At 68.8% G+C, this 55,969-nt stretch carries 56 protein-coding genes, 1 tRNA gene and 2 pseudogenes (2 of these 59 cut by a window edge); 44 read left to right on the top strand and 15 right to left on the bottom strand.

Annotated features, from left to right (window positions below; genetic code table 11):
- The 6 genes from BW730_RS09365 to BW730_RS18520 all read left to right on the top strand — a co-directional run.
- Positions 1-207 carry the 3' portion of a mannose-1-phosphate guanylyltransferase gene (locus BW730_RS09365; protein WP_077686006.1) on the top strand. It extends 873 nt beyond the left edge of the window, so the window shows 207 of its 1,080 coding nt (coding positions 874-1,080); its start codon lies off the left edge, out of view; its stop codon occupies positions 205-207.
- Between the two features lie 22 nt (positions 208-229).
- On the top strand, positions 230-868 hold the full coding sequence (locus BW730_RS09360) for a hypothetical protein (protein WP_077686005.1): 639 nt from the start codon (positions 230-232) through the stop codon (positions 866-868).
- Positions 869-950: 82 nt separating this feature from the next.
- Positions 951-1,205: a WhiB family transcriptional regulator gene (locus BW730_RS09355; RefSeq protein ID WP_077686004.1), complete on the top strand. Its 255-nt coding sequence runs from the start codon at positions 951-953 to the stop codon at positions 1,203-1,205.
- A gap of 45 nt (positions 1,206-1,250) precedes the next feature.
- A complete protein-coding gene (locus BW730_RS09350; protein ID WP_077686003.1) occupies positions 1,251-3,386 on the top strand; it encodes a glycosyltransferase family 2 protein in 2,136 nt (711 codons plus the stop codon).
- A gap of 11 nt (positions 3,387-3,397) precedes the next feature.
- Positions 3,398-4,225, top strand: coding sequence for a hypothetical protein (locus BW730_RS09345; protein WP_077686002.1), 828 nt, complete (start codon positions 3,398-3,400; stop codon positions 4,223-4,225).
- Positions 4,225-5,460 carry a DUF5719 family protein gene (locus BW730_RS18520; RefSeq protein WP_077686001.1) on the top strand — a complete coding sequence of 412 codons (1,236 nt, stop codon included), beginning with the start codon at positions 4,225-4,227 and terminating at the stop codon, positions 5,458-5,460. Before BW730_RS09345 ends, BW730_RS18520 begins: the two co-directional genes overlap by 1 nt.
- Here the strand turns inward: BW730_RS18520 and BW730_RS09335 are convergent.
- Positions 5,457-5,825 (bottom strand): metallopeptidase family protein, encoded by a 369-nt coding sequence (locus tag BW730_RS09335; RefSeq protein WP_226996670.1) that lies wholly within the window; start codon positions 5,823-5,825, stop codon positions 5,457-5,459. The genes BW730_RS18520 and BW730_RS09335 overlap by 4 nt on opposite strands.
- A 100-nt stretch (positions 5,826-5,925) precedes the next feature.
- Here BW730_RS09335 and BW730_RS09330 point away from each other — a divergent pair, with 100 nt between their 5' ends.
- From BW730_RS09330 to ahcY, 6 genes are all read left to right on the top strand, one after another.
- On the top strand, positions 5,926-6,288 hold the full coding sequence (locus tag BW730_RS09330; RefSeq protein ID WP_077685999.1) for a DUF3499 domain-containing protein: 363 nt from the start codon (positions 5,926-5,928) through the stop codon (positions 6,286-6,288).
- Positions 6,289-6,418: 130 nt separating this feature from the next.
- The gene (locus BW730_RS09325; RefSeq protein ID WP_077685998.1) at positions 6,419-7,765 is read left to right on the top strand and encodes a phosphohexomutase domain-containing protein; all 1,347 of its coding nucleotides are present in this window, start codon (positions 6,419-6,421) and stop codon (positions 7,763-7,765) included.
- Positions 7,766-7,821: 56 nt separating this feature from the next.
- Positions 7,822-8,013 carry a Trm112 family protein gene (locus tag BW730_RS09320; protein ID WP_077685997.1) on the top strand — a complete coding sequence of 64 codons (192 nt, stop codon included), beginning with the start codon at positions 7,822-7,824 and terminating at the stop codon, positions 8,011-8,013.
- A complete protein-coding gene (locus BW730_RS09315; RefSeq protein WP_226996668.1) occupies positions 8,010-9,059 on the top strand; it encodes a phosphoheptose isomerase family protein in 1,050 nt (349 codons plus the stop codon). Before BW730_RS09320 ends, BW730_RS09315 begins: the two co-directional genes overlap by 4 nt.
- Positions 9,060-9,064: 5 nt before the next feature.
- On the top strand, positions 9,065-9,496 hold the full coding sequence (locus tag BW730_RS18115; protein ID WP_145952790.1) for a type II 3-dehydroquinate dehydratase: 432 nt from the start codon (positions 9,065-9,067) through the stop codon (positions 9,494-9,496).
- Between the two features lie 57 nt (positions 9,497-9,553).
- A complete protein-coding gene (ahcY, locus tag BW730_RS09310) occupies positions 9,554-10,951 on the top strand; it encodes an adenosylhomocysteinase (RefSeq protein ID WP_145952789.1) in 1,398 nt (465 codons plus the stop codon).
- A 16-nt stretch (positions 10,952-10,967) separates the two neighbouring features.
- On the opposite strand, the gene BW730_RS09305 is transcribed toward ahcY, so the two are convergent.
- Positions 10,968-11,210 (bottom strand): DUF3039 domain-containing protein, encoded by a 243-nt coding sequence (locus BW730_RS09305; protein ID WP_077687595.1) that lies wholly within the window; start codon positions 11,208-11,210, stop codon positions 10,968-10,970.
- A gap of 61 nt (positions 11,211-11,271) precedes the next feature.
- On the opposite strand from BW730_RS09305, the gene BW730_RS09300 reads away from it, so the two are divergent.
- Positions 11,272-12,630, top strand: a complete 1,359-nt coding sequence (locus tag BW730_RS09300; RefSeq protein ID WP_077685995.1) for an MFS transporter — start codon at positions 11,272-11,274, stop codon at positions 12,628-12,630.
- Here BW730_RS09300 and BW730_RS09295 read toward each other — a convergent pair.
- The gene (locus BW730_RS09295) at positions 12,612-13,718 is read right to left on the bottom strand and encodes a serine/threonine-protein kinase (RefSeq protein ID WP_158522568.1); all 1,107 of its coding nucleotides are present in this window, start codon (positions 13,716-13,718) and stop codon (positions 12,612-12,614) included. The genes BW730_RS09300 and BW730_RS09295 overlap by 19 nt on opposite strands.
- 74 nt (positions 13,719-13,792) lie before the next feature.
- Here BW730_RS09295 and BW730_RS09290 point away from each other — a divergent pair, with 74 nt between their 5' ends.
- From BW730_RS09290 to BW730_RS09280, 3 genes are read left to right on the top strand one after another with little or no spacing between them, the layout of a single operon-like run.
- Positions 13,793-14,500, top strand: coding sequence for an RDD family protein (locus BW730_RS09290; protein WP_077685993.1), 708 nt, complete (start codon positions 13,793-13,795; stop codon positions 14,498-14,500).
- A gap of 9 nt (positions 14,501-14,509) precedes the next feature.
- Positions 14,510-16,663: a 4-alpha-glucanotransferase gene (gene malQ / locus BW730_RS09285; protein ID WP_077685992.1), complete on the top strand. Its 2,154-nt coding sequence runs from the start codon at positions 14,510-14,512 to the stop codon at positions 16,661-16,663.
- Positions 16,664-17,155: a hypothetical protein gene (locus BW730_RS09280; protein ID WP_077685991.1), complete on the top strand. Its 492-nt coding sequence runs from the start codon at positions 16,664-16,666 to the stop codon at positions 17,153-17,155.
- Here the strand turns inward: BW730_RS09280 and BW730_RS09275 are convergent.
- From BW730_RS09275 to BW730_RS09250, 6 genes are all read right to left on the bottom strand, one after another.
- Entirely contained in the window at positions 17,152-17,979 is an 828-nt protein-coding gene (locus BW730_RS09275) for a tetratricopeptide repeat protein (protein ID WP_145952787.1), read from the bottom strand. The two genes, BW730_RS09280 and BW730_RS09275, sit on opposite strands and share 4 nt — an antisense overlap.
- A 27-nt stretch (positions 17,980-18,006) precedes the next feature.
- Positions 18,007-18,516, bottom strand: a complete 510-nt coding sequence (locus BW730_RS09270; RefSeq protein WP_145952786.1) for a GH-E family nuclease — start codon at positions 18,514-18,516, stop codon at positions 18,007-18,009.
- A complete protein-coding gene (locus tag BW730_RS09265; protein WP_077685989.1) occupies positions 18,516-18,995 on the bottom strand; it encodes a WXG100-like domain-containing protein in 480 nt (159 codons plus the stop codon). Before BW730_RS09265 ends, BW730_RS09270 begins: the two co-directional genes overlap by 1 nt.
- Complete coding sequence (locus tag BW730_RS09260; protein ID WP_077685988.1) at positions 18,995-19,312, bottom strand: hypothetical protein; 318 nt, start codon at positions 19,310-19,312, stop codon at positions 18,995-18,997. Before BW730_RS09260 ends, BW730_RS09265 begins: the two co-directional genes overlap by 1 nt.
- Positions 19,309-19,713, bottom strand: a complete 405-nt coding sequence (locus BW730_RS09255; RefSeq protein ID WP_077685987.1) for a hypothetical protein — start codon at positions 19,711-19,713, stop codon at positions 19,309-19,311. The genes BW730_RS09260 and BW730_RS09255 overlap by 4 nt, the downstream gene beginning before the upstream one ends.
- 71 nt (positions 19,714-19,784) lie before the next feature.
- A complete protein-coding gene (locus tag BW730_RS09250; RefSeq protein WP_077685986.1) occupies positions 19,785-21,137 on the bottom strand; it encodes a nicotinate phosphoribosyltransferase in 1,353 nt (450 codons plus the stop codon).
- A gap of 72 nt (positions 21,138-21,209) precedes the next feature.
- Between BW730_RS09250 and clpS the strand changes: the two genes are divergently transcribed.
- The 8 genes from clpS to BW730_RS09210 all read left to right on the top strand — a co-directional run bounded on the left by clpS (position 21,210) and on the right by BW730_RS09210 (position 28,914).
- Positions 21,210-21,503: an ATP-dependent Clp protease adapter ClpS gene (gene clpS / locus BW730_RS09245; protein ID WP_077685985.1), complete on the top strand. Its 294-nt coding sequence runs from the start codon at positions 21,210-21,212 to the stop codon at positions 21,501-21,503.
- Positions 21,500-22,096 (top strand): DUF2017 family protein, encoded by a 597-nt coding sequence (locus BW730_RS09240; protein WP_077685984.1) that lies wholly within the window; start codon positions 21,500-21,502, stop codon positions 22,094-22,096. The genes clpS and BW730_RS09240 overlap by 4 nt, the downstream gene beginning before the upstream one ends.
- A gap of 22 nt (positions 22,097-22,118) precedes the next feature.
- Positions 22,119-22,961 (top strand): glutamate racemase, encoded by an 843-nt coding sequence (gene murI / locus BW730_RS09235; RefSeq protein ID WP_077685983.1) that lies wholly within the window; start codon positions 22,119-22,121, stop codon positions 22,959-22,961.
- Positions 22,962-23,074: 113 nt separating this feature from the next.
- Complete coding sequence (gene rph, locus BW730_RS09230; RefSeq protein WP_077685982.1) at positions 23,075-23,800, top strand: ribonuclease PH; 726 nt, start codon at positions 23,075-23,077, stop codon at positions 23,798-23,800.
- A gap of 2 nt (positions 23,801-23,802) precedes the next feature.
- Positions 23,803-24,408 carry an RdgB/HAM1 family non-canonical purine NTP pyrophosphatase gene (gene rdgB / locus BW730_RS09225; protein ID WP_077687593.1) on the top strand — a complete coding sequence of 202 codons (606 nt, stop codon included), beginning with the start codon at positions 23,803-23,805 and terminating at the stop codon, positions 24,406-24,408.
- Complete coding sequence (locus tag BW730_RS09220) at positions 24,405-25,217, top strand: thymidylate synthase (RefSeq protein WP_077685981.1); 813 nt, start codon at positions 24,405-24,407, stop codon at positions 25,215-25,217. The genes rdgB and BW730_RS09220 overlap by 4 nt, the downstream gene beginning before the upstream one ends.
- A gap of 86 nt (positions 25,218-25,303) precedes the next feature.
- Positions 25,304-27,091 (top strand): ABC transporter ATP-binding protein, encoded by a 1,788-nt coding sequence (locus BW730_RS09215; protein WP_077685980.1) that lies wholly within the window; start codon positions 25,304-25,306, stop codon positions 27,089-27,091.
- Positions 27,088-28,914, top strand: a complete 1,827-nt coding sequence (locus BW730_RS09210; protein ID WP_077685979.1) for an ABC transporter ATP-binding protein — start codon at positions 27,088-27,090, stop codon at positions 28,912-28,914. The genes BW730_RS09215 and BW730_RS09210 overlap by 4 nt, the downstream gene beginning before the upstream one ends.
- Positions 28,915-29,047: 133 nt before the next feature.
- On the opposite strand, the gene BW730_RS09205 is transcribed toward BW730_RS09210, so the two are convergent.
- Positions 29,048-29,620: a protein-L-isoaspartate O-methyltransferase family protein gene (locus BW730_RS09205; RefSeq protein ID WP_077685978.1), complete on the bottom strand. Its 573-nt coding sequence runs from the start codon at positions 29,618-29,620 to the stop codon at positions 29,048-29,050.
- Positions 29,621-29,769: 149 nt separating this feature from the next.
- On the opposite strand from BW730_RS09205, the gene BW730_RS09200 reads away from it, so the two are divergent.
- Positions 29,770-29,842 (top strand) — tRNA-Trp (locus BW730_RS09200).
- Between the two features lie 103 nt (positions 29,843-29,945).
- On the opposite strand, the gene BW730_RS18515 is transcribed toward BW730_RS09200, so the two are convergent.
- Positions 29,946-30,086: a hypothetical protein gene (locus tag BW730_RS18515; protein ID WP_158522566.1), complete on the bottom strand. Its 141-nt coding sequence runs from the start codon at positions 30,084-30,086 to the stop codon at positions 29,946-29,948.
- Positions 30,087-30,328: 242 nt separating this feature from the next.
- Between BW730_RS18515 and secE the strand changes: the two genes are divergently transcribed.
- The 5 genes from secE to BW730_RS09175 all read left to right on the top strand — a co-directional run bounded on the left by secE (position 30,329) and on the right by BW730_RS09175 (position 33,275).
- Positions 30,329-30,496, top strand: a complete 168-nt coding sequence (gene secE, locus BW730_RS18510; protein WP_158522564.1) for a preprotein translocase subunit SecE — start codon at positions 30,329-30,331, stop codon at positions 30,494-30,496.
- The gene (gene nusG, locus BW730_RS09190) at positions 30,496-31,311 is read left to right on the top strand and encodes a transcription termination/antitermination protein NusG (RefSeq protein ID WP_077685976.1); all 816 of its coding nucleotides are present in this window, start codon (positions 30,496-30,498) and stop codon (positions 31,309-31,311) included. The genes secE and nusG overlap by 1 nt, the downstream gene beginning before the upstream one ends.
- 60 nt (positions 31,312-31,371) lie before the next feature.
- On the top strand, positions 31,372-31,800 hold the full coding sequence (rplK, locus tag BW730_RS09185; protein ID WP_077685975.1) for a 50S ribosomal protein L11: 429 nt from the start codon (positions 31,372-31,374) through the stop codon (positions 31,798-31,800).
- 89 nt (positions 31,801-31,889) lie between these two features.
- Positions 31,890-32,588 (top strand): 50S ribosomal protein L1, encoded by a 699-nt coding sequence (rplA, locus tag BW730_RS09180; RefSeq protein ID WP_077685974.1) that lies wholly within the window; start codon positions 31,890-31,892, stop codon positions 32,586-32,588.
- A 78-nt stretch (positions 32,589-32,666) separates the two neighbouring features.
- Positions 32,667-33,275 carry a pyroglutamyl-peptidase I gene (locus tag BW730_RS09175; RefSeq protein ID WP_145952785.1) on the top strand — a complete coding sequence of 203 codons (609 nt, stop codon included), beginning with the start codon at positions 32,667-32,669 and terminating at the stop codon, positions 33,273-33,275.
- Positions 33,276-33,284: 9 nt separating this feature from the next.
- Here BW730_RS09175 and BW730_RS09170 read toward each other — a convergent pair whose 3' ends face one another.
- On the bottom strand, positions 33,285-34,292 hold the full coding sequence (locus BW730_RS09170; protein ID WP_077685973.1) for a LacI family DNA-binding transcriptional regulator: 1,008 nt from the start codon (positions 34,290-34,292) through the stop codon (positions 33,285-33,287).
- Between the two features lie 133 nt (positions 34,293-34,425).
- On the opposite strand from BW730_RS09170, the gene BW730_RS09165 reads away from it, so the two are divergent.
- From BW730_RS09165 to BW730_RS09150, 5 genes are read left to right on the top strand one after another with little or no spacing between them, the layout of a single operon-like run.
- Positions 34,426-35,967, top strand: coding sequence for an ABC transporter substrate-binding protein (locus tag BW730_RS09165; protein WP_077685972.1), 1,542 nt, complete (start codon positions 34,426-34,428; stop codon positions 35,965-35,967).
- A gap of 4 nt (positions 35,968-35,971) precedes the next feature.
- The gene (locus BW730_RS18505; protein ID WP_158522562.1) at positions 35,972-36,250 is read left to right on the top strand and encodes a hypothetical protein; all 279 of its coding nucleotides are present in this window, start codon (positions 35,972-35,974) and stop codon (positions 36,248-36,250) included.
- Positions 36,214-36,921: a carbohydrate ABC transporter permease gene (locus tag BW730_RS09160; protein ID WP_158522560.1), complete on the top strand. Its 708-nt coding sequence runs from the start codon at positions 36,214-36,216 to the stop codon at positions 36,919-36,921. The genes BW730_RS18505 and BW730_RS09160 overlap by 37 nt, the downstream gene beginning before the upstream one ends.
- Before the next feature lies 1 nt (position 36,922).
- On the top strand, positions 36,923-37,810 hold the full coding sequence (locus tag BW730_RS09155; protein WP_077685970.1) for a carbohydrate ABC transporter permease: 888 nt from the start codon (positions 36,923-36,925) through the stop codon (positions 37,808-37,810).
- Positions 37,807-39,276 carry an arylsulfatase gene (locus tag BW730_RS09150; RefSeq protein ID WP_077685969.1) on the top strand — a complete coding sequence of 490 codons (1,470 nt, stop codon included), beginning with the start codon at positions 37,807-37,809 and terminating at the stop codon, positions 39,274-39,276. Before BW730_RS09155 ends, BW730_RS09150 begins: the two co-directional genes overlap by 4 nt.
- Positions 39,277-39,297: 21 nt before the next feature.
- Here BW730_RS09150 and BW730_RS09145 read toward each other — a convergent pair whose 3' ends face one another.
- The 3 genes from BW730_RS09145 to BW730_RS09135 all read right to left on the bottom strand — a co-directional run bounded on the left by BW730_RS09145 (position 39,298) and on the right by BW730_RS09135 (position 41,907).
- Positions 39,298-40,053 carry an amino acid ABC transporter ATP-binding protein gene (locus tag BW730_RS09145; RefSeq protein ID WP_077687591.1) on the bottom strand — a complete coding sequence of 252 codons (756 nt, stop codon included), beginning with the start codon at positions 40,051-40,053 and terminating at the stop codon, positions 39,298-39,300.
- 5 nt (positions 40,054-40,058) lie between these two features.
- The gene (locus BW730_RS09140) at positions 40,059-40,778 is read right to left on the bottom strand and encodes an amino acid ABC transporter permease (RefSeq protein WP_237268037.1); all 720 of its coding nucleotides are present in this window, start codon (positions 40,776-40,778) and stop codon (positions 40,059-40,061) included.
- Between the two features lie 220 nt (positions 40,779-40,998).
- Positions 40,999-41,907 (bottom strand): ABC transporter substrate-binding protein, encoded by a 909-nt coding sequence (locus BW730_RS09135; RefSeq protein ID WP_077685967.1) that lies wholly within the window; start codon positions 41,905-41,907, stop codon positions 40,999-41,001.
- A 146-nt stretch (positions 41,908-42,053) separates the two neighbouring features.
- Here BW730_RS09135 and BW730_RS09130 point away from each other — a divergent pair, with 146 nt between their 5' ends.
- From BW730_RS09130 to fusA, 9 genes and pseudogenes are all read left to right on the top strand, one after another.
- Positions 42,054-42,590: a hypothetical protein gene (locus BW730_RS09130; RefSeq protein WP_077685966.1), complete on the top strand. Its 537-nt coding sequence runs from the start codon at positions 42,054-42,056 to the stop codon at positions 42,588-42,590.
- Between the two features lie 159 nt (positions 42,591-42,749).
- Positions 42,750-43,367, top strand: a complete 618-nt coding sequence (rplJ, locus tag BW730_RS09125; RefSeq protein WP_077685965.1) for a 50S ribosomal protein L10 — start codon at positions 42,750-42,752, stop codon at positions 43,365-43,367.
- A gap of 55 nt (positions 43,368-43,422) precedes the next feature.
- Positions 43,423-43,818 (top strand): 50S ribosomal protein L7/L12, encoded by a 396-nt coding sequence (gene rplL, locus BW730_RS09120; protein WP_077685964.1) that lies wholly within the window; start codon positions 43,423-43,425, stop codon positions 43,816-43,818.
- 360 nt (positions 43,819-44,178) lie between these two features.
- Positions 44,179-47,651: pseudogene (gene rpoB, locus BW730_RS09115) on the top strand (DNA-directed RNA polymerase subunit beta).
- A gap of 79 nt (positions 47,652-47,730) precedes the next feature.
- A complete protein-coding gene (locus tag BW730_RS09110) occupies positions 47,731-51,669 on the top strand; it encodes a DNA-directed RNA polymerase subunit beta' (RefSeq protein WP_077685963.1) in 3,939 nt (1,312 codons plus the stop codon).
- 191 nt (positions 51,670-51,860) lie between these two features.
- Complete coding sequence (locus BW730_RS09105; protein WP_077685962.1) at positions 51,861-54,167, top strand: lamin tail domain-containing protein; 2,307 nt, start codon at positions 51,861-51,863, stop codon at positions 54,165-54,167.
- Positions 54,168-54,489: 322 nt separating this feature from the next.
- On the top strand, positions 54,490-54,861 hold the full coding sequence (rpsL, locus tag BW730_RS09100; RefSeq protein WP_077685961.1) for a 30S ribosomal protein S12: 372 nt from the start codon (positions 54,490-54,492) through the stop codon (positions 54,859-54,861).
- Positions 54,861-55,331, top strand: coding sequence for a 30S ribosomal protein S7 (gene rpsG / locus BW730_RS09095; RefSeq protein WP_077685960.1), 471 nt, complete (start codon positions 54,861-54,863; stop codon positions 55,329-55,331). Before rpsL ends, rpsG begins: the two co-directional genes overlap by 1 nt.
- A gap of 109 nt (positions 55,332-55,440) precedes the next feature.
- Positions 55,441-55,969 (top strand): annotated as a pseudogene (gene fusA / locus BW730_RS09090) (elongation factor G) (it continues 1,516 nt past the right edge of the window).

The following is a 55,969-nucleotide window of genomic DNA, read 5'->3' as shown; positions in this document are numbered from 1 at the left end:
GACGGCCGCCACGTCGCGCTCGACTCGTCCGGTTGCGTCGTCGTCAATTCGATGGGCCCCGACCACCTGGTGGCGACCATGGGGCTCAGCGACTGCCTCGTCGTGGCGACCCCGTCCGCGACGCTGGTGGCGCGACTCGCCGACGCTGAGAGGGTCAAGGAGTTGGTGTCGCTCGTGCGAACCCATGTTGGGGCAGAATTCGCATAAACCGGAACCCGAGAGGAATCACATGGGTGGCCTAACCGACCGCGCCAGGAGCACGGCGAGCGCCGTGCTTGTCGGCGTCCTGCTCGTGGCGGGCACCGTCGAGATCGTCGCCTCAGTGATCCACCTCGGGGACGCGGGCGCCGCGGCCCTGGCCGCGCACGGCGCACCCTCGTCGCTGCTGCCGTTCACGCTCGCCGCAGTGGCGGCCGTCTTCTGCGGACGACGCGCCCGGATCCTGGCATTCTTCGGCTCCGCCGCGGCGCTGATCGCGCGCGTCGTGATGATGTCGCTGCTGGTGGTGCCCGGCTGGAACCTGGGCCCCGGCGATGCGCTCGGCATGACGGCGGGCCTGCTGACGGGGATCGCGGCGCTCGGCTGGACCCTGTTCCTGGTCGTCGGCAACCGCGACCTGGCCGACGCGGACGAGGGCTCCGTGCCGCCCGCGATCACGCAGCCCCGCTGGAGCGGCCCCGCCGTCGACCCCGTCACCCCTGGCTCGGCAGCGGACCGGCCCGCCGAGTCGCCATCGACCCCGGTCGCCCGGCCGCAGCACGCGCAGAACGACTCCCGCGCTGGCAGTTGGGCCACCGCCTCAACGCCGTGGCCGCGTGCAGTCGAGGACGACCCCAATGGAACTTTGATCAGGCCTCCGCGTCGTTAACAGCAGATTCCCCACCGGTTTCCCGTTTCCACTTGACCGATCAAAACCACTCGTGTGTAATTCAGGCCAGGAAGGAGGGCCCATGGACGACGAACTGTTCGCGTTGCTTGATGATTCGCAGTACGCCTGGCAGGCGGATGCTCTGTGCGCCCAGACCGACCCCGAGGCCTTCTTCCCGGAGAAGGGCGGATCGACCCGCGACGCCAAGCGCGTCTGTCTGAGCTGCACCGTGCGGACCGAGTGCCTTGAGTACGCGCTCGCACACGACGAGCGGTTCGGCATCTGGGGCGGCCTGTCCGAGCGCGAGCGACGCAAGCTGAAGCGCGCAGCAGGCTAGCCCGCTGGTAGCCTCGGTGCTCATCCATCGGCAGCGGGAGGACTCGTGACGGACGAACCGCAGCGCGGTCAAGAGGTCGACGACCTCTGGGCCTGGATCGACCAGGAAGACCCCGCCCCCGACGTGCCGGAGGTCGCCCCCGACGCCGTCACAGCCGTGATGGTCGTCCACGACGCCGCCGAATGGCTGGCCCGTCAACTGCTCTCCCTCGCGCGGCTCGAGCCGCGCCCCGGCCTCATCATCGCCGTCGATACCGGCTCCGAGGACGGCTCCGGGGATCTGCTCGCCAGCGCCCGCGACGAGGGCGTCATCCATGAACTGGTCACGCTCGGCCGCGAGGCCGGCTTCGCTGAGGCGGTCGCCACCGCGCTCGAGGGACGCGAGCCGGAGTGGATCTGGCTGCTGCACGACGACTCGGCCCCGCACCGCGACGCGCTCGCCAAGCTGCTCGAGGGCGCCCGGCACTGCGACGTGGTCGTCCCGAAGCTGCTCGAGCCAAAGCGCCGCAACTATCCGGAGACCATCTCCGAGGTCGGCCAGGCGATCACCGCAGGCGGCCTGCGCGTCCCCCTCGTGGAAGAGGGCGACATCGACCAGCACCAGAGCGAGTCGCGCGATGTGCTCGGCGCCTCGACGGCAGGCCTGCTGGTGCGCGGCGAGACCTGGCGTGAGATCGGCGGACTCGCCCCGGAGGTCGGACGGCACCGCGACGGAGTCGACCTTGGCTGGCGCACCAACGCGATCGGCTACCGCGTCCTCACCTGGCCCGACGCGGCCCTCAACCACCTGCGCGCCGGCCGCACCGGCCAACGCCCGGGCGACGAGCACCCACACCTCACCGACCGGCTCGCGGCGCTGCGCATCGCGGGCTCGCGCGGCGCGTCCGGCATCGGACTGGGGGCCGCGTCGCTGCTGCGCTCGCTCGGCTTCCTGCTTGCGAAGTCGCCCGGCCACGCGTCTGCCGAACTGGCCGCATGGGGGCGCTACCGGCGCACCCCCGACCAGACCAAGGCGCTCGCCGCCCGGCTGCCCGATGAGGATCTGACGCCCGAGGACCTGCTGCCCAACCGGTTCTGGCCGATCCGGCACGCCGTCGACCGCTTCGGCTCCGGCCTGAGCGACCGCTACCGCACCCTCACCGACACCACCTCCGACACCTCGATCGACGAGTTGACCAGCGACGACTACGCCGGCCCGGTGCGCCGTCGCCGGCTGCTGTCGCCCGCGACGCTGCTGATTCTGGTGCTGCTCGTCGCGGCCGGCGCAGCGGCCCGCACACTGCTCGGCGGAGGGCCGGTCTCCGGAGGCGGGCTGCTCGCGGCGCCCGCATCGCTCGGCGCCGCCTGGCAGGCCTACCTGAACGGGCAGGCCCCGTGGCTCGGGCTCGCCGCCGTCTCCTCCCTGGCGGGCCTCGGCAGCCCCGGCTGGTTCGCGTTCCTCGCCATCGTGCTCACCCCGCTGCTCGCGGCCATCTCAGCCCTCGCGCTGCTGCGCAGGCTCGGCGTCGAAACGCCGCTCGCCTGCGCCGCGAGCGCCGCCTGGGCCGGTGGCACCGTGCTGCTCGGCCTCGTCACCGCAGGCGACGTCACGGGCATGGTGCTCGCCGTCACCGGCCCGCTGTTGGCGCGCGCCATTCACGCCATGGTCGTCAACGAGGCGACCGGGGCCGAGCGGCTCCGCGCCCCCGCGGGCGTCGCCTTCTGGCTGCTGGTGGTCGCGAGCGTGTGGCCCGCCGCGCTGCCCATCCTGACGATCGCCGGCGTGGTGTGGGCCGTGCGCAACCGCGCAAGGATCACCGAGACCGCCGTCGCGCTGCTCCCCGCCTGGACCTACCTCGTCCCGTGGCTGCCGAGCCTTGTGCGCCACCCTGGAAGGCTCCTGACGGGCGTCGACCCGATGGCCTGGCCCGACTATCCGCCCGCGTCCTACGCGATGGTGGTCGGCCGGATCCTCCCCTCGGGCCTGCCACTCTGGGCCAACCTCGCGTTCTTCGGCGTGCTTGCCCTTGTCGCGGTGCTCTCGATGGCGGGCCTGCGGCGCACCGCATGGCTGTGGTCGGTCGTCGCGCTCGCCACCCCGCTGCTCATCGGCACGCTGCTCTCGCGGCTCACCGTCGGCGTCGAGGGGGCGTCGCCCGGCCGCTGCTGTCGCCGTGGGCGCTGCTCGTCCTCGCGGCGCTGATCGCCCCAGCCGTGCTGGAGAAGGCCCAACCTGCCGCGCTGCTGCGCTCACGGCTCGCCGCACTGGCGGTCGCCGGGGCGCTGGCGATCGGAACGTGGGCCGTCGTCGGCTTCAACGGCCCCGTGCGCTCCATCAGCACGGTGCTGCCGGGCTACGTCCGTGACGTGATCTCCTCGGGGCGCGACTCCCGGGCCCTCGCGGTGCAGATGGACGGCGACGACCGCGTCACCTGGAACGTCATCGACGCCCGCCAACCCCAGTGGGGCGTGGGGGAGCGCAACCCGGTCGGCTCCTTCGACCGGCAGTTCAACTCGCTCGCCTACTCGATCGCGGCGGGCGACCCGCCCGTCGACCTCGCGGAGCGGTTCCGCCTGATGGGGGTCTCGCACCTCTACGTCGGCGGCGTCGAGGGCCAGCAGCGCGCCGCACTGGACAACCTTGAGGGCCTGATCAGCAACCCGGCAGACGACCGCTCCACCGTGTGGACCGTCGGTGGCCTCGTCTCGCGCGCCTCCATCGACGGCGACGAACCGTTCATCGTCGACGGCCAGGTCCCGGCAGGCGCCGCGGATCGCACCATGTACCTCGCCGAGTCGGCAGGGGCCGACTGGCAGGCGAGTGTCGACGGCGTCCGCCTCGAGCGGGGCGCCGCCGAACGTCCGCTGATCGCCGACTCCGTCACGACCTTCTCACCACTGCCGGCAGCGGGAGGCGCCCTGCACCTCGAGCCGACCCAGCACTGGTGGCACTTCTGGCTGCAGGCGGCCGTGATGCTCAGCATCGCGCTGCTCGCGGCCCCGACCCTCGGCGGCGCCGCCGTCGCGCGAAGGGGGCAGTGATGCTGCGCAAGGTTCTCCTGTCATTGGCCGCAATCGTCGTGGCGGTCGGGCTCGCCGTCGGAGCCTCGCTGCTCACCCCGGCGCGCAAGCCACCCGCCCAGACGGTCGACCTGGTGCGGGCCACCAAGCTGACCTGCGTCGGCGCGGGCCGCGTCCTCGTGCTCGGCGACGCCGACATCTCCGCCGCCCCGCTCGGCGAGCCCCTCGCAGCCGGGACCCGCGGGCCGCTCGACGCGACCATCGACGCGCCCACCATCGTCTCGGCGAACTCGCTGATCGTCGGCGGCGTCCTGACGAGCAGCCCGGTCGCCGGCTACACGCCGTGCACGGCGCCGATGCCCTCGGGCGTCTTCCAGGTCGCCGACCCGGCGAGCACCGAACTGGTGCTCTCCAACCCGGACGCCAACGAGGCCGCCGTCGACCTCACGCTGATGGGCCCCGACGGCGAGATCACGGCGGTCGGCTCGCGAGGCATCGCCATCGCCCCCGGCGTGACCCGAACCATCGCGCTGTCGGTGCTCGCGCCGGAGGGGCCGGTCGGCGTGGCCTACACCACAAGCCAGGGTCGCGTCTCGGTGCTGGCACGCTCGGTGCCGGGCCGGACCGTGCCGTCGATCTCGGCGCGCCCCGCCGCCGAACAGAGCATCATCGGGGGCATCCCGCCAAGCGCCCAGGGCGTCCAGTTGCTGCTCAGCAACCCGTCGGAGGACCGCCTGGACGTCTCGGTGGTCGCCTTCGGGGCGACGTCGACGTATGAGCCCGCGCCCGCCGCCGACCTGACGTTGCCTCCGCTGAGCGTGCTGGCGGTCGACCTCGGCACCTCACTGGCGGGCGAGGCGAGCGGGCTCCGGATCGACGCGAGCCAGCCCATCGGAGCAACGGTCCTGGTCGGCCCCGCCGGCGCGCAGAACGCGCTGTCGCCGGGTGAGGCTGCAGAGTCGCTCGGCGTCCTGGCCGTGGACGTGGAGACCGTTCAGGTGACCAACCCCGGCGTCGCGCCGGTCACCGCGACCCTCACCGTCGGGGACCTCACCATGCAGGTGAGCGTCCCCGCAGGCACCACGGTCAGCGTGCCCGCAGCCACGTCGGGGGTCGCGGCTGTCACGGTCGCTTCGGACACCCCGGTGCTCGCCGACGCGGTCTCGGCGGACGGCAAGGTGGTCTTCCCGCTCGCCCCGACAGTCGAGGACGCGTCGGTGGCAGGCGTGGTCGTGGCCGACCCGAGCCTGCGTTAGTCGTCCCAGCCGGGCTCGCCGCCCAGTTCCTCGATGCTGCGCCCCGTGAGGGCGCTGAGTTGCTCGACGATCGTCTGGTGCACCAGGTCACGCAGTTGAGCCCTCGACCCGGCCCGATGCTCCAGGGGGCGCTCGAAGATCACGATCTGCGCCTTCCGACCCCTGCCAGGCTCCAGGGCGGCGGACAGCGGGACGCGGTCGCCGGACCAGGCGACGTTGAGGTGGGGGACCTCCTCGACGCCGACGATCACGTCGCGCAGGGCGTCGGGTGCCACGGCCGCGATGTCGGCCATCGCGGAGGTCACGCAGTCGTTGAAGAACGCGGTCCTGGTTGGCCGCGCGAGGGGTACGGGTCGCTTGGTCATGGCGTTCGGGGAGGCGAGCGGCCCCCTGATTCCGCGCCCATGGCGATCTCGTCTGCGTGGCATGCGGCCACTTTAGTGGCCCGTGAGTTAGGTTGCTGCGGTGCGTACCTGTTCCCGTACCGCCTGCACCGCCCCGGCGGTCGCGACGATGACCTATGTGTACGCCGACTCCACTGCGGTGCTCGGCCCCCTGTCGCTCAGCGCGGAGCCCGGCGCCTACGACCTGTGCATCCGCCACGTCGAGCGCACCAGCGCCCCCAAGGGCTGGGACGTGATCCGGCTCCCGCTCGACGGCGCGGCGCCCCAACCGAGCGCCCCGTCCGACGACCTGATGGCCCTTGCCGACGCGGTGCGCGCCATCGGGATGCGCGACGACGACCCGGCCATGCGCCCCGCCCCGCAACTGCACGACCCCGAGCCGACCTCCCGAGGCGGCCACCTGCGCCTGGTCCCCGTCGACTGAGCGCGCTGGTTGAGCCATGAAGCGGCGCGGAGCGTCGCTTTATCGGTCGAAACCTCTGGCACCCGGTGCTGGGTCCGCCTCGCTTCCTCCATGTCCACGCGACGAGCGGCGGGACCGATAGTGTTGGTCCGTGCTCGACCCCGTGATCTTCAAGGCCAACGACATCCGCGGCGTGGTCAGCGGCGACCGGCCCGAATGGGATCTCGACGGGGCCCGCGCCCTCGGCGCCGCCTACGTTTCCCTGCTCGACGTCGATGAGTTCGTGCTCGGCCGAGACATGCGCGGCCTCGGCCGCGAACTGTCCCTCGCCTTCGCGGACGGGGCTCGCAGGGCCGGCGCCTCCGTGATCGACATCGACCTCGCCTCGACCGACGAACTCTGGTTCGCCTCCGGCTGGCTCGGGCTGCCCGGCGTCCAGTTCACCGCCAGCCACAACCCGGCCGACTACAACGGCATCAAGTTCTGCCTCGCCGACGCGCGTCCGGTGCCGGGCGACTTCACGGCACGGCTCCGCGACCGCGCCGCCGACATCGCCATCGGCGAAGAGGTGACCGGCGGCTACCGCACGCTGGACGCGCTCGGCCCCTACGCCGAGCGCCTCTCCGACCTCGTCCCGCAGCGCGGCGACCGCACCCTCAAGGTCGTCGTCGACGCAGGCAACGGCATGGCGGGCCACACGGCGGTCTCCGTCCTGGGCGGCAGGTCGCTGAACCTGGTCGGCCTGTTCCTCGACCTCGACGGCACCTTCCCGAACCATCCCGCCAACCCGCTCGAGCCGGAGAACCTCATCGACGCTCAACGCGCCGTCCGCGACAGCGGGGCCGACCTCGCGCTGGTCTTCGACGGCGACGCGGACCGCTGCTTCATCATCGACGAGCGCGGCGAGGTCGTCGACCCATCGGTGGTGACCGCCATGATCGCCGTCGCGGAACTCGCGAAGCATCCGGGCGCCACCATCGTCACCAACACCATCACGTCGTGGTGCGTCGACGAGGCCGTCGAGGCCGCGGGAGGCACCGTCGTGGTGTCAAACGTCGGGCACACCTACGTCAAGGCCATGATGGCCGAGACGGGCGCGGTGTTCGGGGGCGAGCACTCCGCGCACTACTACTTCCGCGACTTCTGGTCGGCAGACACCGGCATGCTCGCGGCGCTGCACGTCCTGGAACTGGTCCGCGAGGCGGATCGGCCGCTGTCCCAGTTGGCCGCCGTCTACGACGGGTACGCCCGCTCCGGCGAGATCAACTCCACCGTCGAGGACGCAGCGCACAGCATGGACACGGTGGCCACTGCGTTCGCGGGCCGGGGCGAGGTCATCGTCGGCGACGGGCTGACGGTGCGCAACGAGCCCGAGCGGTGGTGGGTGAATCTGCGGCCGAGCAACACCGAGCCGCTGCTGAGGCTCAACGTCGAGGCGGCGGAAGCGGAGACCATGCGCGCGCTCCGCGACGAGGTGCTCGCGCTGGTGCGAGCCTGAGGACCTCCTTGCGCACAAGCGATAGGCTCGGACACGTCCACACCACAGGAGGAAACATGGCAGAAGATCAGATGGCGCTCTCGCCCGAGTTTCTGGCCATCGCCGCTTGCCCGGCGTGCCACGCCAAGTTCGCGGTGGACTACGACGAGCACGAACTCGTCTGCACGAACCAGGCATGCGGCCTCGCGTACCCGGTGCGCGACCAGATCCCCGTCCTGCTGATCGACCAGGCGCGCAGCACATTGTGAGCACCCCACTGTTCGACGACTCGAGGCTCGAGGCCGCCGAGCTCGAGGCACACGAGGGGCTCCGGTGGCTCGCGTTGGCGGGGGCCCGGATCCGTCGGGCGGCGCTGACCCGGCCGCACGGCCACCTGCCGAGCGCCGAGCGGCCCCGCGGGATCCTGGTGCTCGGGTCCGAGGCGCGGCTCGTGCGCGCGGTGCTCGAACCCGTCTGCCCCGTCCCGTTCATGGCATGGCCGGGCCCAGGGCTGCCCGCCTGGGTCGGCCCGCTCGACCTCGCGGTCATCCTCGGCGGCTACGACTCTCCCGAATGGGTGCTGCAGTGCGCAGCGGAGGCCGCCCGGCGCGGCGCGTCGCTGATCCTCGCCGCCCCGGAGGACTCGGAACTGGCCGCCGCCGGCTCGTCCGCCAACACCAGCCTGATCCCGACCTTCGAGGATGACCCGATGGCCGCGGCCGTCGCGGTGCTCGCCCAGCTTGGCCAACTCGGGCTCGGGCCGTCGGTGCATCCCGAACACGTCGCCGACGCGGCCGACCTGGTCGCGGAGGCCTGCGCGCCCCGCCGAGACCTGTCCGACAACCGCGGCAAGGAGTTGGCCCTCGAACTGGCCGACGGCCTTCCCCTGATCTGGGGAGGAACGGTCCTTGCGGGCCGCGCCTCCCGTAGGATCGCCGAGTCCCTGCGCCGCGCCTGCGGCCGGCCGGCGCTGGCCGCCGACGCATCCGAGTTGGACACGCTGCTGTCCGCCGTCCCGCGCCGCGACCCGTTCGCCGACCCGTTCGACGGCGGGGGAGAGGTGCGGCCCGTCATCGTGCTGCTCGACGACGACAAACTGCACGACCGGATGAGGGGCACCGCGATCTCGCTGCTCGCCCGCGCCGAGGCCGTCGGCATCCGGGTCGCCCGGATCTCCTCCGGCGACGCGGAACTGCGCGCCACCGACGTCGAGCGCTACGTCACGCTGCTGCAGCAGGGCCGCTACGGCGCGACCTACCTCGAGATCGGCCTGGGCGGCAGCGTCGACCGGCCCGCGGCAGGGCTGGCAGACTGACCCCCATGACCAAGGTCCTCGTCCTCAACGGCCCCAACCTCGGACGGCTCGGCTCGCGCCAGCCCGACGTGTACGGCGCCACGACCTACGCCCAACTCGCCGAACATCTCGTCGAGACCGGGCGCGGCCTCGGCCTCGACGTCGAGGTGCGGCAGAGCGACTCCGAGGGCGAGTTCATCGGCTGGCTGCACGAGGCCGCCGACCTGGACGCCGATGTCGTCATCAACGCGGGCGCCTGGACCCACTACTCCCACGCCATCGGCGACGCGGCCGCGCTTGTACCCCGCTACGTCGAGGTGCACATCTCGAACGTGCACGCCCGCGAGGAGTTCCGCCACACGAGCGTGCTGTCGGCCAGGGCGGCAGGCATCATCGTCGGCTGCGGCGTCGGCGGCTACGACCTCGCCCTCGCGCACCTTGCAGCGACCCCCCGCTGAGCCCCACTCGCCGAGCGCGAATGCGGCCGACGGGGCAGTCACCGGTAGCATGGCGGCGTGGATTTCCGTGTAGCTGACCCGACCCTTGCCGACTTCGGACGCAAGGAGATCACCCTTGCCGAGCACGAGATGCCCGGCCTCATGGCGATGCGGGAGCGCTTCGGCGACTCCAAGCCGCTCACGGGCGCCAGGATCGCCGGCTCGCTGCACATGACGGTGCAGACCGCGGTGCTCATCGAGACGCTCGTCGCGCTCGGCGCGGAGGTCCGCTGGGCCTCCTGCAACATCTTCTCCACCCAGGACCACGCGGCGGCCGCCATCGCCGCGGCGGGCATCCCGGTGTTCGCCTGGAAGGGCGAGACGCTGGAGGAGTACTGGTGGTGCACCCGCCAGATCCTGCAGTGGCCCGACGGCGCGCAGCCCAACATGATCCTCGACGACGGCGGCGACGCGACCCTGCTCGTCCACCAGGGCGTCGCGGCCCAGGAGGCGGGCGAGGTGCCGGCCGACGCCGACGACGACTCGCACGAGTTCCGCGTCGTCAAGGCCACCCTGCGCGACGCGCACGGCGTCGTCGACTGGAAGGCCCTCGCAGAGAGCGTGCAGGGCGTCACGGAGGAGACCACGACCGGCGTGCACCGCCTGTACGAGATGGCCCGCGACGGCTCGCTGCTGTTCCCCGCCATCAACGTCAACGACTCGGTCACCAAGTCCAAGTTCGACAACAAGTACGGCTGCCGACACTCGCTCGTCGACGGCATCAACCGCGCCACCGACGTCCTGATCGGCGGAAAGGTGGCCGTGGTGTGCGGCTACGGCGACGTCGGCAAGGGCTGCGCCGAGTCGCTGCGCGGCCAGGGCGCCCGCGTGATCGTCACCGAGATCGACCCGATCTGCGCGCTGCAGGCCGCCATGGACGGCTACCAGGTCGCCGAACTCGACTCGGTCGTCGGGACCGCCGACATCTTCGTCACCGCCACCGGATGCTGCGACGTGATCAGCAACGAGCAGATGGCCCGCATGAAGCACCAGGCGATCGTCGGCAACATCGGCCACTTCGACAACGAGATCGACATGGCGGGCCTCGAGGGCCGCGGCGACGTCACGAAGGTCGAGATCAAGCCGCAGGTCCACGAGTGGCGCTTCGACGACGGCCACTCGATCCTGGTGCTGTCAGAGGGGCGCCTGCTGAACCTCGGCAACGCTACCGGCCACCCGTCGTTCGTGATGAGCAACTCGTTCACGAACCAGGTGCTCGCGCAGATCGAACTGTTCACCAAGCCCGACGAGTACCCGGTCGGCGTCTACGTGCTGCCAAAGCACCTGGACGAGGAGGTCGCCCGGCTGCACCTCGCCTCGCTCGGCGTCGAACTGTCCACGCTGTCGCAGAAGCAGGCCGAGTACCTGGGCATCGACCCGGCGGGCCCGTACAAGGCCGACAGCTACCGCTACTGATCCCGCCGCGGCGGCGTCACTTGCCCGGGTTGAGGGACTCCCAGATGTCCTTGCACTCGGGGCAGACGGGGAACTTGTCCGGGTTCTTGGTGGGAACCCACACCTTCCCGCACAGGGCGACGACGGGCGTGCCGTTGACCATGGCCGCCATCAGCTTGTCCTTGGGCACGTAGTGCGAGAACCGGTCCTGGTCGCCGTCCTCGAAGAGCTCTGTGCGTTCGTCAACGACGGTCTGGGATCCGGGGGCCAATTCAGTCATGGGCCGATTGTACGCGTGGACGAGGTGCGAGAGGATGGGACGCTGAGTGCGTAGGAGGGACATGCAGACAACGGGGAGCCGGGTCGTGCTGATCGTCGGCATCATGTTGTCGGTCTTCACCGTCGCATTCCAGTCGATCGGCCTGGCCACCGCGCTGCCGACCCTGATGTCGTACTTCGACGCCGGCCACCTCTACCCGTGGGCGTTCACGACGATGATCTCCGGCATGCTGCTCGCGACGATCTTCGCGGGCAGGCTCGCCGACAAGCGCGGCCCCGCGCTGCCGATGTACCTCGGGTTCGCGCTGTTCGGCATCGGGCTCGTGCTCGGCTGGCTCGCCCCGACGGTGTGGGTGGTGCTCCTCGCGCGGCTCGTGCAGGGGCTCGGAGCGGGCGCGCTCAACCTGACCCTCTCGGTCGTGGTGGCGCACGGGTTCCCCCCGAAGGAGCGGCCGCGCGCCATGGCGCTGGTCTCCTTCTGCTGGCTGCTTCCCGCCTTCATCGGCCCGCCGTTCGCGGCGTGGCTGACGCAGTACTCGTGGCGGCTCGTCTTCGCCGCGATGATCCCGCTCGTCGCGGTGGCGTTCCTCATCACGCTCCGCGGCCTTCGCCAGGTGCAGGAGGGCTTCACCCCTGGCGAGGACGAGGTGGGGCCGGTCGCGGTGCTGCCGACGGCGGCGGTCACCGTCGCGCCGTCGCTGATCCTGCTCGCCGGGCAGGGGCTCGGGGTGTGGAGCGTCTTCTCGGCCATCGTCGGCGTCGGTGCAATGGTGTGGGGCCTCCCGAAGATCCTCGCGCCAGCCGCCCGCGGCTTCCGGCCGGGCGTGCCGAGCGTCGTGCTCACCCGGGCGATCCAGGCAGGCTCGTTCTTCGCGGCAGAGACCATCCTGCTCGTCACGCTGCAGGACCTGCGCGGCTACAGCCCGTTCCAGGTCGGCTGGGCGCTCACCGTCGGATCCCTCGGCTGGACGCTCGGCTCGTGGGTGCAGGCGCAGGCCTGGGTCCGGCTCGACCGTGACACGTTCATCACGCGGCGCGGCGCTCTCCAGCCTCGGCATCGCGGGCCTGACGGCGTTCGCGTACCTCCCCTCCCTGCCGATCTACGCCGGCCTCGGGGCCTGGATCGTGGCGGGCGTCGGCATGGGGCTGACGATGCCCTCGTCCGCCGTCGCGGTGATGAGCCTCTCATCGCCCTTCGAGCAGGGCCGCAACCAGTCGTCGATGCAGGTGGCCGAGTCCGTCGGCAACTCGGTCGTGACGGCGGTCGCGGGCGGCATCTACACCGCGCTGCTCGCCGCTCAGCCGCAGAAGTTGAGCTACGTGGCCGGGCTGGGAGCGACGCTGCTGGTGTCCGCCTCCGCCATCGTCGTCAGCAGGCGGATCGGACGGATCCGCAACGACCTCAGTTCGTGAGGACGTAGATCGTCAGGAAGATCGTCAGGCACAGCAGCAGGATCGCCGAGGCCGTCACCCACGCGTAGAACCACGGCGAGTGCGACTCCTTCGACTTCTTCGGCTGGTACCTGCCCTTCCCGATGTAGTTCTCAAGCATCGACACCGGCGTCTCGCTGCGCGGCGTGAGGCTGGAGCCCTGCCGCCCGCCGCTGATCAGCGCGCCGATCGGGTTCGGGGCAGAGGGGAGCGAATGCAGCGACGTGGGCGTCGCCGACGACGAGATGGGCCTCGGCTGGTACGAGTCGCCCCCTGGCAGCGCGTCCGCGAGCCGGTCCAGCACCTCCGCGAACTGGGCTGCGGTCTGGGGGCGCCGGTTCGGGTCGGGCGAGAGCGCGGAGGCCATCACCTGGTCGAGCAGTTCCGGGGCGCCGATCTGCGCGGCGATGGGGGCGGGGCCGATCGCGTGGTTGCGGCTGAGCAGCTCAGCCAGCGTCTTCACCGGAAACGGCGGGCGGCCGGTCAGCAGCGCGTAGGTGACGCAGGCGAGCGAGTAGATGTCGGAGCGCTGGTCGAGCTGCGACGAGTTGGCCTGCTCGAGCGCCATGTAGGCGGGGGTGCCCGCGGTCATGGTGTCGCGGTACTCGTCGAGCAGCGACTTCGCCACGCCCAGGTCGGCCAGCATCACGCGGACGCCCTGCGGGGTGTTGGTCAGCAGGATGTTGCCGGGGGTCACGTCGCGGTGCACCAGTTGGTTGCGGTGCAGCACCTCCAGGGCCCGTGCCGCCTCCGCGGCGAGCCGAAGCGCCAGCCCAGGGGCGACCATCCGCTTGCGCAACTGCTCGAGGGAGCCGCCGTTTGCGAGGTCCATCACGAAGTACGGCTGGCCGCGATCCGTGGTGCCGATGTCGTAGACCCGCACGACCCGCTCGTCCGAAAGGCGGCGCAGCAGCCTGGCCTCTGCGAGGAACCTGGCGCGCACGTCGTCGTTGGTCGCCCAGTTGTCGGCAAGCACCTTGACGGCGACCGGAACGTCCAGCGTGTCGTCCTGACCGCGGTAAACGGTCGCGAAGGAACCGGAACCGATGCGTCCCGTGATCCTGTAGCGTCCGATCATCTCCATTTGCGAGACATTGTTGCCGATAACTACCCGATCCGGGAATCGTGACCGTCTCTGGCATCCTTGAAACCATGACGCATGCACCCCAACAGCCACCCGCCGGTTGGTATCCCGACCCCGCCGGATCGGACGGCGAACGCTACTGGGACGGGATCGCCTGGTCGCAGGCCACCCGTGACAAGGTCGTCTTCGCGCCGCCGGTGGAGGCCCCGGCATCGGGCTACGGGCAGTCGGCCGCTGGCTACGGGCGGCCGATGTCCGGCACCGCCGCGTCAAACGTCGCGTCCTTCGGGTGGCGGTTCCTCGGCTTCCTGATCGACTTCATCCTGTTCAACGTCGTCGGCGGCATCGTCCTGAGCGCCACCGGGGTGAGCCAACGCCTGGACGGCGAACTCGACCGCTGGCTGAAGGCCTTCCTGCTGTGGGCCGACACGGGCTCGACCGGCGACATCCCGATGCCGTCGGCCGAGTTCTGGAGCGTGGGGTTGCTGAGCACCGCCATCAGCATCGCGGTGTTCGCGATCTACCGCACCGTGATGCTCGGCCTGTTCAGCGCGACCGTCGGGCAGTTGGCGCTTGGGCTGCGCACCGTTCGGCTGGGGAAGGACCCCGGTTCCAAGCTAGGGTGGGGCGTCGCCGCATTGCGCGGTGTCATCGGCGCAATCCTCTACCAGCATTTCCTGGTTGGCTTCGTCAATGGCATCTTCGCGGCCTTCACGAAGAACAGGCAGACCCTGTCCGACATGATGTCCAAGACCCAAGTTCTCAAGATCCGCTAAGGCCCACCCGTGAGTGATGTGTTCCCCGGCCTCGCCCGCCTCGCCGACAAGTTCGGCATCGCCCAGGAGTTCTGGGACTGGAAGGGCCGCCACGTGGCGATCCCGGCCGAGACGATCATCGAGGTGCTGCGTGCATTCGACGTCGACGCCGCCACCCCGGAACTGGCCGACGCGGCACTCACCCGCCTGGAGGACGACCGCTGGCTGCGCGCGGTACCCGCCTGCACCGTCGTGGAGGAGAGCACCGGCGTGCACGTCGACATCCACGTGCCCGCGGGCACCGAGGTGCTGGTGCATGTGCAACTCGAGTCCGGCGAGACCCGGCCCGCCTGGCAGTCGGAGAACACCACCCCCGACCGCGACGTCGACGGCCGCACCATCGGCGAGGCCACCTTCTGGCTCGGCGCCGATCTGCCCACCGGCTACCACAGGGTCGTCGCACGCACCGTCGAGGGCGTCTCGCATGGCTCGCTGATCGTCACCCCGTCCTTCGTCGGCTTCCCCGCATCGATGCGCGACCGCCGCGTCTGGGGCTACGGCACCCAGTTGTACTCGGTCACCTCAGACGAGTCGTGGGGAATCGGAGACCTGGGCGACCTCGCCGACCTGATCACCTGGTCGGGCACCCGGCAGTTCGCGGGCTACGTGCTGATCAACCCGTTGCACGCCGCCGAGCCGGTCCCCCCGCTGGAGCCCTCGCCGTACCTGCCCGCGTCCCGCCGCTTCGTCAACCCCATCTACATCCGCCCAGAGGCGATCCAGGAGTTCGCGACGCTCGGCAAGTCGCACCGCAACGACGTCCACGCGCTGCAGAAGAAGGCGCGCGCCGCCGCCGAGGCGAGCGGCATCGTCGACCGCAACGCGGTGTGGCCCCTGAAGCTCGAGGCGCTGCGGATCATCTACCGCACCGGGATGCGCCCCGCCCGCCGGATCGCCTTCGACGACTTCCGTCGCCGCGAGGGCGTCGGGCTGCGCAACTTCGCCGTCTGGTCCGCGCTGTGCGTGGCGCACGGTCAGCGATGGAACGAATGGCCGGAGGACCTGCAGCGGCCCAGTTCGCCCGAGGTCGCCCGGTTCGCCGAGGAGCACGCGGAGGACGTCGACTTCTTCGAGTGGCTGCAGTGGGTCGCGCAGGGGCAGGTCGCCGACGCGCAGGCCACAGCCACCCAGGTCGGCATGCCCGTCGGGATCGTCTCCGACCTCGCGGTCGGCGTTCACCGGCTCGGCGCTGAGACCTGGATGATGCCGGACGTGTTCGCCTCCGGGATGAGCGTCGGCGCGCCCCCGGACCAGTACAACCAGGCGGGTCAGGACTGGGGCCAGCCGCCGTGGCGCCCAGACAAGTTGAGCGAACTGTCCTACGCGCCCTTTCGCGCGATGGTCTCCGCCGCGCTGCGCGGCGTCGGCGGCGTTCGGGTCGACCACATCATCGGCCTGTTCCGGCTGTGGTGGGTCCCCGAGGGCGGCGGCCCGACGGTCGGCACCTACGTCCGCAACAATCACGAGGCGATGGTCGGCATCCTCGCGCTCGAGGCGCGGCGCGCCCAGGCGCTCATCGTCGGCGAGGACCTCGGCACCGTCGAGCCGTGGGTGCGCGACTACCTGGCGCGGCGCGGCATCCTCGGCACCTCCGTGCTGTGGTTCGAGGCCGACGAGCACGGCCAACCGCTCGCGGCCGACCGCTGGCGCGAGTACTGCATGGCGTCGGTGACAACGCACGACCTGCCCCCGACGCTCGGCTACCTCGCGGGCGACCATGTCCGGCTGCGCGAGGACCTCGGCCTGCTCACGGAGCCGCTGGAGGCCGAACTCGCCCACGCCAAGCGCGAGCAGGCCGACTGGCTCGGGACGCTGATGCGCTATGGGCTGCTCTCACCCGAGCGGGCCGACGATCCCGTCGAGGTGATGCTTGCGCTGCACCGCTACCTGCTGCTGACTCCGTCGAAGGTGCTGCTCGCCAACCTCACCGACGCAGTGGGGGAGCGCCGCACGCAGAACCAGCCCGGCACCGTCGACGAGTACCCGAACTGGCGGATCCCGCTCAGCGACCTGAACGGGACCCGCATCCAGTTGGAGGACGTCTTCACAGCCGATCTGCCCAAGCGCCTCGCCGCGGTCATGAACGGCCTCGACGAGCAGCCTGAGTCGCGCTGGGAGGCGTGAGTGGATTCCGCGTCGGTCTACGCCGGAGAACTGGCGCCGCTGCTCGCACCGGGGGAGCGGCTCGCCTCGGCGACGATGGTGCAGTACCTCGCGGGTGAGGAGCGCACCGGCCGGCCCGAGCGCGGCATCACGTTCGACGTCGTCAACGGGCTGAGCGTGCCCGCCTGGGAGGCCGCGACCGAGCGGGCGCTCGGTGGCGTCAGCCTGATCGGTGGCCCCGGCTCCCTCGCCGACCAGTTGCGGCGAGCCCTCGGCGACGCCAACCACTTGGTGATCACGGATCAGCGGATCCTCGCCGCCTCCCTCGGGGTGCGCGAGGGCGCCGTCGTGTGGCAGGCCCCGCGGGAGGCGCTCGCCGCCGCGACCCACACGCCGAGGCTGCTGCAGCGCGGCCGGGTGACGCTCGGCCTCGCCGACGGCTCGGTGCTGCGCGTGATGGCTGGGATGCTCTCGGCGAAGGAAGCGCTCCGGCTCGTCGCCTCGACGGGCTAGATCAGGCCCTTGGCGGCCAGCGAGTCGCGGTATTTGGGGTCCTCGTCCTCGAAGATCTCGTCGCCCTCGAGCATGTAGGCGCTCAGCAGCGCGTCGGTCGCCTGCTTGTCCTCACCCAACTCGAAGGCCGCCTGGCCGAGCCGCAGCCAGACGAACGGGTTGCCCGTGCCGCCGATCTTGAGGGCCTCCTGCTCGGACGCGTAGGCCTCGGAGAACTGACCCAGGTGGAACTGGGCGTCGCCGATGCTCGCGTGCAGCCAGAACAGGGTGTCCGCGTCGCCAGGGTCGGCCACGGCGACCGCGCGCTGCCAGACGTCCACGGCCTGGGCGAACTCGCCCGCGTCGGAGAGTTCCTCGCCGCGCTCGGCAAGCGTCGTCGCGTCCTCGCCACCCGCTCCGGCCCCGGCCGGGGCGGACCCCTCGTAGAAGGCCAGGTACTTCGGGTCCTCCTCGTCGAAGGCACCCGGGCCCGTGACGGCCACCGCCTTGTCGAAGAACGCGCGGGCTTCGTCGAGGCGGCCCTCCTCGAACGCGATGCGCCCCGCCACGAAGTCGCACATGGCCGTGCCGCCCGCGCTGTCTGCTCCGTAGGCCTCGCGGGCCCTCGCAAGCCACCCGCCGGCGGCCGCCGGGTCGACGGGGACGGCGCTGCGGGCGACGAGCAGCGACAACTGCGCCGCGAGGCGCTCGCCGTCGGTCTCGGGCGGCTGCGGCACCTCGGCCCAGAACGCCTCACCTGCGGCGCCTGCGGCCTGGGCGTCCCCGGCGCGGTAGTCGGCGATCGCCTGCTCGGCCATTGGGGTCAGCCTGTCGAGCGTTTCCATTCCTGTCAGCATCAACTGCCAGCCCTTCTACGGCTTGGGGTCGTTGTATCGGGCGCCGAGCTTAGCGCCCTCGGATCTGTTGTACCACGATGGTTGGAGCTCATAGTTCTTCGGATCGAGCATCCAGTCGCGGACCTCCTGGGACTTGGGCCCGTGCTTGATGCCGGTGGTGTTCCAGTAGGTGACGGCGTCGACGGGGTAGTGGCCCATGTCGGTGTCCTTCAGCGGGTACATCTCGGGCTTGCCGGTGCGTGGGTTGGTCCAGATGAGCTGGTCCTCGCCCGCGATCTTGCGGATCTTGCCCTCTCGGCGCATCCGGTCGATGACCTCCCTGCCGGTGCGCGACGCCTTGCCGGGGGTGCTGCCAAGGTACTTCAGCCGCTTCGAGACGCGGCGGACCTTCTGGACCACCTCGTCGCTTGACTTCTTGAGCTGGTTCTTCGCCCCCTTCGCGAAGTCTCCCGCGTTCAGCTTGTCGCCGACCAGCTTGCCGATCCTGCCCGCGGCAGGACCCATCAGGTGCTTCTTCTTGCCCATCAGCCCATCAGCTCCTGCATGGCCAACTCGAGGGCCGCGTTGATGGCGCGCCGCGCGGCCTCCCGCGCGGCGACGGCGGCCCCTGATGCGAGCCCGAAGGAGGCGATGGCGGCCGCGATGGCGGCGGCGAGGATCACCAGTTGGCCGATCACGGCGACCTTGAACGCCACGACGAGGCCCGACGCGACGTCGAAGCCGCCCGCGATGATCGTCGACGCGCCCGAGAAGTCGCGCAGCGAGGACAGGTTCGAGTCGTCGCCGCGCATGTAGCCGAGGAACGCCCCCGACGCCTCGCCAGCGTTGTTGGACTGGATATGGGCCATCGCCGCCTCGATGTCGCCGATGATGCTGTCGGCCTCGCGGCCCGCATCCCGGAACGCCGCCGCGTTGGCGCGCAGGATGTCCTCGTTGCTGGAGGGCCAGTTGTATCCGAGGTACTGGAGGGCTTCGGTCAGCCACCCCGGCAACATCATCGCCATCAGAATCCCTCGTTCATGTGTCCCGCGACCTCGGCCGCCGCTTCCTCGATGGCCGCGTACGCGTTGCCCGTCTCCACCAGTGCGGCGCCCTCGTCGCGCAGGCCGGTCGACATGTCCGCGAGGGCCCCGTTGACGGCGTCCATCACGGCGGGCACGATGCCCGCGACCAACTCGTCGAGCAGCGTCAGGCCCTCCTGGCCGGTGATCTGCACGGAGCCGAGGCGGGACACGAGGCGCGAGGTCACGTCGCCGCCAGCATCGTCGACGGCGCCGCCGGCGCTGCGCCAGGACTCGGGCGAGAAGATCTTCTCGCTCATGGCCGCAGCCTCGCCACGTCGTCGCGGTAGGCCGCGTGGATGTCGGCCTGGAGGCCGCCCAGTTGCCTCATCACGGCACCGAAGTCGGCGTTGACGCGCTCCAACTGGGCGAGGTTGGCGCGCTCGTAGGCCTCGAGCGCCCCGTTGACAGCCCCCTGCACGTCGAGGCCGGCGTCCTCGGCGCGCAGGTCGCGGACGGTGGGGTCGAACTCGATCGCCCGGACGCGGCCGTCCTCGACGGTGACGGTGACGCCGCCCGCAGAGAAGTCCGCGACGATCCCCGTCGGCGGCTCGGGCGTTCGCTCAGCGTCGTCGACGAGGCGCTGCACGCCACCCATCGAGGCGACGATCCGGTCGAAGACCTGGGGGAGTGACTCTCCGGCGTGTTGGCCCTGTGTCATGGCTGACCTTCCTGTGTCGGACGGTTTCAGCCTAGGAGCGGGCGGGGGTCAGTTCCCCTGGTGCCGGATGCTCACAAATTCGTGACGATGGGCGCGGCCTGGTACGGGTTGGTCGTCTCGTCGCCCGCCTCGTCGAGGATCAGGGTCTCCAGGGCCGGGTCGCCCTTCGAGATCCGGCGCGCGGCGAGCGGCAGTTCCGCGAGCGACTCGGCGTGCCTGCGGCGCGCGTCGTCAAGGGTCGCCTCGTAGACGCGGCGGCCGTCCTGGAAGATCGGCACCAGCAGGTCGCGGTCGTTGCCGTCGTTGACTGGGGGAGCGCCAAGCCCGATCACCTCGGTCTCGGCCCTGCCGTCCTCGCCGCGGCGGCGCATCGCGAACTTCCGGCCGCCGAGCGTGTTCTTGCCCTTGGACTTCTTCCCGACCGAGACCCACTCGGCGTCTGGGGCGTCGGAGGCGGCGCGCGCCACCAACTTGTAGACGAACCCGCACGTCGGGTGCCCGGAGCCGGTCACGAGCGACGTGCCGACGCCGTAGCCGTCGACCGGGGCGCCCTGCAGCAGCGCGATCTGCCACTCGTCCAGGTCGGAGGTGACCATGATCTTGGTCTCCGTCGCGCCCAGGTCGTCGAGCAGATCGCGCGCCTGGCGGGCCATGATGGCGAGGTCGCCCGAGTCGAGGCGGATCGACCCGAGCCGACCCTCGGTCAGCTCGACGCCCTTGCGGATGGCCGCCTCCACGTCGTAGGTGTCGACCAGCAGCGTGGTGTCCTCGCCGAGCGAACCCAACTGGGCACGGAAGGCGTCCTCCTCGGTGTCGTGCAGCAGCGTGAACGAGTGCGCGGCCGTGCCGATGGTGGGGACCCCGAAGGAGCGGCCGGCCTCGAGGTTCGACGTCGACGCGAAGCCCGCGATGTAGGCGGCGCGCGCGGCGGCGGCCGCTGCCCACTCGTGCGTGCGGCGCGAGCCCATCTCGGCGCAGCGCCGCTCGCCTGCCATCGCCGTCATCCGGGACCCGGCCGCGGCGATCGCGGAGTCGTGGTTGTAGATGCTCAGCAGCACCGTCTCAAGGATGCAGGCCTCCGCGAAGGTGCCCTCCACGGAGAGGACGGGGGAGCCCGGAAAGTAGACCTCGCCCTCGGCGTAGCCCCAGATGTCGCCGTTGAAGCGGTAGTTCGCGAGCCACTCCGCGAGGTTCTCGCGGATCACGCGGCGCTCGATGAGGAAGCTCAGCTCCTCCTCGCCGAAGCGGAAGTTCTCGATGGCGTCGATGGCGCGACCGAGGCCGGCCGCGACCCCGTAGCGGCGCCCCTCCGGCAGCCTCCTGGTGAACAGGTCGAACAGGCTGCGGCGGTTGGCGGTTCCCGCGTCCATCGCCGCCTGCACCATCGTGAGCTCGTAATGGTCCGTCAAGAGCGCTGTTGTCATGGCGGAACTCTAGTGCCGCCATCGGCCCAGCGGGCGGTGGCGTCGTTTGGCCGGACGCGGCAGAGTAGGGCCATGACCACCACACCCGCAGGCGGCACCGAGACCATCGAGGCCCCCGCGTCCGCGCCTGCGAGCGTGCACCAGTGGGTCACGATCGTCTGGGACGACCCGGTCAACCTGATGAGCTACGTCACCTACGTCTTCCAGGAGTACTTCAAGTACCCGCAGGCGAAGGCGGAGGAACTGATGCTGCGGGTCCACCACGACGGGAAGGCCGTTGTGTCGACCGGCAACCGCGAGGAGATGGAACGAGACGTGCTCGCCATGCAGGGCTACAACCTCTGGTCGACGATGGAGCAGTCGTGAGGCTGGGCGGGGCCGACCTGGTCTGGGCCTTCGACGGGCGCGACGGGCGCGACGACGGCCTACGCGCGATGGTTGGCTTCTACGTCTCGCACCTGCGCGACCTGCTGCCCGCGGGCGCCGAGTCGGACGACCCGTTCACCCAGATCGTCGCCGACCTCGCCGACGACCCCACCGAGCGGATGCTCGGCAACCAGCGCCTGTCGCGGCTGTTCCCGCCTGCGCTCACCGATGGTGAGCAGGCAGGCGAGTTCTGGCGCGACTCGATCCACAACCAGACCCGGGCCAGGATCGCCGACGCGGAGGTCGTCGGTGCCGACCTGGAGGCCTTCGACGGGTTCGTGCCCGTCCGGCTCGACCGCGTCGACGCCTGGGCCAAGACGCTCGGCGCGCTGAGACTGTTCTGGTACTCGGAGTTGGCGGGCACCGAGAGGCTCGCCGAACCGGTCGCCGCCATGGTCGAGGCCAACCCCGGCCTCGCCGACCTGATCGACTGGCTCGGGTACCTGCTGGAGGACCTGATGGAGTCGCGCACGGCGTGCCTCGGCGCCGAGGCGAGCCTCGACCCGGAGCAGTTCACGGCCACCGACCAGTGACGCGGGCCTACAATGGCGCGTTGTGACCAACCAGCTTGACGCCCCCATCGGGGTCTTCGACTCGGGCTTCGGCGGCCTCACGGTGCTGCGCTCCCTCGTCGAGCAACTCCCCAACGAGGACTTCCTGTACCTGGGCGACACCGCCCGCGCGCCCTACGGGCCCCGCTCGATCGCGGAGGTCCGCCGGTTCGCGCTGCAGGGCCTCGACTACCTCGTCGAGCGCGGCGTCAAGGCCCTGGTGATCGCCTGCAATTCGGCATCGTCGGCGGTGCTGCGCGACGCGCGGGAACGCTACGACGTGCCGATCACCGAGGTGATCCTGCCCGCCGCGAGCCGAGCAGTCGCCGCGACCCGCAACGGACGCGTCGGGGTCGTCGCCACCGAGTCGACCGTGAACTCGCGCTCCTACGACGACGCGTTCGCGATCGCCCCGCACATCACGCTGACGGCGCAGGCCTGCCCCCGGTTCGTCGAGTTCGTCGAGGCGGGCATCACCGGCGGCGACGAACTGCTCGAGGTCGCGGAGGAGTACCTGGCACCCATCAAGAAGTCCCAGGACGACACCCTGATCCTCGGCTGCACGCACTACCCGCTGCTGGCAGGCGTGATCGGCTACGTGCTCGGCAACGGCGTCACGCTCGTCTCGTCCGCAGAGGCGTGCGCGCAGTCCACCTACTCGCAACTCACGCAGGCGGGGCTGTTGCGTCACCAGCCGCGCGAGGCGACCCGGACGTTCCTCACCACCGGGGACGCCACCGATTTCCGGGGCATTGGACGTAGATTGTTGGGTGGGTTCGTCAGCAACGCGACGACCGTGGTGATCGACCGAGAGGAGAACACAGATGTGCCGGAAGGTGACCTGTGACAGGTGCGGCAAGCCGACGTGGGCTGGCTGCGGGGACCACATCGAGGAGGCCCTCGTGGACGTGCCAGTAGAGCAACGGTGCACCTGTCCGCGGTGACGGGTACCTTAGGGCCATGACTTCGACCCGCATCGACGGACGCCAACCAGACCAGCTTCGTCAGGTGCGGATCACCCGCAACTGGCTCGACCACGCCGAGGGGTCGGTGCTGGTCGAGTTCGGGCGCACCAGGGTGCTGGTCGCGGCCTCCGTCACCACCGGCGTGCCGCGCTGGCGGGCCGGGTCCGGGTTCGGCTGGGTGACCGCCGAGTACGCGATGCTGCCGCGCGCCACCCACACCCGCTCCGACCGCGAGTCGATCAAGGGGCGGGTGGGTGGCCGCACCCATGAGATCTCCCGCCTGATCGGCCGCTCGCTCCGCGCGGTGATCGACTACAAGGCCCTCGGCGAGAACACGATCGTGCTCGACTGCGACGTGCTGCAGGCCGACGGAGGCACCCGCACGGCCGCGATCACCGGCGCCTACGTCGCGCTGGCCGACGCAGTCGAACACCTCCGGGGCCTCGGCGCCCTCGCGGGCCAACCGCTGAAGGACTCGGTCGCCGCCGTCTCGGTCGGCTTCAACAGCGCAGGCGTCGCGCTGCTCGACCTGCAGTACGAGGAGGACTCCGCCGCCGAGACCGACATGAACGTCGTGATGACCGGCTCGGGCTCCTTCATCGAGGTGCAGGGCACCGCGGAGGGAACCCCATTCAGCCGCGAGGAACTGGGCACGCTGCTCGACCTCGGCACGCTCGGCTGCGCCGAACTGACGCGGCTGCAGCGCGAGGCGCTGGCGTGAACCTGCCCGAGCGGGTCGTGCTCGCCACGAACAACCCCAAGAAGCTCGCCGAACTGCGCCGCATCGTCGAGGCGGCCGGCCTGAGCGTCGAGGTCCTCGGCCTGACGGACTTCCCCGGCTACCCGGAGCCTGAGGAGACCGAGCGCACCTTCGAGGGCAACGCATTCCTGAAGGCCTCGGCCGCCGCGCGTGAGACTGGCCTGACGGCCATCGCGGACGACTCGGGCCTCGAGGTCGACGAACTCAACGCCATGCCGGGCGTGCGTTCGGCCCGCTGGTCCGGCCCGGCGTGCGACGACGACGAGAACAACGCGCTGCTGCTCGCCCAACTCGACGGGGTGCCACGCGAGCGCCGTCGGGCCAGGTTCGTGTGCGCGCTCGCCATGGTCGCCCCCGACGGGGAGCGTCGCGTCTGGCACGGCTACATGCCCGGCCACATCACCGACGCCGCGCCGGCAGGCGAGAACGGCTTCGGCTACGACCCCCTGTTCGTGCCGCTCGGCCTCGACGTTACGTCGGCGGAACTGAGCGCGCAGGAGAAGGACTCCATCTCGCACCGCGGCGCAGCGGTGCGCGAGTTCGTCGACTACCTCAGGAGCCTCGCGTGAAGCAGTACACCGACCTGCTGCGCCACATCATGGACACCGGCGTCGACAAGTCCGACCGGACGGGCACCGGCACCCGATCCGTGTTCGGCTACCAGATGCGCTTCGACCTGCGCGACGGCTTCCCGCTGCTGACGACCAAGAAGGTGCACACCCGCTCCGTGTTCGGCGAGTTGCTGTGGTTCCTGCGCGGCGACACCAACATCGGCTGGCTGCACCAGAACAACATCACCATCTGGGACGAGTGGGCCGACGCCGACGGCAACCTCGGGCCCGTCTACGGCTACCAGTGGCGCTCCTGGCCGACCCCGGACGGCGGCCACGTCGACCAGATCGCCAAGGTGATCGAGTCGCTTCGCACCTCCCCGGACTCGCGGCGCCACATCGTGTCCGCCTGGAACGTGGCCGATGTCGACGATATGGCGCTGCCCCCGTGCCACACCATGTTCCAGTTCTACGTCGCCCCCTCCGACGACGGCGGCCCCGGCATCCTGAGCTGTCAGCTCTACCAGCGCTCCGCCGACGTGTTCCTCGGCGTGCCGTTCAACATCGCCTCCTACGCGCTGCTCGTGCACCTGGTCGCCCAGGTCACCGGGCTCAGGGTAGGGGAGTTCGTCCACACTCTCGGCGACGCGCACATCTACTCGAACCACTTCGACCAGGTCGCGCTGCAACTGAGCCGCGAGGCCAGGCCGCTCCCGACGCTGCGCCTGAACCCCGCCGTCGCGAAGATCGACGAGTTCCAACTCGGCGACATCGAGGTCGAGGGCTACGACCCGCACCCCGTCATCAAGGCGCCGATCGCCGTCTGAGGCACACCTGCGCGCGCCCCCGCATGGGGAGTTCACCCGCCCGGGTGAGCCGTGGGTCTGTCGGCGCGGCGCAGTAGGGTTACCGAATGCTTCCAGCCAGATCCCGCACCTACGCGCTGGCTACTCCAGCACCCAGGCGCGCCGCCGTGCTGCGCTTCGTGCCATACATCAAGCCGTACACGTGGCAGTTCGTGATGTCGTTCACGCTCGCCCCGATCGGCGTGCTCGTCAGCGTCGCGATGCCGCTGCTGCTCGGTGCCGTCGTCGACGGCCCCATCGCGCACCGCGACATCCCCGGCCTGCTCTGGTACGCCCTGGCGCTGCTCGCCCTCGGCGCGGCCGATGCCGGCCTGTCGTTCATCCGGCGCTGGGTGATGTCGCGCGCCACCTCGCACATCGAGGCCAACATCCGGCTCGACCTGTTCGACAAGCTGCAGCGGCTCCCGATGGGCTTCCACAAGTCGTGGGAGTCCGGCCAGTTGCTCTCCCGCATGATGAGCGACCTCGGGCTGCTGCGCCGCTTCATGTCGTTCGGGCTCGTGATGTTGTTCATGAACTCGATCCACATCGTCGTGGTCGTCGTCATCATGGTGGTCAAGCTGTGGCAGGTCGGGCTGGCCGTGATGATCGCCGTCATCCCCGTCGTGATCGCCACCTTCGCGCTGATGGGCCGCTTCGGCACCCTGTCGCGCAGGCTGCAGGACGAGACCGGTGACGTCGCGAGCGCCGCGGAGGAGTCGCTGCACGGGGTGCGGGTGATCCGCTCCTTCGGCCGCTCCCGCTACGTCTTCAAGGGCTACGACGAGCGGGCAAGGAAGCTGCGCGACACCGGCGTCAAGCGGATGAACCTCGCCTCGATCCTGTGGACGCTGCTGGAGGTCTTCCCCAACGTGCTGCTGCTCGTCGTGCTGGTCGGCATCGGGCTCGCCGTGCCTGGCGGGGGCATCAGCGCCGGCGACGCCGTCGCGTTCGTGACGCTGCTGCTGTCGCTGGCATGGCCCGTCGGCAGCCTCGGCTACCTGCTGTCCTTCGCCCGCGAGGCCGCCACCGCAGCGGACCGTGTCGTCGAGGTGTTCGACGCCCCCGTCTCGATCGCCTCGGGCGAGGCCAGGATCGCCGAGCCGCGGGGCCGTCTCGAACTCCGCGACGTCGGCTACCAGTTCGACGACGCAGACGAGCCGACGCTCGACGGCCTCAACCTCACCCTCGAGCCGGGCGAGACGGTCGCCCTGGTGGGCGGCACCGGCTCGGGCAAGTCGACGCTCGTCTCCCTGATCCCCAGGCTCGCCGACGTCACCTCCGGGCAGATCCTGCTCGACGGCGTCGACCTGCGCGACCTCGACCTGACCCAGTTGCGCAGCCTCGTCGGCGCCGCGTTCGAGGATCCGATCCTGTTCTCGATGTCGGCGCGCGAGAACCTCACGCTCGGCCGGGCCGACGCGAGCGAGGAGGACATCGAGGAGGCGGTGCGCGTGGCGCGTGCCGAGTTCGTCTACGACCTGCCGTGGGGGCTCGACACGAGGCTTGGCGAGCAGGGCCTCAGCCTGTCGGGCGGCCAGCGGCAGCGACTCGCCCTCGCGCGCGCCATCCTGGTCCGCCCCCGGATCCTGGTGCTCGACGACACCCTGAGCGCGCTCGACATCCACACCGAGGCGGAGGTCGAGGAGGCGCTGAAGTCGACGCTCGTCGGCGTCACCGGCATCGTCGTCGCGCACCGTGCGTCGACCGTGCTGCTGGCCGACCGGGTCGCCGTCCTCGTCGAGGGCCGGATCGCCCACGTCGGCGCACATCAGGATCTGCTGGCCACCGTCCCCGAGTACCGGGAACTGCTGGCCGCCGACTACTCGATCGCGATGGGAGGTGACGACAAGTGAGCACCGACAGCGAGAAGGACCAGGCCGACCCGACCGCCGCCTGGCGTGGCGTCAAGCAGGACATCGAGGAGGAGCGCGCCGCGGGCGTCGGCCTGCGCGGGCCGTCCAGGAAACTGCTCGCCGACCTGATCCGGCCCTACCGCTGGTGGCTGCTGATCCTCGTCGGCGTGGTGGTCGTGGAGGCCGCAGCGCGCCTGTCGATCCCGGTCTTCGTGCAACGCATCCTCGACAAGGGTCTCGCGGGCGACGCGGGCGTGCTCTGGGGCTCGATCGGGTTCATGGCGGTGGCGATCGTCGCGCAGATCGTGGGGCGCGTCACGTTCCTTCGCCGCTCGGGCCGGATCGGCAACGCCATCCTGCTCGACCTCCGCCGCAGGCTGTTCACCAAGTTCCAACGGCTCGACATCGGCTTCCACGACCGCTACACCTCCGGGCGCGCCGTGTCCCGCATGACGAGCGACGTCGACGCCGTCGCCGAGTTGGTGCTGCAGGGCGTCGACGTGGTGATCATCGCCATCCTGACGATCATCGGCGCCACCCTCATCATGTTCTCGCTCGATTGGCGCCTCGCGCTGGTCGCGTTCCTCACCTACCCGCTGCTGTGGCTGGTGATGCGCTGGTTCGTGAAGGCCTCGACGCGCGCCTTCCGCGCGGTGCGCACCTACTCGGCCATCGTCATCGTCCAGTTCATCGAGACCATGACCGGCATCAAGGCCGTGCAGGCCTTCCGCCGCGAGCCGCGCTCCGCGGAGATCTTCGAGGACGTCGCGCTGCAGTACCGCGACCGCAACGTCACCGCGATGCGGACGTTCGCCCGCGCCATGCCGAGCATCCAGGCCATCGGCAACCTCGGCATCGTGCTCGTGGTGCTTGCGGGCGGCTACCTTGCGGTCGGTGGAGACGTCAGCATCGGAACGCTCGCCGCGTTCGTGCTGTACCTGCGCATGTTCTTCGACCCGATCGCCGACCTGGGCCAGTTCATCTCGACGCTGCAGTCCGCGTTCACGGCGTTGGAGAAGGTCTCAAGCGTGATGGCGGAGGAGCCGCAGGTCGACGACCCGAAGGAACCGCGGGAGATCGACCAGCCCGCCGGTCGCGTCGAGTTCGACGGCGTCCGGTTCGGCTACCTGGCCGACAAGACGGTGCTGCCCGGGCTCGACCTGGACCTGGCGGCCGGGTCGACGGTCGCGCTGGTCGGAACGACAGGGGCGGGCAAGACGACCATCGCGAAACTGCTCGCCCGGTTCTACGACCCGCAGGAGGGCGAGGTTCGCCTCGACGGCGTCGACCTGCGCGACCTGAGCGATGACCGGTTGCGCGAGCATGTGACGCTGCTGACGCAGGAGAACTTCATCTTCTCCGGTTCGGTGGCCGACAACATCGCCTTCGGAAGGCCTGGGGCGTCGCGCGAGGAGATCGAGCACGCCGCCAGGACGGTCGGCGCCGACACCTTCATCGGGCACCTGCCGGACGGCTACGACACCGACACCGGCAAGCGCGGCTCGCGACTCTCTGCTGGGCAGCGCCAGTTGGTCGCCTTCGCGCGCGTCGTGCTCGCCGACCCGCGGGTGCTGATCCTCGACGAGGCGACCAGTTCCCTCGACATCCCGACGGAGCGCCTCGTGCAGCGCGCGCTGGCGACGATCCTGGCCGACCGGACGGCGATCATCATCGCCCACCGCCTGTCGACGGTGGAGATCGCCGACCGCGTCCTCGTGCTGCAGCACGGCGAGATCGTCGAGGACGGCGCCCCTGCGAGCCTCGTCGCGGGGGAGGGCCGCTACGCCGACCTGCACCGCGCGTGGATGGCGTCCCTGGCGTAACCGCTGGTTGAGCCATGAAGCGGCGCGGAGCGTCGTTTCATCGGTCGAAACCCCTGGGGGGTCAGGGGGCTGTGTCTTACTCTGGCCGTCGGGTGCGGGCGGTTTCGACCGATGAAGCCCGCTGGCGCGGACTTCATGGCTCAACCAGCGGCACGAAGCGATACGCCCCGCTGCGGGTGACCTCCGCGTCGTCGCCAACCCTCCGGCAGGTCCACAACTGGCCGGCCACCGGGATCACCATCACGCCGCCCTCGCAGAGCTGCCCGACGAGCGTCCAGGGCAGCCGGGCCGCCATCGCGGAGACCAGGATCCGGTCGTACGGCCCCTCGGAAGGGCGCCCGAGCACGGCCGGATCCGCCGCCTCGAGGCGTGCCCAGCCGCGCCCGGTCCGCGCCAGCCGCTCGGCGCCCCAGCGGGCCAGGTCCTCGTCCAGTTCCAGGCCGAGCACCTCGCCCCTTTCGCCGACCAGCCAGGCGAGCAGGGCCGTCGTCCATCCTGAGCCCGCCCCGACGTCGAGCACCCGCTGCCCGGGGCGCACGTCAAGAGCGATCAGCATCGTCGCGACGGTCGACGGCTGCGAGTTCGTCGCGCCGCCGAAGAGGGGCAGCGGGATGTCGAGCAGCGCGTTCGGCGCCTCACGGTCGGGGAGGTGGGTTGCCCTCGGAGTGTGGCGCATCGCACGGGCTACCCGCTTGGTCGCGTCCATGCCTCAGTGTCCCTCACCTGTGTGCCCCGGCTGACGGGGGCCGGTTCGACTCACGCCGAGAAACCGCCTATAGTTGTGGAGCACCGGTAATTGTTGCCAAGGTCGAAGCGTGCTCAAAAGCCCGCATTCAACCCTGGTGGCCCCGGTAAAGGGTAGTAGCTCAACTGGCAGAGCAGCGGTCTCCAAAACCGCAGGTTGGGGGTTCGAGTCCCTCCTGCCCTGCTAGGCGGCCGACGTTTTTTTCTTCGGTCACCTCGCACGCCTGCCGGCCTAGCCGGTGAGGCATTTTGTTTGTCGACCGAAGGGAAGCAGCGTGAGCGACAAGTCACGCGACGCCGAGCCAGACCGCGAGGACCTCGTGACTGGTGCCAGCGACGCTGCCGAAGAGTCGGACAACGACACGCTCAGCATCTTCGACATCGATGACCCCGAGGCACTCGAGGAGGCCGAAGAGGCCGTCGAGCACGACCCGAACGCGATCGAGGTCATCCCGCCGTCCGACGACGTCGACCCGGAGGCCGACGACGCGGCCATCGCAGAACTCGAAGAGAACTTCACCCCGAGGAGCGCGCTGCCGCGGCAGCCGTTCCGATCGCCCGCAAGACCGCAAAGGCCCCCGTCCGCAAGAAGGACACCGCCACGCGCAAGCGCAGCGCGTCCACCGTCGAGCACGACGATCCGTACAAGGCCCACAACCCCGCGGAGTTCGTGGCCCAGTCGGCCGCTGAGCTCAAGCGCGTGGTGTGGCCGACCTGGCCCCAGACGGTCTCCATGTTCAGCGCGGTGCTGATCTTCGTGTTGATCATGATCCTGATCGTCGGTGCGCTGGACTTCGCGTTCACGTGGGGCCTGCTCAAGATGCTAGGGAGCAAGTGATGACCGAATCCGATAACACTGAAAACACCGACTTCGAGATCGACCTCGGCGCCTTCGAGCCGGAGGCCCCCGTCGAGGACGACATCGAGATCGACCTTGGCGCCATCGGGGCCGAGGACGAGGACTCCGACGGCGAGACCCTTTCCCTGACCGAGGACGACGAGCCCGAGGCGGACGAGGACGACGTCGACAACGATGACGCGGTCGCAAAGGCCCTCGTCGAACTCCGCGAGGAGCTCGAGAGCAAGTGGGGCGAGTGGTATGTCATCCACACGTACTCCGGCATGGAGAACCGCGTCAAGCAGAACGTCGACTCCCGCGCGCAGAGCCTCAACATGGAGGACTACATCTTCGAGACGATCGTCCCCACCGAGGAGGTCGTCGAGGTCCGCAACAACGCGCGCAAGACGGTCACCCGCTCGGTGACGCCCGGCTACGTGCTGATCCGCATGGAGCTGACCGACGACTCCTGGAGCCTCGTGCGCCAGACCCCTTCGGTGACCGGCATCGTCGGCCATGGCCAGCAGCCGGTGGCGCTGTCGATCGACGAGGTCCTCCACATGCTCACTCCTTCCGTGATCGCCAAGGTGAACGCCGCCCAGGCGGGCGCCGCGGTGCAGCGGAAGAAGAAGGTCGAGGTCATCGACTTCGCGGTCGGCGACTCCGTCATGGTGACCGACGGCCCCTTCACCGGGGTGCATGCCACGATCACCGAAATCAACGCCAACACTCAGCGGCTCCGCGCTCTCGTCGAGATCCTCGGCCGCGAGACGCCCGTCGATCTCGAATTTAAGCAAGTCGAGAAGGTCGTCTAAGATTGTGCGTTGCGCCGGTCTCCGCCGGCGCATCCATCCATACAGGTAAAGGACCCTCCCATGCCTCCCAAGAAGAAGGTTGCGGCCCTCGTTAAGGTCGCACTGCAGGCTGGCGCTGCCACTCCTGCGCCGCCGGTCGGTACCGCTCTCGGTCCGCACGGCGTCAACATCATGGAATTCGTCAAGGCGTACAACGCCCAGACCGAGTCCCAGCGCGGAAACGTCATCCCCGTCGAGATCACCATCTACGAGGACCGCACGTTCACCTTCATCACGAAGACGCCCCCGGCGGCCGAGCTGATCAAGAAGGCCGCAGGCGTGCCCTCCGGTTCCGCGAACCCGCTCGCCACCAAGGTCGGCAAGATCACCAAGGACCAGGTCCGCGAGATCGCCACCACGAAGCTGCCCGACCTCAACGCCAACGACGTCGAGGCCGCCATGAAGATCATCGAGGGCACCGCGCGCTCGATGGGCGTCACGGTCGACTGACCACACAGAACTCACGTGGCAGGGGAGTGCTCCCCACACCACAACTGGTGACCGGGCCCAGCGTCCGGCCGAACTCTTAAGGAACCAGCATGAAGCACAGCAAGGGCTACCGTTCCGCCGCTGACAAGCGCGACGAGCAGCAGCAGTACACCCCCGACGAGGCGCTCCGCCTCCTCAAGGAGATGGCGACCGCGAAGTTCGACGAGACCGTCGACGTCGCCATCCGACTTGGCGTCGATCCCCGCAAGGCCGACCAGATGGTCCGCGGCACGGTCAACCTTCCTCACGGCACTGGCAAGACGGCACGGGTCCTCGTCTTCGCCTCCGGTGACAAGGCTGAGGCCGCCCGCGAGGCGGGGGCCGACGAGATCGGCACCGACGAACTGATCGAGAAGGTGGCCGGCGGCTACCTCGACTTCGACGCAGTTGTCGCCACCCCGGACATGATGGGCAAGGTCGGCCGCCTCGGCCGCGTGCTCGGCCCCCGCGGCCTGATGCCGAACCCCAAGACCGGCACCGTCACCATGGACACGGCCAAGGCCGTCTCCGACATCAAGGGCGGCAAGATCGAGTTCCGTGTCGACCGTCACGCGAACCTGCAGTTCATCATCGGCAAGGCCTCCTTCACGGCCCAGCAGTTGGCGGACAACTACTACGCTGTCCTCGACGAGATCCTGCGCCTCAAGCCGGCCTCCTCGAAGGGCCGCTACCTCCGCAAGATCGCCGTCTCGTCCACGATGAGCCCGAGCGTGCTTGTCGACACCACCGTGTCGAAGGCCGCCGAGTGATCCTCGGATAAGCAACCGCAAACGGGCGGGCACCATCGGGTGCCCGCCCGTTTGCGCATCTTCGGGAAGGAACCCACCATGCTGGTGCTCGTCACGGGCTTCGAGCCCTTCGGGGGAGACACGTCCAACGCGAGCGGCGACGCCGTCGCGCTCCTGCGGGAACGCGGCGTGCCAGGCGTCGACCTGATCACGGCGACCCTCCCCGTCGGCTTCGCGTCCGGTCCCGCGGCCCTGCGCACGCTGATCGCCCGGCACCGCCCCGACGCCGTCGTCGCGGTCGGCGAGGCGGGGGGTCGCGCCGCCGTCACGCCCGAGATGTGGGCCGTCAACGCTCAGGTCGCCCGGATCGCCGACAACGACGGGCTGCGGCCCACCGGCCCCATCGACGACGGCCCGGAGCGCCTCGCGGCCCGTCTCGACGTGCCAGCGCTCGTGGCCGCGATCCGGGCGACCGGAGTGCCAGCAGAGGCGTCCGAGGACGCGGGAGCCTTCGTCTGCAACGCCGTGTTTCGCGCCGCCCTGACGGGCTTCGACGGTCCCGCGGGCTTCGTGCACGTGCCCGCCGTCCGGGAGGGCGCGACGGCAATGGTCGGCGCCGAGACGGACGACGCGGCCCCCGTTGCGGCCGACCTCACCGTCGACGATCTCGCAACGGCGCTGGCCGCGGTGCTGCGCGCCATCGCGTAGGTCGCAGGCTCAGGCCGAGCCGCGGATCACCATCTCCCACGGCACGTCGACCGCGGTGGGGCCGAGCGACGGCTCCTCGACGCGGCTGAGCAGGTGCTCGATCGCCGCCCGGTAGTCGGGGGAGCGGACGCCGAGCGTGGTGAGCGCAGGCGTGGAGACCTCGCCCTCGACGATGTTGCCCATGCCCGAGATCCGCAGTTGGTCCGGCACTGACACGCCCCTCGACAGCGACGCCCACAGCAGCGGGATCGCCGTCCGGTCGGACGCGCACACCAGCGCGCTCGAGCCGTCGGTCGCGACCTTGTCCATCACCGCGGCCACCTCTGTGGGTGTCGGCAGCGCCGTGATGTGGTGCACGACCGGGTCGAAGCCGAGCGCGTTGGCCGCCTCGGTCACCCAACCGGTGCGCCGCGCCCTGACCCGGCGGTGGATGTGGGAGGCCTCCGCGACGTAGTGGAAGGCCGTCACGCCTCGCTCGGCCAGGTGCGCGAACAGGTCGACGATCGCGCCCTGTTCGCGCTGGCGCACCAGCGAGATCTGCTTGGGGCCGTCGTTGGCGATCGCGAGCACGGGGACGGGAAGCCCAGCCAGCCTGGCCTGGATGTTCTCGGGCATGTCCTCGAGCCCGAGCACCAGGACGGCGTCGGCCAGCCCACCGCGGATCAGTTTCACCTGGCGGGCGAGGTGCTCGTCGTCTGTGTAGCGCAGGATGACGGTCTCGGTTGCCCTTCCGGCCGCCACCTCCTGGACCTGGTTGAGCAGTTCCTCCGCCCACGGGTTCAGCGGGGCGTAGGTGAGCACCGCGAGCAGGCCCGTCCGCTGCCTCCGCAACGCCCGCGCGGCCCACTGGGGGCGGTAGCCGAGTTCCTCCATCGCGGCGAGCACCCGCTCCTGGGTCTCGGGGGAGGCCGGTTTCGACCGGCTCGACCTGCCGCTGGCCACATAGCTGACGGTGGCGACCGACACTCCTGCGAGGCGGGCGACGTCGGCCTGGGTCGGCCTGGCTGGCTTGCTCATGGGGAAAGGGTACTGAGCGCCCAAGGGCACCCGCTCGCGGTCCGGAATCTCATTTTCGGCATCCCCCTTGACAACAGAAACTCGATGGTCAATCGTATAACCACCTTACATACGATGTGCAAAGGAGCGCTCGATGCAGATCTTCTCGTCCACGTTCGGCCGCCGGTCCCTTCTCCTGGGCGGCGCCGCGATGGCTACCGCAGCCGCTGGCTGCTCCATCGACACGGGCACCCCATCGGCCAAGCCCACCGCCGCAGGCAGTGAGGCGGCCGCCGAGTTCGTGTTCGACACCACAGGTGTGAAGCTGCCGACCGACAAGGTCGCCTTCCGCTGGCTCGACTCCGGCGACCTCAAGGCCAAGTACCTGGATCCCGTCATCGCCTCGTTCGGCGAGCAGCACAGCAACGTCACCGTCACCTACGACGGTGCAGGCTGGGACCAGGTCAACCAGGTCGTTCCGCTCGGCATCCGCAACGGGTCGGCCCCCGATGTGTTCGCCCTGCCGCAGAACGTGCCGCCACAGACGGCCATCGCCGAGGGCTGGGTCCAGCCCCTCGACAGCGTCATCCCGAACTTCGACAAGTGGCGCGCCGCCTTCCCGGACACCGCGCTGATCCCAGGCATCCACGTCTTCGACGGCAAGGTCTACTCCTGGCCGCTCAACTCCACCCGCCGCCTGGAGAAGATGCTGTTCACCAGCACCGACCTCGCAGACAAGGCTGGCGTCGACCCCGACGCGATCAAGACCTGGGACGACTTCCGCGACGCCGCGAAGAAGCTGACCGGCGCGGGCAAGCCCGGCTACCTCGTCACCGGCGACCACCTCTGGGTCGTCGCGATGTACCTCGCCAACACCGCGGGCTGGCGGGGCGTGATGACCGACGGCCTCGACATGCGCACCGGCAAGTACTCCTTCGCCTCCGACGAGTTCATCTCGGCCGTCGAGTTCCTGAAGTCGCTCGTCGCCGACGGCTCCGTGGTCCCCGGCTACCTGACCCTGAAGGACGCCGACGCGCGCGCCCAGTTCCCCGCAGGCATCGCCGGCTCGATGTTCAACGGCCCTTGGGACCTGCGCGCCTGGAAGGAGAAGAGCCCCGACTTCAACTTCACGCTCAACCCCCTCCCGTCGCCCGACGGGAAGCCCTACCACATCCCCTTTGCCGAACGGGGCGCGAACCAGACCTGGCTGTACGCCAAGACCCCCATCCCCGAGGTCGCGGGCGTCATCCTCAACTACCTCGGCTCGGTCGAGGGGCAGACCAAGATGGTCGAGTTGACGCAGGGCACGCTCGTCTCGATGATCCCCGAGGCCAACGAGTCCGTCGACCACGCGCTGCTCGACCCGAACGCCAAGAAGGCGGCCGAACTAGCCCGCGAGCTGATGCGCGCGGCTCCGCAACTCGAGCTCCGCACGGCCGACGCGGGCAAGATCAAGATGGAGCTCAAGCCGGTCGAGCCGGGACTTCAGAACGTGATGCAGGGCATCATGTCGGGCCAGCTCCCCGACGCCAAGAAGGCTCTCGCTGAGCTCGACGGCAAGCTGCAGGCCGCGCTCGAGGGCGCGTTCACCGCGGCAAAGGCGGCGGGCGCCGACGCTGACTTCCAGCAGACGGTCTTCCCGAACTGGGACCCGAGCAAGGAGTACACGCAGGCCGACTACGACGCGCTCGGCTGAGCCAATGGGACGCGCCTCATCGACCTACCCGAAGTGGTACGGCAAGTCGACCCTCGGCTGGGTCTACCTGTTCCTGCTTCCTGGCCTCATCCTCTCCGCCCTGTTCGTCTTCTACCCCATGGTGGCGTCCTGGGTGTTCTCCACCATGGAATGGTCGGGGTTCACCTCGTCGATGAAGTTCATCGGCCTCGGCAACTACGTCGAGTTGGTCAAGGACCCGCTGTTCTGGGGGCGTTCGGCCGCTCCATGCTGTTCGTGCTCGTCGGCGTGCCTGTCCGGGTGATCCTCGCCTTGATCGTCGCCATCCTGCTCAACAACGTGATCCGTGGCCGCACGTCCGTGGTGTTTCGTACCGTCTTCTTCATGCCGGTGATGGCGGCGGCGTCGGTGATCGGCGTCGTGCTGACCTTCGTGCTATCGCCCAACTCGGGACCCGTCAACACGCTCCTGACGACGACGGGCCTCGCGGGCCAGCCCATCGAGTTCCTCTCCGACCCGAGCATCGCCTTCTGGGTGACGCTTGGGGCGCACACGTGGAAGAACTTCGGCATGACGCTGATCTACTGGATGGCCGCGCTGCAGACGGTGCCGGAGGAGTACTACGAGGCCGCAAAGGTCGATGGGGCGACGTCGCTACGTCAACTCCTCCACATCACGATGCCCCTGCTGCTGCCGTTCACCATCGTGATCCTGGTGCTGACCGCCAACGAGAACCTGCACGCGTTCGCGCTGATCCAGGCCATGACCGGCGGCGGGCCGTACTACACGACCCAGGTGATGGAGGTCTTCATCTACCAGACGGCGTTCGCGCCGTCGGCCCAGGGCGGCATCCCTCGGCTCGGCTACGCATCGGCCGCCGGTTGCTTCTTCGGTCTTGCGACGCTGATCCTTGCGGTGCTGCAGGCGTGGGCCGCCCGTGGACTATCGCGGCGCAAGTCGCAGATGGGAGCCTGACATGCACCAGGGCAAGCTCAGGAAGAAGGAACTGCGCGAACTGCAGGGCAAGCGGCGCTTCACCCGCGCAGACAAGATCGCGGTGCTAGTCACCGTCGTCGTCATGCTGCCGCTCGCCGTGCTCTTCGCCTACCCGTTCTTCTGGATGGTCACCTCGTCGGTGAAGAGCAACGTGGAGATCTTCGGATCGCTCAACCCGTTCACGCCGACGCTGCGGGTCAGCAACTACATCAACGCGTGGAACGACGCGAACATGGGGCAGTACTTCTTCAACAGCGTCTTCGTGACCGTGTTCTCCATCATCATCGCGGTGCTCAGCAACGCCCTCATGGGGTACGCGCTCGGCCGCTACAAGTTCCCGGGCAAGGCGATCATCTTCGTGCTGCTCGGCATGGTGATCTTCCTGCCCCAGGGCTTCACCGTGATCCCGATCTTCGACCTGATCAACAAGTTGGGGCTCGGCGGCAGCCTGTGGGGCGTCACGCTCGCCGAGTCCGGCGGCGTCAGCGTCGTGATCGTGCTGCTGTTCGCCGGCTTCTTCGCCCAGATGCCGAAGGAACTCGAGGAGGCGGCCCGCATCGACGGCGCCGGCTTCTGGAGGGTGTTCTGGACGGTCTACCTACCCCTGGCGAAGCCGGTCATCGCCACGGGTGTCATCCTGCAGTTCATGCACAGCTGGAACGACTTCCTGCTCCCGCTGGTGTTGACCCTGACACGGCCGGAGTTGCGCACCCTCTCGGTGGGCATCTACGACCTGCAGAATCAGTTCAACGCCGACTGGGGCCTCATGACCGCAGCCGCATCGATCGCCCTGCTGCCGATCATCGTGCTGTTCATCTTCCTGCAGCGGTACTTCGTAGAGAGCTTTTCAGGAGCGGTAAAGGGATGAACGACAAACCAAACATCATCCTGGTCTGTGTCGACCAGATGCGCGGCGATGCCATGTCCGGCGCGGGAAACCCGATCGTCAAGACGCCGTATCTCGACCAGTTGGCGGCCACCGGAACCACGTTCGACAACGCGTACAGCGCGACGCCGACCTGCGTGCCCGCCCGGGTCGCGCTGTTCACCGGCATGGGGCAGGAGTCGCACGGCCGCTACGGCTACCGCGACGGCGTCCCGTTCTCGAAGGCGTACCCCACGACGCTGCCTGGCGTGCTGCGCGACAACGGCTACCAGACCCAGGCGATCGGCAAGATGCACGTCTACCCCGAGCGCGACCGGATCGGCTTCGACGACGTCAAACTGCACGACGGGTTCCTGCACTTCGCGCGCCGGATGAGCGGCCGCAACCTGGCGGCCATCGACGACTACCTCACCTGGCTGCGCAGGCAGCCGGGGATGGCGGCCGCCGCGGAGACCGACCACGGGGTCGGCTGCAACTCGATGATGGCAAGGCCGTGGGACAAGCCGGAGGCCTACCACCCGACGAGTTGGGTCGGCTCCGAGGCCGTCGACTGGCTGTACCGCCGCGACCCCACCGTCCCGTTCTTCCTGTACCTGTCGTTCCACCGCCCGCACGCACCATATGACCCCCCGCAGTGGGCGATGGACCAGTACCTCGCCGAGGATCTTCCCGAGCCTCCCGTGGGGGAGTGGACCGAGGCCTTCGAGCCGTTCCGGATCGACTTCCTGGCCGAGCCCATGCACGGCAAGCAGAAGCCGGAGGTGCGACGCAGGGCCCTTGCGGCCTACTACGGCCTGATCACGCAGATCGACTACCAACTCAACCGGCTCGTCGAGGCGCTCAGCGACTTCAACCTGGTCGACAACACGGCCTTCGTGTTCGTCTCCGACCACGGCGACATGATGGGAGACCACAACTTCTACCGCAAGACGGTCGGGTACGAGGGCAGCGCGCACGTGCCGTTCATCGTGCGACTGCCGGGCGGCAGGTATGTCTCGCCGCGCGTCGACGAGGTCGTCGAGTTGCGCGACATCATGCCGACCATCCTCGACATCGCGGGCGTCGAGATCCCCGACACCGTCGACGGCGCGAGCGTGCTTCCGCTGATGCGCGGCGAGGACGTCGAGTGGCGAAGCGACATCCACGGCGAACACACTTATGAGATGAACGGGTGGGAGTCGATGCACTGGGTCACCGACGGCCACCGCAAGTTCTGCTGGTGGACCGGCTCTGGCATCCAGCAGTTCTTCGACCTCGACGAGGACCCGCAGGAACTGGTCAACCTCGTCGACGACGCCGGGCGGGCCGAGGAGGTCGCCGACTGGCGCGGCAGGCTGGTCGACCACCTGCGTGACCGCGAGGAGGGCTTCGTCGTCGACGGCGAACTGGTGGCGGGTCGACCTGTGGTCGACGAGGCCGCCTGGATCCGGGAGCTCTGCGAGGGGTAGCCGGGAAGGGCCAGCGCCCCGCTACAGCACCTTCGCGAAGAAGTCCCGGGTGCGCTGGTTCTGCGGATTGTCGATCAGCTCTGCGGGCGTCCCGCGCTCGACGATCACCCCGTCGTCCATGAACACGACCTGGTCGGCGACCTCGCGCGCGAAGCCGATCTCGTGGGTCACGACGATCATGGTCATGCCGTCGGCGGCGAGCGACTTCATGACGCTCAGCACCTCGCCGACCAGTTCGGGGTCGAGCGCGGAGGTCGGCTCGTCGAAGAGCATCAACTCGGGACGCATGGCGAGCGCCCGGGCGATCGCGACGCGCTGCTGCTGGCCGCCGGAGAGTTGCGACGGATAGTGCTCGGCCCTGTCCCCGAGCCCGACGCGCTCCAACTGCTCGCGCGCGTCGCGCTCCGCCTCCGCCTTGCTGAGCCTCAGCACCTGGCGGGGCGCCTCCATCACGTTGCCGAGGGCCGTCATATGCGGGAAGAGGTTGAACCGCTGGAAGACCATGCCGATCCGGGAGCGCTGGGCCGCGATCTGCTGGTCGCTCAGCCGGTGCAGGACGCCACGGGCGCCCTCGCGGAGGCCCATCAGTTCGCCCGCCACGCGAAGCCGCCCGGCGCTGATCTGCTCCAGCTCGTTGATGCAGCGGATCAGCGTCGACTTGCCGGACCCGGAGGGGCCGAGCAGCACGCACACCTCGCCGGGCTGGACGGTCAGGTCGACGCCCTTCAGGACGTGCAACTCGCCGAAGAGTTTGTGGACGCCTTGCGCCTCGACCATGGCGGTCACGGGGTCACCTCCAGGGTGGGGTCGTCCTTGACGGTGCCCGCCGCAAGGATGGACTGTTGGCGACGCGACATGCCTCGGCCGGGCCTCGCCGCGCGTTCACCGTCGAATCCCTTGCCGTAATACGCCTCGAGCCGGGTCTGGCCGACCATCAGGATCGAGGTGATCACCAGGTAGTACAAGGCCGCGACGATGAGCAGCGGGATCGGCAGGAACATCTTGTTGCCGATGGCGTTGGAGACGAAGTTCAGTTCGAGGGAGAACGGCACCGCGATCACCAGTGAGGTGGTCTTCAGCATCGAGATGGTCTCGTTGCCGGTGGGCGGCACGATGACGCGCATCGCCTGCGGGATCACGATCCGGCGCAGCGTCGTGGACCGCTTCATGCCGAGCGCGTTGGCAGCCTCCCACTGGCCCTTGTCGACGGACTGCAGGCCGCCTCGGACGATCTCGGCGAGGTAGGCGCCCTCGTTGAGCCCGAGGCCCAGGATCGCCCCGTACACCGCGAGCCACACGTCGTTGGTCGTGATCGACCAGTCCGAGAAGGGGATCGACAGCTTGGGGTAGAGCACCGGGACGAGGCCCCAGAAGATCAGTTGGGTGTAGATCGGGGTGCCGCGGAAGAACCAGATGTAGACCCACGACACGGCCCGCAGCACCGGGTTGGTGCCCATCCGCATGATCGCCATGGTGACGGCCATCAGGATGCCGAGCGCCATGGCGGCGACTGTCAGGAGAAGCGTCCATCCGACGCCGGACAGGATCCGGGGATCGAACAGGAACCGCCGTACGACGTCCCAGCGGTAGTTCGGGTTCGTGAAGAGCCCCACCACGAACAGCGCGGCGAGCAGCCCGACGACGACCGCCCACACCCAGACGCTCGGCCTGGGGTGGGGGCGGGCCCTGATCAGTTCCGGGATCGGCTCGGACATGGCCCGCTCAGCCCTGCGGGTTGAGCTCGGCGGTCTTGAGCGCTGCGTCGGCCTCGATGCCCCATGCGTCGAGGATCTTGCCCCAGGTGCCGTCGTCCATCAGGTGCTGCATGGCCTTCTGGATCGCCTCGGTCATGGCCGCGTCGTCCTGCTTGACGACGATGCCCTGCGGGGCTGCGTCGCGGATCCCGCCGACGACCTCCATCTGGCCGCTGGTCAGCGCGGCCGCGTAGCTGGCGACCGTCGAGTCGGCGTAGAACGCGACGGCCTTGCCTCCGACGACGTTGGTGGTGGCGTCGGACTGGCGACCGTACTGCAGGATGTCGATCTTCTCCTTGCCATCGTTAGTGCACTTCTTCGAGAAGCCGGCCAGCTCCTCGTCCTGGAAGGTGCCGGTCTGCACGGCGATCGACGTACCGCACACCTCGTCGGGGTTGAATCCCTCCGGGTTGCCGGACTTCACCGCGTAGCTGGAGCCGACGGTGATGTAGCTGACCATGTTGTAGCTGGCCGTGCGCTCGGGGGTGATGGTGAACGACGAGATGCCGATGTCGTACTTGGTGCCGATGCCGGGCAGCAGCGAGGCGAACTCGCCGTCGACGACCTCGGCCTTCAGCCCGAGCACGTTGCCGAGCGCCTTGGAGAGGTCGACGTCGTAGCCGATCGCGGTCTTGAGATCGTCGGCGCGGAACTCGGCCGGGGCGTAGTCAGTGGAGGCTCCGACGGTGAGCGTCCCCTTGTCCTTGACGGCCTGGGGGAGGAGGGCGGCGATGTCGTCGACCTTCTTCACGCCGGACACGTCGTAGGTTCGGTCGGTGCTGTCGGCCTGGCCGGCCGTTCCGGGATCGGTGTCGGCGCCGCCACAGGCGGTCAGGGCGAGCGCGGCCAGCAGGCCGACGGCGAAGATGCGACGCATCGGGTTCCTCTTTCACGAAGGGAGGGGTTTTCCAACGCACGAGTTTAAGGCACCTCGGCAGGTTTGCCCCCTTCGGCGCAGGCAGCGGACGATACTGGTCGAAGAGTGGGAGGTCAGCCATGAGGGAAGCGCCGAGGATCGGACTGATGCTCGGCCTTGCCGGGGCACTGGCGGGGTTTGGCCTTGCCGCCCGGATCTGGATGTTCACCGCCTGGCCGTCGGGCGAGATCCTGCAGTGGCTCGCGTCGGTCGCGCTGGTGGTGAGCGCCGTGCTTGTGGGGTTCGTGATCGCGCATGCCTGCGGCATTCCCGGGCTCGACCGGCGGCCGTCACGACGGGCCGCCACGATCGCCATCGCGGCGGGTCTGGTGCTGTCGTTCGTGGGGTGGCTCGTGCCTGCTCTGCTGTCGCGGGTGCTCAGCGACGACTCACCTCCGGCGGCATGGGCGGCCTTGAGTATCGGCGGCGGCCTAGGAACCTGCGGCACCTTCCTGCTCGCCCTCACGATCGCCGCGATCGTGATCACGAAGAAGCGGTCGGAGGTGCAGTGGTATCCGGACGAACCCTTGGGTGACGTCGAGGTTGACCACGACCCGTACCGCACGCCGGCGGGGGAGGGGCACCCCGATTTGGCGGTGCCGGGGGCGACCGGTAGTGTTGCTTCCGCCAAAGACCGCAGGTGACATCAGTCATAAAGCCGCAAGGCACCCGCGCAGGTGAACGTACGAGCTAGCCTCCTTCAGGGAACCAGCCCCGCGCCACCGGCACGGGGCTTTTTTGTGGTCTGAGGCCCTTGGAGTTCCCGCCGGGAACCCTGAGGTTGCTAATCGGAAGGAGACCACATGGCGAGGCCGGACAAGGCTGCCAAGGTCGCGGAGCTGACGGAAGCGTTCAGCACCTCCGCGGCGGCAGTGCTTACCGAGTACCGCGGTCTCACCGTCAAGGATCTGAAGGAACTCCGTCGATCCCTCGGTGAGAACGCCACCTACGCCGTTGCGAAGAACACCCTGACGACGATCGCGGCAAAGGAAGCCGGCATTGAGGGCATCGAAGATGCGCTCGCCGGACCTACCGCCATCGCTTTCGTCTCCGGTGACATCGCCGCCGCCACCAAGGGGCTGCGTGACTTCGCAAAGGCCAATCCGTCCCTGGCGATCAAGGGTGGCGTCCTCGAGGGCAAGTTCCTCGACGCCAAGGCTGTGCTGAAGCTCGCCGACCTCGAATCCCGCGAGGTTCTGCTTGCCAAGCTTGCCGGCGCAATGCAGGCCAACCTGGCCAAGGCCGCCTACATGCTGGCTGCCCCGCTCGCGAAGGGCGCCCGCGTCCTTGGCGCGCTGCAGACCGCTGCAGAGGCCAACCCCTCCCTGATCGGTGGCGCAGGCTCCGCGCCGGCCGCCGACGCCTCGGACGAGACCCCCGCCGCGGATGCGGCAACTGAAGCAGCACCTGCTTCGGAGTGATCCGTTGCAGCGACCGCTGCGATCACACACTTTTTTCTGAAAGGAAACGCCCAACATGGCGAAGCTCACCAACGACGAGCTCCTTGACGCTTTCAAGGAGATGACCCTGATCGAGCTCTCTGAGTTCGTCAAGCTCTTCGAGGACACCTTCGAGGTCTCCGCTGCCGCTCCGGTCGCGGTTGCCGCTGCCGCCGCCCCCGCCGCTGGCGGCGACGACGCCGGTGCCGCTGAGGAAGGCTCCGACAAGGTCGACGTCATCCTGACCTCCGGTGGCGACAAGAAGATCGCAGTCATCAAGGAGGTGCGCGCTCTGACCTCCCTCGGCCTGAAGGAGGCCAAGGACCTCGTTGAGGGCGCCCCGAAGCCGGTGCTCGAGGGCGTCGACAAGGAGACCGCTGCCAAGGCCAAGGAGGCCCTCGAGGCCGCCGGTGGCTCGGTCGAGGTCAAGTGACCCGACGCGCCTAGCGCAACTCGTGAGCGGCCCGTCCCCGGTGGGGGCGGGCCGCTTCGCATCCCCGGGCCGCGGAGCCGCCCTCGGCCCGGCCTCTGGAAGGGTCGCGCCCCACTAGGCACGTCGCTGTTTTCCGGGGCGTGCCGCTTGCGTCCCCGCGGCGAGTCGCTATCATCTTCGCAAGGTCAAAGTCGACCTGCCTTCTGAGCCGTGGCCCCCTTGGGGATGGGGCACTTGTGTGCTATGCCCATTTGGTATATAGTGGTCATTTGCCCAGCTATGCGCCCTGCCCGTTATTTGACACGGGTCGTTCGCCGTGCACGGAAAATTTGCTTCAAGCGTTCTTGGAAGGACCGAATCTTGGCCGCCTCGCGCTCTGCGTTGAAGAACACCAATGTCGTCTCGTCCACCGGCCGTATCTCGTTCGCGAAGATTCACGAGCCACTGGAGGTTCCCAACCTCCTGGATTTGCAGATCGACGCTTACAACTGGCTGATCGGTAATGAGACTTGGCGTGTCCAGGTGGAGGCACAGCTCGCCGCTGGCCGCACCGACGTCAACACCCGTTCCGGTCTGGAGGAGATCTTCGCGGAGATCTCTCCGATCGAGGACTTCAACGAGACGATGTCGCTGTCGTTCCGCGACCATCGCTTCGAGGAGCCCAAGTACAGCATCGAGGAGTGCAAGGACCGCGACGTCACCTACGCCGCGCCCCTCTTCGTGACCGCCGAGTTCGTGAACAACGACACCGGCGAGATCAAGTCGCAGACCGTCTTCATCGGCGATTTCCCGCTGATGACCGACCGCGGCACCTTCATCATCAACGGCACCGAGCGTGTCGTCGTCTCGCAGCTCGTCCGCTCGCCCGGCGTCTACTTCGAGCAGACCCCGGACAAGACCTCCGACAAGGACATCTTCTCCTGCAAGGTGATCCCGTCGCGCGGCGCGTGGCTGGAGTTCGAGATCGACAAGCGCGACATGGTGTTCGTGCGCCTCGACCGCAAGCGCAAGCAGAACGTCACCGTCCTGCTCAAGGCGCTCGGCTGGAGCGAGGACAAGATCCTCGAGGAGTTCGGCGACTACGAGTCGATGCGACTCACGCTGGAGAAGGACTCCGTCAAGACCCAGGACGAGGCGCTCCTCGACATCTACCGCAAGCTGCGCCCGGGCGAACCCCCGGCGCGCGACGCTGCGCAGCAGTTGCTGGAGAACTACTACTTCAATCCGAAGCGCTACGACCTCGCGAAGGTCGGCCGTTACAAGATCAACAAGAAGCTCGGCCTCGAGCTGCCGTTCGATCAGCAGACGCTGACCATCGAGGACATCGTCTCCGCGATCAAGTACATCGTCGCGCTCCACGAGCACCAGGAGACCGTCGACGGCGTCCTCGTCGAGGCCGATGACATCGACCACTTCGGTAACCGCCGCCTGCGCACGGTCGGCGAGCTGATCCAGAATCAGCTCCGCACCGGCCTCGGCCGCATGGAGCGCGTCGTTCGCGACCGCATGACCACGCAGGACATCGAGGCCATCACGCCTCAGACGCTGATCAACATCCGCCCGGTGACCGCCGCTCTCAAGGAGTTCTTCGGCACCTCGCAGTTGTCGCAGTTCATGGATCAGAACAACCCGCTCGCGGGCCTGACCCACAAGCGTCGCCTGTCGGCGCTCGGCCCCGGCGGTCTGTCCCGTGATCGCGCTGGCATGGAGGTCCGTGACGTCCACCCGTCGCACTACGGCCGCATGTGCCCCATCGAGACCCCTGAAGGCCCCAACATCGGCCTGATCGGCTCGCTGGCCTCGTTCGCCCGCGTCAACGCATTCGGCTTCATCGAGACGCCGTACCGCAAGGTCGTCGACGGCCTGGTCACCGACCAGATCGACTACCTGACCGCCGACGAGGAGGACCGCTACTCCATCGCGCAGGCAAACGCCGCCGTCGACTCGACCGGCCACCTGTCCGAGGAGCGCGTGCTGGTCCGCCTGAAGCACGGCGACGCCGACGAGGTCCCCGTGGCCGAGGTCGAGTACATGGATGTGTCCCCGCGTCAGATGGTCTCCATCGCGACCGCGCTGATCCCGTTCCTCGAGCACGACGACGCGTCGCGCGCCCTGATGGGTGCCAACATGCAGCGTCAGGCCGTCCCCCTGATCCGCAACGAGTCCCCGTTCGTGGGCACCGGCATGGAGTACCGCGCCGCTGTCGACGTCGGCGACGTCACGCTCGCGAAGAAGGGTGGCGTCGTCACCTCGGTCGCGGCCGACATCATCGAGATCACCAACGACGACGGCACCTACTCCAGCTTCAAGCTGGACAAGTTCGTCCGCTCGAACGCAGGCACCTGCATCAACCAGCGCCCGCTTGTCGCCCCCGGTGACCGGGTCGAGATCGGCACCCCGCTTGCCGACGGCCCATGCACCGACCAGGGCGAGCTCGCGCTCGGCCGCAACCTGCTCGTGGCGTTCATGCCGTGGGAGGGCCTCAACTACGAGGACGCGATCATCCTGTCGCAGCGCATCGTGCAGGACGACGTCCTCACCTCGATCCACATCGAGGAGCATGAGGTCGACGCCCGCGACACGAAGCTGGGCGCCGAGGAGATCACCCGTGAGATCCCCAACGTCTCCGACGAGATGCTGGCCGACCTCGACGAGCGCGGCATCGTGCGCATCGGCGCAGAGGTCGGCGCGGGCGACATCCTGGTCGGCAAGGTCACGCCGAAGGGCGAGACCGAGCTCACCCCCGAGGAGCGCCTGCTGCGCGCCATCTTCGGCGAGAAGGCCCGCGAGGTCCGCGACACGTCGCTGAAGGTGCCCCACGGCGAGACCGGAACGGTCATCGGCGTGCGTGTCTTCAACCGCGAGGACGACGACGAGCTGCTGCCCGGCGTCAACCAGCTGGTCCGCGTGCACGTCGCGCAGAAGCGCAAGATCTCCGACGGCGACAAGCTCGCCGGCCGCCACGGTAACAAGGGCGTCATCTCGAAGATCCTCCCCGTCGAGGACATGCCGTTCCTCGAAGACGGCACCCCCGTCGACATCGTGCTGAACCCGCTCGGCGTCCCGTCCCGCATGAACGTGGGCCAGGTGCTGGAGAACCACCTCGGGTGGATCGCCAAGACCGGTTGGGACATCACCGAGGTGCAGACCGAGTGGGCCGAGCGTCTCCGCGAGGTCGGCCTCGGCCGGGTCGAGGGTGACGCGAAGGTCGCCACCCCCGTCTTCGACGGCGCCAACGAGGAGGAGATCTCGGGTCTGCTCGACAACTCCCTCCCGACGCGCGACGGCGACCGCCTGATCAACTCGTCCGGCAAGGCGTACCTGTTCGACGGCCGCACGGGGACAAGTACCCCGAGAAGATCGGCGTCGGCTACATGTACATGCTGAAGCTGCACCACCTGGTCGACGACAAGATCCACGCCCGTTCGACCGGCCCGTACTCGATGATCACCCAGCAGCCGCTCGGCGGTAAGGCCCAGTTCGGTGGCCAGCGCTTCGGTGAGATGGAGGTGTGGGCCCTCGAGGCGTACGGCGCGGCTTGGGCTCTGCAGGAGTTGCTGACCATCAAGTCCGATGACGTGCCTGGCCGCGTCAAGGTCTACGAAGCCATCGTGAAGGGCGAGAACATCCCCGAGCCGGGCATCCCGGAGTCGTTCAAGGTTCTCGTCAAGGAAATGAAGTCGCTGTGTCTGAATGTGGAGGTGCTCTCCGACGACGGCCGGGTCATTGACCTGCGCGAGTCCGAGGACGACATCCGCTCCGCCGAGGACTTCGGCATCGACCTCGGTCGCCGTCCCGGATCTGACAACTTCCTGGACGTCGGCGAAGTCTGAGCCTGAACTCAGTCCCAAATCAACTCAGACTTTTCCAAAGGCACCTACTGCCACGAAGTAGGGGAAAGAGAAGCAAAACGTGCTGGACGTGAACTTCTACGATGAACTGCGAATCGGTCTCGCTAGCGCCGACCAGATTCGTGAATGGTCGCACGGCGAGGTGAAGAAGCCCGAGACCATCAACTACCGCACGCTCAAGCCGGAGCGCGACGGTCTCTTCTGCGAGAAGATCTTCGGCCCCACCAGGGACTGGGAGTGCTACTGCGGCAAGTACAAGCGGGTCCGCTTCAAGGGCATCATCTGCGAGCGCTGTGGCGTCGAGGTGACCCGTAGCAACGTGCGTCGCGAGCGGATGGGCCACATCGAGCTCGCCGCTCCCGTGACCCACATCTGGTACTTCAAGGGTGTCCCCAGCCGGTTGGGCTACCTGCTCGACATCGCTCCGAAGGACCTCGAGAAGGTCATCTACTTCGCTGCGCACATGATCACCTCGGTCGACGACGAGGCCCGCCACCGCGACCTCTCGTCGCTGCAGGCCAAGGTCGAGGTCGAGTCGAAGCAGGTCGCCGCGAAGCGTGACTCCGACATCGAGGCGCGGATGCGCAAGCTCGAGGAGGACCTGGCCCAGCTTGAGGAAGAGGGCGCCAAGGCCGACGTCAAGCGCAAGGTCCGCGAGGCCGCTGAGAAGGAGGCGGGCCTGCTCCGCACCCGCACTCAGCGCCAGCTCGACCGCATCGACGAGGTGTGGAACCGCTTCAAGACCCTCAAGGTCCAGGACCTGGAGGGCGACGAGACGCTCTACCGCGAGATGAAGAAGCGCTTCGGCAAGTACTTCGAGGGCTCGATGGGCGCCGAGGCGATCCAGAAGCGCCTGCAGGACTTCGACCTGAAGGCCGAGTCCCTGAACCTGCGCGAGATCATCGCCACCGGCAAGGGCCAGCGCAAGACCCGCGCGCTCAAGCGCCTCAAGGTCGTCAACGCGTTCCTGACCGGCCAGAACGATCCCGCCGCGATGGTGCTCGACGCCGTCCCCGTCATCCCTCCGGACCTGCGTCCGATGGTGCAGCTCGACGGTGGCCGCTTCGCGACCTCCGACCTGAACGACCTGTACCGCCGCGTCATCAACCGCAACAACCGCCTGAAGCGCCTGCTCGACCTCGGTGCCCCCGAGATCATCGTGAACAACGAGAAGCGGATGCTCCAGGAGGCCGTCGACTCGCTGTTCGACAACGGTCGTCGCGGTCGCCCGGTCACCGGACCAGGCAACCGTCCCCTGAAGTCGATCTCCGACATGCTCAAGGGCAAGCAGGGCCGCTTCCGTCAGAACCTGCTCGGCAAGCGCGTCGACTACTCGGGCCGTTCGGTCATCGTGGTCGGCCCGCAGCTCAAGCTGCACCAGTGCGGCCTGCCGAAGGCCATGGCGCTCGAGCTGTTCAAGCCGTTCGTGATGAAGCGTCTCGACGACCTCAACCACGCGCAGAACATCAAGGCCGCCAAGCGGATGGTCGAGCGTCAGCGCCCGGTCGTGTGGGACGTCCTCGAAGAGGTCATCGCCGAGCACCCCGTGCTGCTGAACCGTGCGCCTACGCTGCACCGTCTCGGCATCCAGGCGTTCGAGCCGCAGCTCATCGAGGGCAAGGCCATCCAGATCCACCCGCTCGTCTGCACGGCGTTCAACGCCGACTTCGACGGTGACCAGATGGCCGTGCACCTGCCGCTTTCCGCCGAGGCCCAGGCCGAGGCGCGCGTGCTGATGCTGTCGACCAACAACATTCTGAAGCCGGCAGACGGTCGCCCCGTCACCATGCCGACCCAGGACATGATCATCGGCCACTACTTCCTGACGCTCGAGCGTCCGGGCAAGGGCGAGGACAACGCCTACTCGTCGCTCGCCGAGGCGATCATGGCCTACGACGCCGGTGACCTCGACCTCGGTTCGAAGATCAAGGTCCGTCTCGTCGACGTCAACGTCCCCGGTGTCGCTCAGCGCGCCGACGGCTCGTACCTCGTCGACACGACGCTCGGTCGCGCCCTCTTCAACGAGGCGCTTCCTGCCGACTTCGAGTACGTCAACTCGGTCGTGGGCAAGAAGGTCCTCGGGCAGATCATCAACGAACTGGCCGAGCGCTACCCGAAGGTCACCGTCGCGACCGCGCTGGACGCGCTGAAGGACATGGGCTTCCGCTGGGCCTCGCGCTCCGGCGTGACCGTGTCGATCTCCGACGTGCAGACGCCGCCGCAGAAGGCCGAGATCCTCGAGGGCTACGAGAAGCGCGCCACCAAGATCGACAAGCTCTACGAGCGTGGTTCCGTGACCGAGGACGAGCGCCGTCAGGAGCTCATCGCGATCTGGACCGACGCGACCGCCGAGCTGACCGAGGCGATGAAGGAGAACTTCACCGAGGACAACCCCATCTTCATGATGGTCGACTCCGGTGCGCGAGGAAACATGACGCAGATGCGTCAGATCGCCGCCATGCGTGGCCTCGTGGCCAACCCGAAGGGCGACATCATCGCCCGGCCCATCAAGTCGAACTTCCGTGAGGGACTCTCGGTTCTGGAGTACTTCATCTCGACGCACGGTGGCCGTAAGGGACAGGCCGACACGGCGCTCCGCACGGCGGACTCGGGTTACCTGACCCGTCGTCTGGTCGACGTCTCGCAGGATGTCATCATCCGCGAGGAGGACTGTGGGACGCAGCGTGGCCTGAACAAGGTCATCGCGACGTGGACCACGACCGGCGCCGACGAGTCGGGCCGCCCCGTGCAGACCCCGGCCAAGCCGTTCGCCAAGGGCGCCGTGGCCGAGACCTCCGCCGATGTCGAGACCGCCGTCTACGCCCGCACCCTCGCGGTCGACGCGGTGGACAAGGACGGCAAGGTCCTCGTCGCCGCGGGCACCGACCTGGGTGACGCCGAGATCCGCACGCTGGTCGATGCGGGCGTGACCGAGGTCAAGGTCCGCTCCGTGCTCACCTGTGAGTCCTCCGTCGGCACCTGCGCCATGTGCTACGGCCGCTCGCTTGCCTCCGGCAAGACGGTGGACGTCGGCGAGGCCGTCGGCATCGTCGCTGCCCAGTCGATCGGCGAGCCCGGCACCCAGCTCACGATGCGTACCTTCCACACCGGTGGTGTGGCGGGAGACGACATCACGCAGGGTCTGCCGCGTGTCACCGAGCTGTTCGAGGCGCGTCAGCCCAAGGGCAAGGCGCCGATCTCGGAGGCCGACGGTGTCGTGCGCATCGAGGACGGCGACCGTTCCCGCAAGATCGTGCTCGTCCGCGATGACGGTGGCGAGGACCTGGAGTACCCGGTCGGCCGCCGCACCCGCCTCGAGTTCGAGGACCACACGGGTGAGCGGATCTCGATCCGCGACGGCGTGCACGTCGCCATCGGGCAGCAGCTCACCGCTGGCCAGGTCGACCCGCAGGACGTCCTCCGGATCCGCGGTCTCCGCAAGGTGCAGGAGCACCTCGTGGAGGAGGTCCAGCGCGTGTACCGCACGCAGGGCGCGCCGATCCACGACAAGCACATCGAGATCATCATCCGCCAGATGTTGCGACGCATCACCGTGATCGACTCTGGCGAGACCTCGATGATGCCCGGCGAGCTGGTCGACAGGCCGAGCTACGAGGCGGCCAACCGCAAGGCGCTCGCTGAGGGTGGCAAGCCCGCCGAGGGTCGCCCGGTGCTGATGGGTATCACGAAGGCGTCGCTCGCGACGGACTCGTGGCTGTCGGCCGCCTCCTTCCAGGAGACGACCAAGGTCCTCACGGATGCCGCGATCCAGGGCAAGAGCGACTCGCTCGTCGGCCTGAAGGAGAACGTCATCCTCGGCAAGCTGATCCCGGCGGGTACCGGTCTCGACCGTTACCGCAACATCCGGGTGGAGCCCACCGAAGAGGCCCGCGCCTCGGCGTTCACCATGAGCTACGACCCGTACGACTACTCGTTCGGTTCCGACGTGGTCGGCCCCGCCGTCCCGCTCGACGAGATGGACTTCGGCGAGATTCGCTGAACCTGACCCAGCAAGGGCCCGCGACTCCGGTCGCGGGCCCTTCTGCATGTGCGGGGCGGGCGACCACCGGCAGGTGCGGGGCGTCGTCGACTGGACGCCGGTCCGTCACCCGGGCGACCCTGGCCCGTCGCCTGGCGTTCACCGGCCGCTGCAAGGCTCTGGCAGCACGCACCACGATCAGGAGCCAGCCCATGCGCACACCCCGCGCCATCTTGGCCGCCGCGCTCGCCTTCACGCTGCTGGGGTCCGTCCCCGGCGAGGCCGAGGCAGCAGCGACAGGCATCGTCATCAACGAGATCGAGTCCGACGGCGACGCCGTCGGTGACTGGGTCGAGCTGTACAACCCCACCACGCAGGCCATCGACATCTCCGGCGTCGTGATCCGCGACAACGACGACACCCACACGCTCACCGTGCCGACCGGCACCACGGTCGCCGCTGGCGGCTACTACGCCATCTACACCGACACCGACCCCGACGTCGGCTTCGGGCTCGGCAAGAACGACTCGGTACGCCTCTACGACGCCGACGCGACCACCCTGCTCGACGAGCACGCCTGGACCGGACACGCCTCCACCAGCTACGGCCGCTGCCCCGATGGCGTGGGGGAGTTCGCGACCACCGCTCAGCCGACCCGGGGCGCTGCCAACGCCTGCCAGCTTCCCGGCAAGGTCGTCATCAACGAGATCGAGTCGCAGGCAGGCTCGCCCGACGACTGGATCGAGCTGTACAACGCGGGCGGCTCCACCGTCGACCTGGCGGGTTACGTGCTGAGCGACAACTCAGACGACCACCGCCTGACGCTACCCGCGGGGACCAGCGTCGCGCCCGGCGCGTTCCTCACGGTCGACGTCGCCACCGTCGACGGAGGCTTCGGGCTCGGCGGCGCCGACTCCGCCCGCCTCTTCGCGGCCGACGGCACCACGCTCCTCGACTCCCACTCCTGGACGCAGCACTCCGCCACCAGCCTCGCCCGGTGCCCCGACGGCACCGGCGCGCTGCGCGACTCCGAGACCCCGACCAAGAACGCCGCCAACAAGTGCGCTCCGCTGGCCGTCCCGAAGGTCGCCATCAACGAGGTCAACTCGGACTCCGCGCCCGCGGACTTCATCGAGCTGTTCAACTACGGCACCGAAGCGGCCGACCTCAGCGGCTTCCTCATCAAGGACAACGACGACGCCCGCACCGACACCATCAAGGCGGGCACCGTGCTGCAGCCGGGCGGCTACCTGCTCCTCAAGGCCGACATCGACTTCTCCTTCGGGCTGGGCAAGGCCGACAGCGCCAGGCTCTTCCTGCCCGACGGAACGCTTGTCGACTCGTTCGACTACCAGGCCCACGGCGTGCCGAGCTGGGGTCGCTGCCCCAACGGCACGGGGGAGTGGACCCAGCCCGCCGCGCTGACCCCCGGCTACGGCAACTGCGGCGAGGAGCCCCCGACGCCTGAGCCGGGCAACGACCCGTGGCCGGGTGCCCAGGGCACCACGACCGTCGACACCGTCGCGATGTTCCTCGAGGACTCCTCGGGCCTTGACTTCACCGTCGAGGACGGCAACCCGGTGCTCTGGGCGGTCGACAACGGCACCGGCACCTTCTGGAAGCTGAACGTCACGGCCGACGGTGGCGCCACCTTCGCCGACGGGTGGGCGGCGGGCAAGCGCGCCCGGTTCGCCAAGGACGCAGACGACCCGGCCGCCAAGGGCCCTGACGCGGAGGGCATCACCGTCGCGGGCGACGGGTTCATCTACCTGGCCTCGGAGCGCGACAACTCCGACAAGGGCGTCAACTTCAACTCGGTCCTGAAGATCGACCCGAACCGTCCCGGCCCCGACGTCGTCGCGAGCCAGGAGTGGGACCTCACCGCCTCCCTGCCGCAGGTCTCGGCCAACACTGGCATCGAGGCCGTCGAATGGGTCTCCGACGCCGACCTGGTCGGCAAGCTGTGGGACGACTCCCGGGACAAGGCCTACGACCCGGCCGACTACCCGCTGCACGGTGACGGCCTCTTCTTCGTCGCCGTCGAGGACAACGGAGGGGTCTACGGGTACGCGCTCAACTCGGACGGCACCCTCGCGCAGATCTCGCTCGTCATCCCAGGGCTGGGCGGCGTGATGGCGCTCGACTACGACACCACGCTCGGCGTGATGTGGGCGATGTGCGATGACGGTTGCTCGGGCACCGGCGTGCAGATCACCCTCAACGGGACGCCCGAGCCGGCCGTCCGGCTGATCGAGCGACCGACGGGCCTACCGGACACCAACAACGAGGGCTTCGCCACCTCCACCCTGTGCGACGCGGGGGAGCGCGACGCCTGGTGGTTCACCGACGGGGTCCGCCCCGGCGCGCTGCACCGCGGGTCGCTCGGTTGCCCCTCTGACCCGGGCCCGACCGGGCCCCCGACGCCCCGGCCGAGCCCGTCCGGGTCGCCCCGACCCGTCCCGTCGGTGTCGGCCGGCCCCGGCACGCCACGCCCTGGCCTGCCTCACACCGGCGTCTAGGCACCCGTGGAGAGGGGCGTCGACCGATCACGGTCGGCGCCCCTTCGCTGGTGGGCGTCGTGCCACCAGGGCCTGAGCCCGTCGCTTTTGATTCTCCCTCAGGCGTGGAGTAATCTTGACGGGCGTGCCCGGTTGCTCGGGCCGATTTGTGCGTGCCCTGGCATGGTGGATCGCTCTCCGACGTTGCAGGAGAGCGTGGATGTGCTGAGTCCGCACGGCAGTGATCTACCTCGAGGCCATACGGTGACTTGATCTCGGAGTGGAAAAGCTGCGCCAGGGAAGATAAACGTACGTCCACCAATAACGAAAGTGATACCAGCAGGTGCCAACAATCCAGCAGCTGGTCCGCAAGGGCCGAACAGACAAGATTTCCAAGAACAAGACGCCCGCGCTCAAGGGTTCGCCCCAGCGTCGCGGCGTGTGCACTCGTGTTTACACCACGACGCCGAAGAAGCCGAACTCCGCGCTCCGTAAGGTCGCGCGTGTGCGTTTGAGCTCCGGCATCGAGGTGACCGCGTACATCCCGGGTGTGGGCCACAACCTGCAGGAGCACTCGATGGTGCTCGTCCGTGGCGGTCGTGTGAAGGACCTCCCCGGCGTGCGCTACAAGATCATCCGCGGCGCGCTTGACACCCAGGGTGTCAAGGGCCGCAAGCAGGCTCGCAGCCGCTACGGCGCGAAGAAGGAGAAGTAATGCCTCGCAAGGGTCCCGCGCCGAAGCGCCCCGTCGTCGTCGATCCGGTTTACGGTTCGCAGATCGTTACCCAGCTCGTCAGCAAGATCCTGCTTGACGGCAAGAAGACTGTTGCCCAGGCCATCGTCTACGACGCGATGGAAGGCACCCGCGAGAAGACCGGTGTCGATCCGGTCCAGACGCTGAAGAAGGCGCTCGACAACATCCGCCCCTCCCTCGAGGTCAAGTCGCGTCGTGTCGGTGGCGCGACGTACCAGGTCCCGATCGAGGTCAAGCCGGCCCGTCAGACCACGCTCGCGATGCGCTGGCTCGTCTCCTTCTCCCGCGCCCGTCGCGAGAAGACGATGACCGAGCGTCTGATGAACGAGATCCTCGACGCCTCTAACGGCCTCGGCGCGTCCGTGAAGCGCCGCGAGGACACGCACAAGATGGCTGAGGCCAACCGCGCCTTCGCGCACTACCGCTGGTGAGCCGATGCCCCCGAGCCGCAAGGCCGGGGGCGCTCCCGCGCTTTTTTGAAGACTTCATAAGAAGGAATGCACTGTGACCGACCTGAATAAGGTTCGCAACATTGGCATCATGGCCCACATCGATGCCGGTAAGACCACCACCACCGAGCGCATCTTGTTCTACACGGGCAAGAACCACAAGATCGGTGAGACCCACGATGGCGCAGCCACCATGGACTGGATGGAGCAGGAGCAGGAGCGCGGCATCACGATCACGTCCGCCGCGACGACCTGTTTCTGGCACGAAAACCTCATCAACATCATCGACACCCCGGGTCACGTCGACTTCACCGTCGAGGTGGAGCGTTCGCTCCGCGTCCTCGACGGCGCCGTCGCGGTGTTCGACGGTGTAGCTGGCGTCGAGCCCCAGTCGATGACGGTGTGGCGTCAGGCCACCAAGTACGGTGTCCCGCGCATCTGCTACATCAACAAGCTTGACCGCACCGGCGCTTCCTTCGACCACGTCGTCAAGACGATCCGCGAGCGCCTCAACACCGACCCGGTGCTGCTGCAGCTCCCGATCGGCGCCGAGGGCGACTTCCTCGGAGTCGTCGACGTCGTGCAGATGCGGGCCCTGACCTGGCGCGGCGAGACCGTGA

It is taken from the genome of Tessaracoccus aquimaris (genome assembly GCF_001997345.1).
Taxonomy (GTDB): domain Bacteria; phylum Actinomycetota; class Actinomycetes; order Propionibacteriales; family Propionibacteriaceae; genus Arachnia; species Arachnia aquimaris.
This window is presented reverse-complemented; position numbering and strand designations above follow the sequence as displayed.

What these genes read in the sequence shown, in the direction of transcription:
- BW730_RS09360 (WP_077686005.1), top strand. Translation starts at nt 230, where the DNA reads ATGGGTGGCCTAACCGACCGCGCCAGGAGCACGGCGAGCGCCGTGCTT.
- BW730_RS09355 (WP_077686004.1), top strand. Translation starts at nt 951, where the DNA reads ATGGACGACGAACTGTTCGCGTTGCTTGATGATTCGCAGTACGCCTGG.
- BW730_RS18520 (WP_077686001.1), top strand. Translation starts at nt 4,225, where the DNA reads ATGCTGCGCAAGGTTCTCCTGTCATTGGCCGCAATCGTCGTGGCGGTC.
- BW730_RS09335 (WP_226996670.1), bottom strand. Translation starts at nt 5,825, where the DNA reads ATGACCAAGCGACCCGTACCCCTCGCGCGGCCAACCAGGACCGCGTTC.
- BW730_RS09320 (WP_077685997.1), top strand. Translation starts at nt 7,822, where the DNA reads ATGGCAGAAGATCAGATGGCGCTCTCGCCCGAGTTTCTGGCCATCGCC.
- BW730_RS18115 (WP_145952790.1), top strand. Translation starts at nt 9,065, where the DNA reads ATGACCAAGGTCCTCGTCCTCAACGGCCCCAACCTCGGACGGCTCGGC.
- BW730_RS09305 (WP_077687595.1), bottom strand. Translation starts at nt 11,210, where the DNA reads ATGACTGAATTGGCCCCCGGATCCCAGACCGTCGTTGACGAACGCACA.
- BW730_RS09300 (WP_077685995.1), top strand. Translation starts at nt 11,272, where the DNA reads ATGCAGACAACGGGGAGCCGGGTCGTGCTGATCGTCGGCATCATGTTG.
- BW730_RS09295 (WP_158522568.1), bottom strand. Translation starts at nt 13,718, where the DNA reads ATGATCGGACGCTACAGGATCACGGGACGCATCGGTTCCGGTTCCTTC.
- BW730_RS09290 (WP_077685993.1), top strand. Translation starts at nt 13,793, where the DNA reads ATGACGCATGCACCCCAACAGCCACCCGCCGGTTGGTATCCCGACCCC.
- BW730_RS09275 (WP_145952787.1), bottom strand. Translation starts at nt 17,979, where the DNA reads ATGGAAACGCTCGACAGGCTGACCCCAATGGCCGAGCAGGCGATCGCC.
- BW730_RS09270 (WP_145952786.1), bottom strand. Translation starts at nt 18,516, where the DNA reads ATGGGCAAGAAGAAGCACCTGATGGGTCCTGCCGCGGGCAGGATCGGC.
- BW730_RS09265 (WP_077685989.1), bottom strand. Translation starts at nt 18,995, where the DNA reads ATGGCGATGATGTTGCCGGGGTGGCTGACCGAAGCCCTCCAGTACCTC.
- BW730_RS09260 (WP_077685988.1), bottom strand. Translation starts at nt 19,312, where the DNA reads ATGAGCGAGAAGATCTTCTCGCCCGAGTCCTGGCGCAGCGCCGGCGGC.
- BW730_RS09255 (WP_077685987.1), bottom strand. Translation starts at nt 19,713, where the DNA reads ATGACACAGGGCCAACACGCCGGAGAGTCACTCCCCCAGGTCTTCGAC.
- BW730_RS09250 (WP_077685986.1), bottom strand. Translation starts at nt 21,137, where the DNA reads ATGACAACAGCGCTCTTGACGGACCATTACGAGCTCACGATGGTGCAG.
- clpS (WP_077685985.1), top strand. Translation starts at nt 21,210, where the DNA reads ATGACCACCACACCCGCAGGCGGCACCGAGACCATCGAGGCCCCCGCG.
- rph (WP_077685982.1), top strand. Translation starts at nt 23,075, where the DNA reads ATGACTTCGACCCGCATCGACGGACGCCAACCAGACCAGCTTCGTCAG.
- BW730_RS09215 (WP_077685980.1), top strand. Translation starts at nt 25,304, where the DNA reads ATGCTTCCAGCCAGATCCCGCACCTACGCGCTGGCTACTCCAGCACCC.
- BW730_RS09205 (WP_077685978.1), bottom strand. Translation starts at nt 29,620, where the DNA reads ATGGACGCGACCAAGCGGGTAGCCCGTGCGATGCGCCACACTCCGAGG.
- nusG (WP_077685976.1), top strand. Translation starts at nt 30,496, where the DNA reads ATGACCGAATCCGATAACACTGAAAACACCGACTTCGAGATCGACCTC.
- rplK (WP_077685975.1), top strand. Translation starts at nt 31,372, where the DNA reads ATGCCTCCCAAGAAGAAGGTTGCGGCCCTCGTTAAGGTCGCACTGCAG.
- rplA (WP_077685974.1), top strand. Translation starts at nt 31,890, where the DNA reads ATGAAGCACAGCAAGGGCTACCGTTCCGCCGCTGACAAGCGCGACGAG.
- BW730_RS09175 (WP_145952785.1), top strand. Translation starts at nt 32,667, where the DNA reads ATGCTGGTGCTCGTCACGGGCTTCGAGCCCTTCGGGGGAGACACGTCC.
- BW730_RS09170 (WP_077685973.1), bottom strand. Translation starts at nt 34,292, where the DNA reads ATGAGCAAGCCAGCCAGGCCGACCCAGGCCGACGTCGCCCGCCTCGCA.
- BW730_RS09165 (WP_077685972.1), top strand. Translation starts at nt 34,426, where the DNA reads ATGCAGATCTTCTCGTCCACGTTCGGCCGCCGGTCCCTTCTCCTGGGC.
- BW730_RS18505 (WP_158522562.1), top strand. Translation starts at nt 35,972, where the DNA reads ATGGGACGCGCCTCATCGACCTACCCGAAGTGGTACGGCAAGTCGACC.
- BW730_RS09160 (WP_158522560.1), top strand. Translation starts at nt 36,214, where the DNA reads ATGCTGTTCGTGCTCGTCGGCGTGCCTGTCCGGGTGATCCTCGCCTTG.
- BW730_RS09155 (WP_077685970.1), top strand. Translation starts at nt 36,923, where the DNA reads ATGCACCAGGGCAAGCTCAGGAAGAAGGAACTGCGCGAACTGCAGGGC.
- BW730_RS09150 (WP_077685969.1), top strand. Translation starts at nt 37,807, where the DNA reads ATGAACGACAAACCAAACATCATCCTGGTCTGTGTCGACCAGATGCGC.
- BW730_RS09145 (WP_077687591.1), bottom strand. Translation starts at nt 40,053, where the DNA reads ATGGTCGAGGCGCAAGGCGTCCACAAACTCTTCGGCGAGTTGCACGTC.
- BW730_RS09140 (WP_237268037.1), bottom strand. Translation starts at nt 40,778, where the DNA reads ATGGCGCTCGGCATCCTGATGGCCGTCACCATGGCGATCATGCGGATG.
- BW730_RS09135 (WP_077685967.1), bottom strand. Translation starts at nt 41,907, where the DNA reads ATGCGTCGCATCTTCGCCGTCGGCCTGCTGGCCGCGCTCGCCCTGACC.
- BW730_RS09130 (WP_077685966.1), top strand. Translation starts at nt 42,054, where the DNA reads ATGCTCGGCCTTGCCGGGGCACTGGCGGGGTTTGGCCTTGCCGCCCGG.
- rplJ (WP_077685965.1), top strand. Translation starts at nt 42,750, where the DNA reads ATGGCGAGGCCGGACAAGGCTGCCAAGGTCGCGGAGCTGACGGAAGCG.
- rplL (WP_077685964.1), top strand. Translation starts at nt 43,423, where the DNA reads ATGGCGAAGCTCACCAACGACGAGCTCCTTGACGCTTTCAAGGAGATG.
- BW730_RS09105 (WP_077685962.1), top strand. Translation starts at nt 51,861, where the DNA reads ATGCGCACACCCCGCGCCATCTTGGCCGCCGCGCTCGCCTTCACGCTG.
- rpsG (WP_077685960.1), top strand. Translation starts at nt 54,861, where the DNA reads ATGCCTCGCAAGGGTCCCGCGCCGAAGCGCCCCGTCGTCGTCGATCCG.